The sequence below is a fragment of the Clostridium sp. genome (assembly GCF_051656525.1).
Classification (GTDB): Bacteria; Bacillota; Clostridia; order Clostridiales; family Clostridiaceae; genus Clostridium.
Genome location: NZ_JBOGCC010000278.1, coordinates 1 through 57,671, shown reverse-complemented (window position 1 = coordinate 57,671; position 57,671 = coordinate 1). Strand labels below are relative to the sequence as shown.

At 44.8% G+C, this 57,671-nt stretch carries 51 protein-coding genes (1 of these 51 running past the window's edge); 42 read left to right on the top strand and 9 right to left on the bottom strand.

What is annotated here, in order from left to right; translation table 11 throughout:
• The 3 genes in view from ACRDDY_RS13885 to ACRDDY_RS13875 are tightly spaced (at most 48 nt apart) and all read left to right on the top strand, a layout consistent with a single transcriptional unit that may run on beyond the window.
• Nucleotides 1-1,343 carry the 3' portion of a hypothetical protein gene (locus ACRDDY_RS13885; protein ID WP_438565541.1) on the top strand. 652 nt of this gene lie to the left of the window's left edge, so 1,343 of the gene's 1,995 nt are visible here — the last part of the coding sequence; its start codon lies off the left edge, out of view; its stop codon occupies nt 1,341-1,343.
• Nucleotides 1,344-1,391: 48 nt separating this feature from the next.
• Entirely contained in the window at nt 1,392-2,924 is a 1,533-nt protein-coding gene (locus ACRDDY_RS13880; protein ID WP_438565540.1) for a DEAD/DEAH box helicase family protein, read from the top strand.
• Nucleotides 2,921-3,277 (top strand): hypothetical protein, encoded by a 357-nt coding sequence (locus ACRDDY_RS13875; RefSeq protein WP_438565539.1) that lies wholly within the window; start codon nt 2,921-2,923, stop codon nt 3,275-3,277. Before ACRDDY_RS13880 ends, ACRDDY_RS13875 begins: the two co-directional genes overlap by 4 nt.
• A 45-nt stretch (nt 3,278-3,322) precedes the next feature.
• On the opposite strand, the gene ACRDDY_RS13870 is transcribed toward ACRDDY_RS13875, so the two are convergent.
• From ACRDDY_RS13870 to ACRDDY_RS13860, 3 genes are all read right to left on the bottom strand, one after another.
• Entirely contained in the window at nt 3,323-3,601 is a 279-nt protein-coding gene (locus ACRDDY_RS13870) for a hypothetical protein (protein WP_438565538.1), read from the bottom strand.
• Nucleotides 3,602-3,729: 128 nt separating this feature from the next.
• Nucleotides 3,730-5,307, bottom strand: a complete 1,578-nt coding sequence (locus ACRDDY_RS13865) for a hypothetical protein (RefSeq protein ID WP_438565537.1) — start codon at nt 5,305-5,307, stop codon at nt 3,730-3,732.
• Nucleotides 5,304-5,870: a hypothetical protein gene (locus ACRDDY_RS13860; protein WP_438565536.1), complete on the bottom strand. Its 567-nt coding sequence runs from the start codon at nt 5,868-5,870 to the stop codon at nt 5,304-5,306. The genes ACRDDY_RS13865 and ACRDDY_RS13860 overlap by 4 nt, the downstream gene beginning before the upstream one ends.
• Nucleotides 5,871-5,946: 76 nt before the next feature.
• Here ACRDDY_RS13860 and ACRDDY_RS13855 point away from each other — a divergent pair, with 76 nt between their 5' ends.
• From ACRDDY_RS13855 to ACRDDY_RS13830, 6 genes are all read left to right on the top strand, one after another.
• Nucleotides 5,947-6,837: a hypothetical protein gene (locus ACRDDY_RS13855; RefSeq protein ID WP_438565535.1), complete on the top strand. Its 891-nt coding sequence runs from the start codon at nt 5,947-5,949 to the stop codon at nt 6,835-6,837.
• Nucleotides 6,803-8,086 (top strand): hypothetical protein, encoded by a 1,284-nt coding sequence (locus tag ACRDDY_RS13850; RefSeq protein WP_438565534.1) that lies wholly within the window; start codon nt 6,803-6,805, stop codon nt 8,084-8,086. The genes ACRDDY_RS13855 and ACRDDY_RS13850 overlap by 35 nt, the downstream gene beginning before the upstream one ends.
• 7 nt (nt 8,087-8,093) lie before the next feature.
• Nucleotides 8,094-8,732 carry a hypothetical protein gene (locus ACRDDY_RS13845; RefSeq protein ID WP_438565533.1) on the top strand — a complete coding sequence of 213 codons (639 nt, stop codon included), beginning with the start codon at nt 8,094-8,096 and terminating at the stop codon, nt 8,730-8,732.
• A 363-nt stretch (nt 8,733-9,095) separates the two neighbouring features.
• A complete protein-coding gene (locus tag ACRDDY_RS13840) occupies nt 9,096-9,479 on the top strand; it encodes a hypothetical protein (protein WP_438565532.1) in 384 nt (127 codons plus the stop codon).
• Nucleotides 9,480-9,511: 32 nt separating this feature from the next.
• Complete coding sequence (locus ACRDDY_RS13835) at nt 9,512-9,988, top strand: hypothetical protein (protein ID WP_438565531.1); 477 nt, start codon at nt 9,512-9,514, stop codon at nt 9,986-9,988.
• The gene (locus ACRDDY_RS13830; protein ID WP_438565530.1) at nt 9,985-10,401 is read left to right on the top strand and encodes a hypothetical protein; all 417 of its coding nucleotides are present in this window, start codon (nt 9,985-9,987) and stop codon (nt 10,399-10,401) included. The genes ACRDDY_RS13835 and ACRDDY_RS13830 overlap by 4 nt, the downstream gene beginning before the upstream one ends.
• Nucleotides 10,402-10,852: 451 nt before the next feature.
• Here the strand turns inward: ACRDDY_RS13830 and ACRDDY_RS13825 are convergent, their stop codons facing one another.
• Nucleotides 10,853-11,839 carry a hypothetical protein gene (locus ACRDDY_RS13825; protein ID WP_438565529.1) on the bottom strand — a complete coding sequence of 329 codons (987 nt, stop codon included), beginning with the start codon at nt 11,837-11,839 and terminating at the stop codon, nt 10,853-10,855.
• On the bottom strand, nt 11,836-13,608 hold the full coding sequence (locus ACRDDY_RS13820) for a hypothetical protein (protein ID WP_438565528.1): 1,773 nt from the start codon (nt 13,606-13,608) through the stop codon (nt 11,836-11,838). The genes ACRDDY_RS13825 and ACRDDY_RS13820 overlap by 4 nt, the downstream gene beginning before the upstream one ends.
• A gap of 51 nt (nt 13,609-13,659) precedes the next feature.
• Between ACRDDY_RS13820 and ACRDDY_RS13815 the strand changes: the two genes are divergently transcribed.
• Genes ACRDDY_RS13815 through ACRDDY_RS13800 form a run of 4 tightly spaced genes read left to right on the top strand, consistent with a single transcriptional unit; the run spans nt 13,660 to nt 18,521 of the window.
• On the top strand, nt 13,660-15,093 hold the full coding sequence (locus tag ACRDDY_RS13815) for a hypothetical protein (protein ID WP_438565527.1): 1,434 nt from the start codon (nt 13,660-13,662) through the stop codon (nt 15,091-15,093).
• Complete coding sequence (locus tag ACRDDY_RS13810) at nt 15,093-16,394, top strand: M48 family metalloprotease (protein ID WP_438565526.1); 1,302 nt, start codon at nt 15,093-15,095, stop codon at nt 16,392-16,394. The genes ACRDDY_RS13815 and ACRDDY_RS13810 overlap by 1 nt, the downstream gene beginning before the upstream one ends.
• A 10-nt stretch (nt 16,395-16,404) precedes the next feature.
• Nucleotides 16,405-16,830 (top strand): hypothetical protein, encoded by a 426-nt coding sequence (locus ACRDDY_RS13805; protein WP_438565525.1) that lies wholly within the window; start codon nt 16,405-16,407, stop codon nt 16,828-16,830.
• On the top strand, nt 16,830-18,521 hold the full coding sequence (locus tag ACRDDY_RS13800; RefSeq protein WP_438565524.1) for a hypothetical protein: 1,692 nt from the start codon (nt 16,830-16,832) through the stop codon (nt 18,519-18,521). The genes ACRDDY_RS13805 and ACRDDY_RS13800 overlap by 1 nt, the downstream gene beginning before the upstream one ends.
• A gap of 133 nt (nt 18,522-18,654) precedes the next feature.
• Here the strand turns inward: ACRDDY_RS13800 and ACRDDY_RS13795 are convergent, their stop codons facing one another.
• Together ACRDDY_RS13795 and ACRDDY_RS13790 are read right to left on the bottom strand one after the other, a co-directional pair.
• The gene (locus ACRDDY_RS13795) at nt 18,655-21,582 is read right to left on the bottom strand and encodes a hypothetical protein (RefSeq protein ID WP_438565523.1); all 2,928 of its coding nucleotides are present in this window, start codon (nt 21,580-21,582) and stop codon (nt 18,655-18,657) included.
• 13 nt (nt 21,583-21,595) lie between these two features.
• Entirely contained in the window at nt 21,596-22,873 is a 1,278-nt protein-coding gene (locus ACRDDY_RS13790; protein ID WP_438565522.1) for a hypothetical protein, read from the bottom strand.
• A gap of 30 nt (nt 22,874-22,903) precedes the next feature.
• On the opposite strand from ACRDDY_RS13790, the gene ACRDDY_RS13785 reads away from it, so the two are divergent.
• From ACRDDY_RS13785 to ACRDDY_RS13720, 14 genes are all read left to right on the top strand, one after another.
• Nucleotides 22,904-24,037, top strand: coding sequence for a hypothetical protein (locus tag ACRDDY_RS13785; protein WP_438565521.1), 1,134 nt, complete (start codon nt 22,904-22,906; stop codon nt 24,035-24,037).
• Nucleotides 24,038-24,047: 10 nt separating this feature from the next.
• A complete protein-coding gene (locus ACRDDY_RS13780; protein WP_438565520.1) occupies nt 24,048-24,971 on the top strand; it encodes a hypothetical protein in 924 nt (307 codons plus the stop codon).
• 10 nt (nt 24,972-24,981) lie between these two features.
• On the top strand, nt 24,982-25,575 hold the full coding sequence (locus ACRDDY_RS13775; protein WP_438565519.1) for a hypothetical protein: 594 nt from the start codon (nt 24,982-24,984) through the stop codon (nt 25,573-25,575).
• A gap of 25 nt (nt 25,576-25,600) precedes the next feature.
• Complete coding sequence (locus ACRDDY_RS13770; protein WP_438565518.1) at nt 25,601-26,899, top strand: hypothetical protein; 1,299 nt, start codon at nt 25,601-25,603, stop codon at nt 26,897-26,899.
• A gap of 86 nt (nt 26,900-26,985) precedes the next feature.
• Nucleotides 26,986-28,293 (top strand): hypothetical protein, encoded by a 1,308-nt coding sequence (locus tag ACRDDY_RS13765; protein WP_438565517.1) that lies wholly within the window; start codon nt 26,986-26,988, stop codon nt 28,291-28,293.
• A gap of 70 nt (nt 28,294-28,363) precedes the next feature.
• Complete coding sequence (locus ACRDDY_RS13760; protein ID WP_438565516.1) at nt 28,364-30,106, top strand: hypothetical protein; 1,743 nt, start codon at nt 28,364-28,366, stop codon at nt 30,104-30,106.
• The gene (locus tag ACRDDY_RS13755; protein ID WP_438565515.1) at nt 30,106-31,449 is read left to right on the top strand and encodes a hypothetical protein; all 1,344 of its coding nucleotides are present in this window, start codon (nt 30,106-30,108) and stop codon (nt 31,447-31,449) included. The genes ACRDDY_RS13760 and ACRDDY_RS13755 overlap by 1 nt, the downstream gene beginning before the upstream one ends.
• Nucleotides 31,440-32,078, top strand: a complete 639-nt coding sequence (locus tag ACRDDY_RS13750; protein WP_438565514.1) for a hypothetical protein — start codon at nt 31,440-31,442, stop codon at nt 32,076-32,078. The genes ACRDDY_RS13755 and ACRDDY_RS13750 overlap by 10 nt, the downstream gene beginning before the upstream one ends.
• Complete coding sequence (locus tag ACRDDY_RS13745; protein WP_438565513.1) at nt 32,044-33,363, top strand: hypothetical protein; 1,320 nt, start codon at nt 32,044-32,046, stop codon at nt 33,361-33,363. Before ACRDDY_RS13750 ends, ACRDDY_RS13745 begins: the two co-directional genes overlap by 35 nt.
• 66 nt (nt 33,364-33,429) lie before the next feature.
• Nucleotides 33,430-34,272, top strand: coding sequence for a hypothetical protein (locus tag ACRDDY_RS13740; protein ID WP_438565512.1), 843 nt, complete (start codon nt 33,430-33,432; stop codon nt 34,270-34,272).
• A gap of 98 nt (nt 34,273-34,370) precedes the next feature.
• Nucleotides 34,371-35,933, top strand: coding sequence for a TCP-1/cpn60 chaperonin family protein (locus tag ACRDDY_RS13735; protein ID WP_438565511.1), 1,563 nt, complete (start codon nt 34,371-34,373; stop codon nt 35,931-35,933).
• A gap of 48 nt (nt 35,934-35,981) precedes the next feature.
• A complete protein-coding gene (locus ACRDDY_RS13730) occupies nt 35,982-36,566 on the top strand; it encodes a hypothetical protein (RefSeq protein WP_438565510.1) in 585 nt (194 codons plus the stop codon).
• A 43-nt stretch (nt 36,567-36,609) separates the two neighbouring features.
• Nucleotides 36,610-36,933 carry a hypothetical protein gene (locus ACRDDY_RS13725; RefSeq protein ID WP_438565509.1) on the top strand — a complete coding sequence of 108 codons (324 nt, stop codon included), beginning with the start codon at nt 36,610-36,612 and terminating at the stop codon, nt 36,931-36,933.
• Nucleotides 36,930-37,472: a hypothetical protein gene (locus ACRDDY_RS13720; RefSeq protein WP_438565508.1), complete on the top strand. Its 543-nt coding sequence runs from the start codon at nt 36,930-36,932 to the stop codon at nt 37,470-37,472. The genes ACRDDY_RS13725 and ACRDDY_RS13720 overlap by 4 nt, the downstream gene beginning before the upstream one ends.
• A 54-nt stretch (nt 37,473-37,526) precedes the next feature.
• Here the strand turns inward: ACRDDY_RS13720 and ACRDDY_RS13715 are convergent, their stop codons facing one another.
• The gene (locus tag ACRDDY_RS13715) at nt 37,527-39,077 is read right to left on the bottom strand and encodes a DnaB family ATPase (RefSeq protein WP_438565507.1); all 1,551 of its coding nucleotides are present in this window, start codon (nt 39,075-39,077) and stop codon (nt 37,527-37,529) included.
• A 26-nt stretch (nt 39,078-39,103) separates the two neighbouring features.
• On the opposite strand from ACRDDY_RS13715, the gene ACRDDY_RS13710 reads away from it, so the two are divergent.
• The 8 genes from ACRDDY_RS13710 to ACRDDY_RS13675 all read left to right on the top strand — a co-directional run bounded on the left by ACRDDY_RS13710 (nt 39,104) and on the right by ACRDDY_RS13675 (nt 48,188).
• Complete coding sequence (locus ACRDDY_RS13710) at nt 39,104-39,733, top strand: hypothetical protein (RefSeq protein WP_438565506.1); 630 nt, start codon at nt 39,104-39,106, stop codon at nt 39,731-39,733.
• 70 nt (nt 39,734-39,803) lie between these two features.
• On the top strand, nt 39,804-42,032 hold the full coding sequence (locus ACRDDY_RS13705; RefSeq protein WP_438565505.1) for a hypothetical protein: 2,229 nt from the start codon (nt 39,804-39,806) through the stop codon (nt 42,030-42,032).
• Between the two features lie 130 nt (nt 42,033-42,162).
• Entirely contained in the window at nt 42,163-43,119 is a 957-nt protein-coding gene (locus ACRDDY_RS13700) for a hypothetical protein (protein WP_438565504.1), read from the top strand.
• Nucleotides 43,116-44,753 carry a hypothetical protein gene (locus tag ACRDDY_RS13695; protein WP_438565503.1) on the top strand — a complete coding sequence of 546 codons (1,638 nt, stop codon included), beginning with the start codon at nt 43,116-43,118 and terminating at the stop codon, nt 44,751-44,753. The genes ACRDDY_RS13700 and ACRDDY_RS13695 overlap by 4 nt, the downstream gene beginning before the upstream one ends.
• Entirely contained in the window at nt 44,754-46,634 is a 1,881-nt protein-coding gene (locus ACRDDY_RS13690; protein ID WP_438565502.1) for a hypothetical protein, read from the top strand. It abuts the gene before it with no gap.
• Between the two features lie 60 nt (nt 46,635-46,694).
• Nucleotides 46,695-46,997 carry a hypothetical protein gene (locus tag ACRDDY_RS13685; protein WP_438565501.1) on the top strand — a complete coding sequence of 101 codons (303 nt, stop codon included), beginning with the start codon at nt 46,695-46,697 and terminating at the stop codon, nt 46,995-46,997.
• Between the two features lie 120 nt (nt 46,998-47,117).
• A complete protein-coding gene (locus tag ACRDDY_RS13680) occupies nt 47,118-47,660 on the top strand; it encodes a hypothetical protein (protein ID WP_438565500.1) in 543 nt (180 codons plus the stop codon).
• A gap of 12 nt (nt 47,661-47,672) precedes the next feature.
• Complete coding sequence (locus ACRDDY_RS13675) at nt 47,673-48,188, top strand: hypothetical protein (protein WP_438565499.1); 516 nt, start codon at nt 47,673-47,675, stop codon at nt 48,186-48,188.
• A 51-nt stretch (nt 48,189-48,239) separates the two neighbouring features.
• On the opposite strand, the gene ACRDDY_RS13670 is transcribed toward ACRDDY_RS13675, so the two are convergent.
• Nucleotides 48,240-51,230 (bottom strand): hypothetical protein, encoded by a 2,991-nt coding sequence (locus ACRDDY_RS13670; RefSeq protein ID WP_438565498.1) that lies wholly within the window; start codon nt 51,228-51,230, stop codon nt 48,240-48,242.
• 23 nt (nt 51,231-51,253) lie between these two features.
• Between ACRDDY_RS13670 and ACRDDY_RS13665 the strand changes: the two genes are divergently transcribed.
• From ACRDDY_RS13665 to ACRDDY_RS13635, 7 genes are all read left to right on the top strand, one after another.
• Nucleotides 51,254-53,578 carry a hypothetical protein gene (locus ACRDDY_RS13665; RefSeq protein WP_438565497.1) on the top strand — a complete coding sequence of 775 codons (2,325 nt, stop codon included), beginning with the start codon at nt 51,254-51,256 and terminating at the stop codon, nt 53,576-53,578.
• A 2-nt stretch (nt 53,579-53,580) separates the two neighbouring features.
• Nucleotides 53,581-54,066 (top strand): hypothetical protein, encoded by a 486-nt coding sequence (locus ACRDDY_RS13660; RefSeq protein WP_438565496.1) that lies wholly within the window; start codon nt 53,581-53,583, stop codon nt 54,064-54,066.
• Entirely contained in the window at nt 54,059-54,988 is a 930-nt protein-coding gene (locus tag ACRDDY_RS13655) for a DUF7208 family protein (protein ID WP_438565495.1), read from the top strand. Before ACRDDY_RS13660 ends, ACRDDY_RS13655 begins: the two co-directional genes overlap by 8 nt.
• Nucleotides 54,989-55,049: 61 nt before the next feature.
• Nucleotides 55,050-55,781 (top strand): hypothetical protein, encoded by a 732-nt coding sequence (locus ACRDDY_RS13650; protein WP_438565494.1) that lies wholly within the window; start codon nt 55,050-55,052, stop codon nt 55,779-55,781.
• A gap of 326 nt (nt 55,782-56,107) precedes the next feature.
• Complete coding sequence (locus ACRDDY_RS13645) at nt 56,108-56,530, top strand: hypothetical protein (protein WP_438565493.1); 423 nt, start codon at nt 56,108-56,110, stop codon at nt 56,528-56,530.
• A 257-nt stretch (nt 56,531-56,787) separates the two neighbouring features.
• Nucleotides 56,788-57,252, top strand: a complete 465-nt coding sequence (locus ACRDDY_RS13640) for a hypothetical protein (RefSeq protein WP_438565492.1) — start codon at nt 56,788-56,790, stop codon at nt 57,250-57,252.
• Between the two features lie 66 nt (nt 57,253-57,318).
• Nucleotides 57,319-57,671, top strand: a 353-nt coding sequence (locus ACRDDY_RS13635; protein ID WP_438565491.1) for a hypothetical protein, incomplete at its 3' end; no start/stop codon positions are given.

Below are 57,671 nucleotides of genomic sequence, written 5' to 3'. Positions count from 1 at the left end.
TCGACGCTAACTCGATGGTTAAGGCATCCCGTTCTGCTGCAAAAGCTTTGTTGTTTAACAAATCTCCAGTTGCGGATGCAGAATACTTTAACCGTCGTTTACAGCTAGTCGGTAACTATATCACGACTGTTGCGCAGCATCATGATTGTGGAACAACAGATGCGCATGATGTAACATTGCCAGAAACTGAAAACTATTTCCGGTTATGGCATGGCATTACGTTAGTGCTTCCAGATGGTAAGACTCGTCCGATTAATCCAGACGATAAAGACCTCATGGGCAAACGTGTTAAAGTGCGCACTACATTATGTTGTCGTATGTTGCACAAGCAAACTGTCTGTTCAACATGCTATGGCGACATCGCATACAGCTTAGTCGATCGTATTGATAAAGACGCCCCAACCGCAAGACCTGAAGACCTCAATATCACTTCCAACCCTGGACACGTATCAACAACAGAGATTTGTGGCCCAGCAACACAGAAGGTTATTTCCACGAAGCACAGTGACTTCATCCGCTGCGTAATTAACATTGTATTGCCGGCAGAAGATCGTAGCTACATGGAAATGCACAGGAGTTTGGATAGTATCAAATTCAAAGAGCGATTGAGTGACCTGAAAGTTAAATTGCGGCTACATGCAGATGAGGTAAAAAATCTCATATCATTACTCTATATGGATGATCTGAGAAAGTTGCAGTTAGGCCATTTCTCTTCATTATCAACGTGTGATATTATCACGTACGATAATGATGGTTATGTAACGAACTCGCGACAAGCCAATCTGTCACGCCAAGCGACAAACCCATCTCTGTCAGCATCAATGTTGAAATATGTTGCGAAACGGAACTGGGAAACGCAGGGCAAGTACATTTTGATCGACTTAGATGAGTGGGATTATACAAAGCCGGTATTCACATATCAGCTTAAGCACGAGAACATGGCAGCGTTCGTAGATCGCCTGGAGTTGTTTATTCGTTCTACTTCGAACGATGAAGACACGAAAGGCAAGCGTAGTCACATGATGCGCTTGACACGATTTAACGATCCTACCGAAGCATTGATTGCAGCATTTATGTTGACCGCTGATAAGCTTGGCGTTAACGTAATGCACTTAGCAACAGTGCTAGCAGCTACGCGTGTAATGGACCCGGAAAACGGCGATTGGAGAATTGCTAATGGTCTGGGCGTCGGCAGATTTGCCGCACACGATGATATTATCACCAATCGGGATATAGCAGGTGCGTTCTTGTATCAGGGACAATTTGATACATTAACAGACCCAGCATCTTACCTATATGCCGACCGCGTACGCTCTCCGCTTAAACCACTCATCATGCCGTAATATTATAGTTGGGAGGCCTAGCCTCCCACTGCATGGGAGTCTGTACGCATGTCTACCGTTATTACAATGAGGGTTCTCAGGCGGTGTGTTGAATGTGTGTCTACGACATCAATCGGCTATAAGGTGATGGAGCAGTTCTGCCGTCGTGCACTTTTTAAGCCAGCATATTCTCCTCCGCCACAAGACAACAGATACGCTGAACCACCTGATCCAAATGACGGTGATTTCTTCTATATTCCAAACGAACGTTTAAGCACGATACTGATTCATCCATCGATGGCCACCAAGCTGAAGGAAGAATTAGGCTTAAACCGTATTCTGGTTACAATGTACGAAGACCGTGCTAAAATTATCCCTGGTAAAAAGGTTAAGTTTCGACCTAACTTTAGAATGGTGGAGCCAGAGGATTCTAAGTACGCCTGGCAGAATGCGGCAGCGCCACTGATAGTAAGTGGAGACCACAACGTATTCGAACTGCAAACAGGTAAAGGAAAAACCATTGCAGCAGAGAAGGGAGTTGCATTACGCCAAAGATTACCAATGTTCATTACTAAGCCAGCGTATTTGGCAAAGTGGAAAAGTGACATTGCGGGAGACTTGAACCTAACCGAAGGTGAAGACTTCTTCTTAATCGATAGCGTAGATACGCTAGAGGATCTTGTCAGGAAAGGCGGGAAACCTACAGCGAAAGCATATCTCTGTTCTTCGTTCACAATCGACAGATTCATTCAGAAATGGATGCATGAAGTTGATTCGATTCACCCGAATAAGATACTGCCATCATTAGGCGTTGATATAACTGTCTACGATGAAGCACACGAGCTTTTCCGTATGCAGTACTGGAGTTATATCGCGTTAAACGCAAACGCGGTACTGGACCTCTCAGGTACGTTAAAGCCCGATGATCCTTTTCTGAAGAAACGCTATTTAGAAAGATTCCCAGAGAATGTCCGTCTAGAAATGGAACTGGATATTTTCATAGACGTTGTCGGTTTAGCATTTGGGATGAGTGACCGTAAAGTCGTAAGGCGGGTTAACTCACAGCGGATGTATGCGCATCATGTATTCGAAAAAGGAATCATGAAGCGTAAGCAGATGATGTATCGGTATTTCGATATGTTATACCGTATTCTGGATAAATGGTATATTGCAGAATTCCAGCCTGGACAAAAAGCGTTGTACTTATTCTACACGCGTGAGATGTGTACGTTGTTTGCCACATACTTGCGCAATAAGACACAAGGCTTACGGATTTATCGTTACATACAGGATGATGATTTCGCAGAAACGGAAAACGCAGATGTTATTGTATCGACACACGGAAAGTCCGGTACAGCAGTTGACTATAAAGGCCTTATCTTAAACGTAATCGCGGTTTCTTTGAACGCCAGTCAGAAATCATTGCAGATGTTAGGCCGTACACGAGACGGATGTATTGAACGTTGGGGTATCCACCCTAAAGTAGTATACCCAATCTGTATGGATATACCGAAACAAGTATCGGTGTATAATCAGCGAAGAAAACTTCTAACTGGTAGAGTTCGGTCATTAATAACAATGAACTCTGGAGTCGTGATATGAGGCTTAGTAAGCTGGAGAACTTCCTGCGCCAAACCTTACTGACTTATAAAGGCATTGAGGCTTGTTTAGATAAGCTAGTGGATGGAACGTCAGACGAACATCTGGCTTTCCATAAACTATCAACAGAAGCCCACGTGGGCTTCTTTGAGTTCACCATTAAGAAAAATACGTACTGGTTACGTAGAGTATCTAACATCCGAAACACAGCGGGCTATGACAGTTATCAGTATCAGCTGACCAACATCAATCCGCAAGGTGAAGAAGATGACGTTAACATCAGATTCAGAATGTTTACAGATGTGTGGACAGAAGAATATACTGTTAACATGAACGTTGGAAGTATAAAGAAATAGCAGAGAGCCCCTCGCGGGGCTCCCTGTTTTTTTTTTGCCTTTGTACTAAATAATACCACTTCCTGGTATCACTGGGGTTGCAGCAGACCACTTAGTACACATAGCATCGTACTTACAAATAACCCAACGTGGATTAGCAATGTATTCAGGAAAGGATATATTAAGGAATTCCTTAACACACAAACGACGATAGTTTTCTAAACGAACGTCTAACAGTGTTTTCCCATCATACTTCTCAGACTCACCACGCCCAACCTGGTAACTACCGAGGTCAGAGCCAATGTATGAACTATACGCTTCTTTCAAAGCTACAGTTGCATCCATCGTGGTTCTCTTAACCCCGGTTAAATCACTCCGCATGACTTCATCGATTGGCGTTACAACTATATTGCGATCGCCTTCACGTGTAGTCCAACGTTTACTGATATTGCTACCTGGGAAGCTAGGGCTATTTATCGTCTGCTCTGAGTTCCACGCAGAATCTGCGTTTTCAGCTGCGTAAGCGTAAAAAAAATCCGATCAACTGGCAGCGGAACAATAGATTTCCAGACTTCATCTTCTTCAGTAAACAGATGCTTACCACAATGATTGCAAGTACGGTTCAAGTGACCAATAATGGTCATGCGTGACATCAGCTCAAAATCAGACACGGCGTTAATAAAGTTAACCACCAGCTCCAAGTCTGCAGAAGCACGAATCAATGCTTCTTCAATCTTATCGCGGTCAACAATAGTACTAACAGTACCACCGTACTCGATGTCGATGCTTGAAACATAATGACTATACTGCATCATAGCACGGCTAGCTTTCTGAGAATCCAGATAAGCTTCACGCTGCGCATCAGTATCGATACGTGCCAGTGATTCAGTGTTGTCTTTTTCGATTACGTTTAACCAGCGACGTGTAGCATAAGCATAGTCGGTGATTGTAGGCAATGCAAAGTTGTAAGTCACATTACCAAACTCAAACTTACCAACAGAAGTCGGGAGCTCAGCTTGATAATCATCATACTCTTTGTCCGGCAGACTCAGAGTGTTGCGATGCAGGATAGTCAGACAACGTTCAGTAAGACGTGACTTGTCTACCCATTGTGAGCGAGCGAAGAAAATGTCAGTAGCTTCACGGAATGCACAGCCGGCATTACTACAGGTAATTGCCCACGGGAAACCATGAGGATACATTGAGGTAAGTACCGCAGCCAACAGAATCTCAATTGATTCACGTCCGCGCAACTTACTACGCAGTGCAGCCTGGATATTACCATCGTGAGGAACGTTGGTCTTAACGACTAAGCTCAGTGCAAAGTCAACCAGTAGTCCGATATGAACACCCATGTCGGATGTCAGGCACACGCCGTGTGTTTCAAGACCTACACGAGCACGATCTTCAAGCAATTGCATTTCGATATTGATCAGTTCACTATCGAGTGCAGCACGCATGTGGATAACAACACCAGTGTTATGGAAAGTCCATTTAGTCGTTTGACCCAATTGGTTACTGGCACTGAAGATGCCCATCAGGTCGTTGCCTTTCGGACGAACCGCAGAAGGACTGGTACGATGATCTTCACCAACAATAACGTTGTTTGACCACTTGGAGCCATCAACCGCAGTACGGTCAATAAAGCCGGTCATTGGATAAGCATAATCCATTTGATCCTGGAATACGCCATTTTCAATAAGATCCGCATTATCGTTATTACGCATGAACGCAACTTCGATTGGCTCAGAAAGAGTACCGCCGCCAACGCCACGATAGATATCAACCATAGCTAATGGAATACGGAACTTGCCTTCGCCGAATTCCAATACCGCAGACTCGTCAACAGCGATTGGGCGGAAAGGAACCTTAAAAGGTTTAGGTGGCTCTTCAGCCTGTTCTTTTTTACCGTCATTTTCAGAAGGTTCTTTTGGCGCCTCTACAGGCGCCGCGGACTCTTCTTCTTCTGGTTCTGATTCCAGCTCCGGCATATCTACCGGCATACCTTCATCAATTGGCTCTTCGAATTGAAGGACGCTACGTGGTTTCATTCTTCAGCTCCTAAAATGTCATTAACTTCCAGTTCTGATACTGATTCAAACAGATCAGCGATCTGGTTGTCAACAATCAGGCTCTGTTCAATAACGCTCGCCGCAGACAGGATAATTGCATAAGCATCAGCCAGCATATCTTCGCGGTTTTCGTATTCAGTCGCTTCGAACTTAACGCGACTTGCTTCAGCTTCGTTACGTACCTTACGCAGATTGATCAGGTGTGCATCGATCAACAAGAGCTGGTCGCCGAAAACGTCAACGCGTTCTTCATTGGCTACCAGCCACTCTGCAGCTTTAGGGTTGGCGTGTACGTTGTCCATGAAGTCAATGACAGGACGAACAGCATTGCTGATCCGCATGATGTCTTCATCGATCAACGCGATGTAGTTGTTAATATACTCAACATGAGTAGCTTTGTTTGAGAATCGTAAAGTCATCCTGATTTTCGCCAATTTCTCGCGACGCGCCACACGCTTTTTATCGGCATTCTGACGCAGTTTGCGGCGAACACTCTTAGGAATATTGTGACGATTCGTCTTTTTTGATTTAGTGACTTTCATTAAAGAATACCTTATTGATGGTTAGTTTCTTTTGACCATATTAATAAAGAACATGTTGCAAATAACCGGAGCAATTATGAGTGATCTATACGATGCGCTTTGTACAGAGCGCACACAACACCGTGCAGAGATAATTTGCTCACTGCATGACCTGTTGGAAGACGAAGGCTATGTGGATATGTTTGCATGCCGTCTACCACAATACATTTACGATCGTGATATTATTGGCCGCATCGACAAGATCGAAGCCATAATTATTCAGGCGGGGTGTAACCATCTACGTGATGCCGGCATTGAAGTTGTTTATGACGATGTACATCGCCAACCTGACATTCTGCTTGAAATGATCACAACAATCTTTATAACGATTGACAATTGGGAAGACTACGAGTCACTAATAGACATGATCTCTTCCGAGTCAGCGTTCGGATTATCCACAGTAATAGCAGTAGTATCCGGTACACTAGAACCATCCAAGTATATGGATGTGATTACTAGCGTAGAAGACCGTGTATACAAAATGCTGATTAATTACGTAAATCACAAGATGAAGACAGAAGGTGATGACAATCCAGAACGTATGGATAAGAAGATCGTTGACCTTATCCGTGAATTCTGCAAGCGTTGCCCTACTAACCCAGTAGCTGTTGCATATACGATCTCTGGGATTGAAGTAGCCGACGAAGCCATCATGTCTACGATTGACTACGAATATGAAGAACTGGCACCTCAGCAATATTATAAGAATATCTCCGAGGCGATTGTTGGTCTCATTGTTCGACGTGAAGCGTTCTATACTGACGGCTATGATTTGATCTGTAAATACGCAGATCTGTTAATCGAATCAGATGAACCACGTGATAACCTAGCTATCTGTAAAGCAGCTAATATGTTACTCAAAGATATCTATAACTATGTAGAGAAAGAACACGATGAAGAAATTCGATCTATTTCTGCTGGCATGTAAAGCAGAACGCTGGAAATGGAGATCGTGGACATCTACGATCTTTAACGTATCCAGACTGCCGCCAGACTTCGTGCCGGAACCTTACGATATTGATTATCGTGAGGACGGTATTTACTATTACGATGGACAACTAAAGGCTTGGGCTATCATTGAAGATGCTAAAGCCGGAGAACCGTTATATGATTTTAGATACGCAATGGATTTTCCAGCTGATCACTTCCCTAATCATCCTAAGCCAATTCGTACAACGTACGGCCGAGCCATTTATAATTGGATTTGCGTAATCTGGCCATTCGGGGACAAGGTAGAGTTCCAGAACAAGAAGATGAATGCTAAGTCTTTAGTACCAATCTTCGCTCCCCGCACAGTCGATGATGATGTAGACACTAATGGAACTAACTTAGTTAAAGCATCAAATGTAGAAAACCATTTGACCGCCTTATCTCAGTTGACATCGTTAGCGCCACTGATTGCACCAACCGGTAGTGAGCGTACATTCATCGCGTCTAAAGAAGTTCGGAAATTCATCAAAGCTGAACTTGCTAAATGTGGTGGCAAGCCAACGCGTCAACAACTGGTAGAGATCAGTAAGCAGGCAGTTGAGCTTGACAAGAAATATCTGGCAGAAGACGGTGAGTCACTCGACTTCTATGTGTCTGGCGCAACACTTAAGGTTCGTCGATTCAAGCAGTTGTATATGTTCGGTGCAGTAGATGCGTTCCACGAAGATGGTGATTATGACTTAATCACTGAATCGTTGGATGAAGGTATACCAACAGATAAACTACCTGCATTGTTTAACGATGCTCGTCAAGGTTCCTTTGACCGTGGTGCGGATACTGCAAAAGGTGGTTACGGTGTATCTAACTACATGCAGATCACACAGAACATCAAAGTATCACCTGAACCATGCGGTACTAAAATTACGCAGACCATTAAGCTTGATGACCATAGTCTGAAGCTATACGGCATCGATGCAGGATTCAACAAGATGGTTACTGGTAAAGCAATGCCGATTGACAAGTCTGATGTCGGTAAAGTAATCCAGATGCGTCGACCATTACTATGTAAACATAAGCCACCTGGTTTCTGTGCTGACTGCGTAGGCCACATCATGTCCAAGACCGAACGTGGTGCAGCATCAGGTATCACACAGATACAATCATATATCATGTACGGCTTTATGAGTGCGATGCATGGTAACGAACAGGATACGGCTGAGTATGATTTCCGTAGACATATCCGTTGAGGCAACTATGAATAGCGAATTAGAAGAACTGTTGAACACCGATGCAGCTCAAGCCGAAGATGGCGTAGAGATGCCATTGGAAGAACCAAAGAAGAACCCAGCACCTCAGCAGAAAGAGCGTCGTGAAGTTCAGCAACCGAAAGCACAAAACCCGGTAAATGACAAGCCGCCTCTGCGTAAAGCCAACCCTGACATGTTTAATAAAGTTGCGGTAGTTGGCCCGGCACATAATCCGGCGCGTGTATCTATCTGTAAAGATACGATCAATCGTTTTAACCACGAATGTCGTAAGGTTGCAGAAAACGTACAGCTGCGTGCAAGCGCTACTTCAGGTTTATACAACACGTTCCGTAGCCTGACTACACTGAACCGTGACGACGTCCATGAAGTATTGCAGCACTTGCTGGATACCATCAAGTCGTCTGAAACCGGTGCATTCGAGCGTACGCTGGTCTTCTCCAACGTACATCACCTGAAGGCATCAGAGCGTGAGCTGATGATTCGTATGCTGCATCTGATGACAGTGTATGCTGAAACAGTTAACCCGAAAGCAGTGCGTCGTCGCGCTAACCCAAGCTATGCGGTTTCACTGTATGCTTCAGAAGCAACACGTCTGAACATCGATTCGTTCTTCCCTGAAGAATAAAAACTAAAGCCTACCCCGAAAGGGGTAGGTTTATAATGAAATTTTTTTCAGACATATATTATCTTGGTGAACAGTGACAATAACGTTACTAATTTTGGATTGAGGACTCGCATCATGACTATTCAAGTACCAGCTTCCCGCATGTATGCGGGTCTTAAAATTGAAACCCAGTTCGAAACCAACGGCGTAAATGCCGATTGGTTAAGAGCATGCATCAATGAGTGCACTGCACCTAAGAATCGATTAGACGATTCAGCAACTGATGTCTGCCGATTGGTAGTGATTGGTAAATTCGTGGGTGTACCTGGATTAAATCATATTACTATTCCAAAGTGCAGAATGCACTAATCTTGGAGATTAGATATGAAGGATTTGAAACGGTTCAATCATGATACAATGATTGAAAATGCCACTATTGAGAAAGTGGCAGTAGTGGAGAAAGAGCTATGGGATGGTAAGCGTAAACCTTTCCCATATGCAAGCGATAAAGCATATCGCGTGTATAAAAGATTCCCACAGCTTCGGTTAGAACCGGCCGAAGCTGAAGCAGTGCTGAAATCAAAGGTGCCAAGAATGGCATTGGCTGGTCACTCTGCATTATATCCAGAGAAGACTTGCTTCTTCATCGATGGAAGATACTTTACCAGAGTTGATTTTGAGCTCTGGTCGGTAGTGGATCTACGTGGAAAGCTCCCAAAAGACTGGGAGTGTGAGATCTTTAACAAGCCACAGTACTGTGGCATCTAAGTAACACAACGATTTTTTAATGGAGAAATAGAATGCGAAACATCCCAAATCAGAAGCGCTCACGCGCTCGCGTAGATCACGTGAAAGCTGTAGCGAACGAATACTTTAAGTATATAACACCAGCGTCTGTTGATGCCGGTTCGTTGGCAGCGGCAGCTGGAGTAACGCGCACCTCGCTGTATCGTTACTTCTATGATATCGATGTTATTGCTGTAGAACTGTGGAAAGACGCTGAGAAGGAAGTCAGCAATAAGATCAATTCGCAGATAGCCCCAGTAACTATCGAAGCTTATATGGGCGCAATTTCAGCAACGTTAAGCAATCTGCCAAGTATTGTATTAGATATGGCAGAGCGTATGCCGCTCAACACAGGCGGTTTTGATGACGCCGTGGTTAAATGGCATATCACTTGCCCATCGCTATCATTTGAAACTTTCCGTACTGCAGTACGTATTGCTGCACGTATTGGCTCTGATGCTTCAATCGCGTTCGTGCGAGGTTCTAAGTGAATCTTAAACCACGCGCTACCGCCCCGGAAGTTTTACGCCACTTAATAATCAATATGCACAAGTACGTGCAGGGTGATTATAGAGAGGCATTGTCTATTCAACAGATCTGCGATAAAGCCGGTATCCGCAGAAACATGTTTTACAAAGCTGGAATGACGATAGAGGAACTGGTAGCTAACAACTACCTGTACTTGCTGTCAAAGGCATATGCTAAACTTCTCAAAGGTGAGCGTGCACATGTGATAGCCTCGATGTATTTCAGTAAGCTAACGCCTATATACATGGCAGTTATTACTGATTATATGAATCGTAATCCAGCTAATGCCAATGCGGTGTGGAGCATGGTGGAGCGTCTGGAAGATTTGCGGCTAGACGAAGATATGTGCAAAGCAATTATCTTTAGGGAATTCTGATGTATAAGAACAAATCGGACGTTCTTAATGCAGCAATTGAATACGTGCGGGTCGCAAGTAAAGACCCGTTATGGGGGTTAGGAGTAGACCATATCGCTAAAGATATCGGTGTCTCCAGATGTAGGTTATATCGAGTGATTGTTGGCGGTGTGGAGGGCATCGCCGCAGCATTGATAGAATCAGAACTATCCAAACTCAGTAACCATTTGACGTTTATTCCGAATGGTCACACTGACAAGATAGTTGGATTGGTACGAATTACTTTGCGTGAATGCAACGCAAATATTGTATCCACTGCTGCATCCATTATCCCGGACTTCTATGATAGAGTATACTTAGTACTCCGAAAGAAATTTACCGCGGACTGCGCTCGTCAAATCTTAGATTTGGCAAGTGTGGAATAGCAGAGAGCCCCTTGCGGGGCTCCCTGTTTTTTTTTGTCTTGCTACAGTTAGAACTGGAATTCATCACTGCTGCTATTGTCGTCTGTTTCTGGTTTTGCTGGTTCCGGTGGTTCGGTAGGCTGAGTTGGTTCAGCCGCAGGCTCTGCTGGTTTGTCACCTTTGCCTTCGAAGTCGAAGTCGTCATCATTATCAGGCTCAGCTGCAGGCTCAGCTGGTTCAGCTGGCTGTTCTGGCTCAGTAACTGGAGCCGGTTCGCCTTTACCGTTAAAATCAAAATCATCGTCATCATTATCGCCGGTGCTAGCCGGTGTGTCTTGCGCAGGGGCAGTTTCAGCGGGTGGTAACTGTGGTTGCTCCATGGTCTTACCGTTCAGGTTATAAACGGTAGAATATAGCGCATCGATCAACTGACGCTCACTATCGTCTTTGGTACGCGCATCAATAACCTGCTCACATTCGATAGGAATTGCATCTTGTACATCCGCAACATCGAGAACGATATCACGAACTTCCAGTTCGATCTTAACCCATGGTGAAATAGTAGCTAGGTCAAGGTTGTCGTCTGGATTCAATGTATCCATGAACAGATCGATCTGCCACATCAGCAGTGTACCGTCTTTGTATTTGATCTGTACGCCAGACGGCGTCTTAGCCGGAACAAAGTAACGAACGCGCGCAGTAATCGACTGTGACAATAGGAACAAAGGCTTAAGGAAACCAACAGGTATTTCTACGGTCTCCTCAATAGATTCCATTTCACTGATTTTAAGCTTGCGCTCCAGTTTAGTTGTAGATTGCTTGTTCTTATTAGGGAAATGACGTAAACGTAATTTACCGTTCTCACGATCCCCACCTAGTGACGCTTCAATGAACACTTGGCTGGTGACTTCATGGTCATTCTTAAACCCAGTCACCAGTTTAGCCACGTCAACTTTACCAAAGAACGAATATTCACGTTCTAAGGTACTGGAGACAGTACTAGTTGCCTCCCGTTCCTCGTCTTTAAATAATGCCGAGATTTCTGAAAGTTTCACGCTGCTTTATCCTCATCATCTAAGTTAAATCTCTGGCTAAAGTACTCATCCCAGTCTTCGAAGGATGCACAGCCGGCCAATTCGATTGCAATCTCTACAGCATTCATCTGACCACCGGTCAGGTTGATACCTTGCTGTCTTCGTGTCTGGTCATCAACACCATCGATATTGATAACCTCAATGATAGTAGTCTTCTTACTACCATTCGATATTACTTCGCCTGTTGGATACGCCTGTAGAATATCAGCATCGTTAGTCTGTACCCGGAATTTAGTCCTGAGTTCAGGTACCTCGCTAATACAGAACAGTCCGTCGTTAACAACACAGTAGCTGTTAAGCGTACAAATCCAGCCGCTAATACCAACCACATCATCGTCAAGCTCAGAAGTAATGTCAGCACCCACACAGCCTGGGATAAATCCACGTTTAGGCCATACGTTGTGCAATACGTCCACCACTCGACGCGGTAACGATGGTAAGTAATCGTATCCGCTACTTTCCATAAGTACTGAGATAGTAAGACCGATATCGTTAGTCTTCTCATCCAGCATCTCAATAGATATACAGTCGAATAATGCATAGACACAGTATTCCAAAGGAAAATCACGTTGCATAACAACGTGCCACTTCAGACCAGAGTACTTGTCTGCTTCAGGAATACGTAACTTGCGAGTACCCATATGACGACTAAGAACACCATCCAATGTATAGTCAGGTTCATTACCTGACGCAACACGAATTTTCTTAAACAGACACATGGCATCGACGATATAGTAGCTAGCAGTTGTATAAACTACGTGCCACAAGTCAGCAGGATGCTTACTAATGGACTTGGAGTTAGTCTCTTTAATAAGCTTGTCTTGTTTGTACCAGAATCTACGATAACCGTCAGGAACCATCGGGTCTGAGAATGCATCTTCAGGAGCAATGCCAATCTTAGCCAATGCGCTGGTAAGGTGAGGTAAGTCGTAGTCCATGTTCCAGATAGCAACGAAGTCTGGACGCCAAATATGCGTTAGTCTAAGTGCTTCTAAAACAATATGTCCCGGAGTGTCACCTAAGAACAGTGTAATGTCGCCGCCACGTTCCTTAGGAACATCGTAAACCTTCTGCGGTTTAGGCTTTAACTTACTCTTGTCATCACGCACGGTAATAACCGAGAGCAGTTCTTTAAACTTAGCAGGTAACGTGTCTTTGATATCACCATACTTAGCAGTGATCTTATCAGCCCACCACTTTACGACACCAATGTATTTCTCAGTTCCCATTGTTAGCGTAACGATGATAGTTTCGTTAGTACCGAATACTACATCACGCTCGGTATCTAGTACAGCTACTTTGTTCCGGGTTACGAGGTTAGGCCACTTATCACGATACATCGACTTGAGGTGTGTAGCAGGTAACAAGTCTGCACCATACACGTACGGGCTACTACAAACATCTTTAAGACGCTTGCGTGGGTTAGCCATACGATCGCCTAAAGCTAACTGAATTTTCTCGTGCATTGTGGCACGGTTACACATGTATTTCTGTAACTTGTCTATCTCTTCAGCTTCTTTTTTGTCCTTGTGATTACGATATGGCTTTCTGGTGATATAAAACGGATACTGATAGTTCTCAATTAGACGTACCCGTGGTATATGACGGTTGTCTTTTGTATGAATTACTTCCTTGACTAGAAGTAGATCGTCTCTCGAATTGACCGTTGACTGAGCGTAAGCAACGTGCTTACACTCGATGCCTAAAATGTCTTCTGGGTTAAGTTTCATGATCGTTATCCCGGCTTCCCAAACATATAATATCGACAGGAGTATTATTTAATGGATGAGTTCGATCCTCTACAGAACTACAGTATTACAGGCAAGTCGTCACACGCCGATACGATTTTAGGATTGGAAAATATCCGTAATCAAATCGCACGTGATGGCATGTCTCGTGAACTGTATTATGCTGCCGAACAAGTATCACCTGGTTCTTTAGTAGGCCACGGTATCAACGTTCGTAAGCTGACAATGCATCCATCAGATACTGGCCGTAAGCTAGCGATGGAAGCAATTGATGTGGCTGCAGCCGCAAAAGGTGCTGCCGGTATGCTCGGCACTGGCGGTACTATTGCAGTTGGTGCAGCATTGGCTGGTGGTGTAGGCTATGCACTATACCGATTCTACAAATGGATTCGCAGCAAGATGGACAGCTCTAAGAAAGAGCCGGCCGATAAATCCAGTAATGGTACTGCATCAGAAGCGTCTGGCAACTACGCTACCAAAGTATCAAGCATCGCGTTACCAACCGATGATGAAAGTAAAAAGCTACTGGAAGAGAAAACCGCAGGCAAGGACAAAACAGTTGTCGGCGTAGTTAACTATGCGATTGGTTGTGCTAAGAAGTTTGATTTCCAACCTTCCACCACAGCTGCGCTTTGTGACCGCGTTATCACACTGATGGATCCTAAGTTCGGTGATGGGGCACTGCCGATTCTGTATCAGTTATTGCAGAAGAAAGAAAACGTACCTCAGTACTGGTTAGTACAAGACATGGTCAAAGTGCAAGAGCTCCAAGGCCTGATCGAATACGTATCATGGGTATGTAAGCTGATACCGCTGGTGGCTAAACCGTTGGCAGATGGCGATTCCATTGACAAGCGTGTAAGCGAAATCGTCAAGGCGTATCAAGAAGGCGGCATTACTGTAAGCGTTAGTGAGTTCAAAGACAGTAACGCTAAGGAAGGCTTCCTGAAGACAATGCTGACCAAGCTGCTTGGCGTTAAGTGGACACAGAACCCTACTTTGCGTGATATCATCGAAGGCAAGAAAGTCGGTGAAGTGTCAGAGTCAACCCACAATACTCTGGCAGACATCTCAAAAGGTACTTACTCCATCTATGCTGGTTTGCCTGGCTCTGGTCTGTCTGCACAGCAGAAAGCAATCGGCGAAGAAGAGTTCGGTAAGACCGTTGCAATGTACGATGATTCCAGTAGCGGTGTCCGTGCAGGTATTGAACGATGTATCGCAGCAATGGCTATGCAGTGGAGCGCTTGCGCATCAGAATTAGGTAAGTCTGACTTTACCGAAAGCGATGCCAAGAACATGGCCACGATCCAGACTGACGGCAATACTGAAATTGGTATGGCTTACTCTGCTCTGGCACAGTCAATCACCAAGCATGCTGGCTACGCACTGCGTATCAAGTCAACGTATGACCAGATCTCAAATGTACTGGCCGACATTTCCAATAAGTTCAAGGAAAAAGACTGATGCCATACTCACATCCACTATTTGAGTTCATGCCAGAATACCGTATCGGTAATGAAGCAATCGCTTATCAGATGAATTCAAAGTTGAAGTCTCGGTTAATCGATGCTGTGCATAAACTGCGTTCTGTTGGCGTGTATACTGCTGAAGGCGTTAATGCCAGTGGTATTATGCAAGCCATCAAAGAAGAAACCGGTATTGACATTCGTGTTAAGTGCGATATGACACCGTTGGTTAATGCGTACGTGTATGTACCATCGCTTGATCGCAACAATCCGCTGATACCGAACTTCATGCGCGGTTGGCAATCGAATACCGATTTGGAACAGGTCCTAAACTTCACCAACGGTAAGTTTAACGGGATTATCGACCGTAAGAACGCCCGAGTAGAAGGTACATTCAGTAAGATGTCTGTGCCTCTATATATCACACGCGGTCTGTTGGAAAACACCGAACGCTTCAGCGATGCAGAAGTTGCTGCAATTGTTTCTCATGAAATCGGTCACGTATTCTACTACTTTGAATGCCTGATTGAGCTGGTGGGTATCAACTACGCTGCACTCTATACCACGCAGAAGGTCCTCAAGACTGGGCGTGACGTAGATCGCGTTAAGTTACTGACTGCATATGAGAAAGCGGTCGATGCAACGCTGGAAGACAAAGAGACAATCTGTAATTCCGAATCAGCAGAGTCTATCTTCATCCACTTGGTATCCGATACTGTTAAGCAGCGTCGTAGTGCTGAAGGTGATGAGATGTACACACTGCGTGGTTTTGAATTCGTATCTGACCAATTCGCCACACGTCATGGTTTTGGCGCAGAGTTAGGTACTGGGTTAGCCAAGATCTATCAGATGTACGGTAGTTCTTCTACTCGCAGTACATTATCACACATCCTGATTAACGTCTTCGGTACTGTGATTGTATTGGCATCTCTGGTTTATCTGGCAGTGTCTGGCTTTGCATTATTCAGTCTACTGTCTGCAGTCTTGATTGTGGGATGTAACCCAGAGTTCAAGATTTACGACGATCCAGAGGAGCGACTCAACCGTATTCGTAATGAAATGGTTGGCTCTCTGAAGCAGGCCGACACAGATGCACGTGATGCGATCGTTTCAAACATCAAAGTTCTGGATGAAGCATTAGCTACTCTGAAAGATAAGCCTGATGTACTGGAAGCGATTTGGCATTACCTGATTCCAACAGGCCGTAAGATCAAAGCTTCACGTGAATTCCAGCAGACCCTGGAAAAATTAATGAACAACGATCTTTTTGTGGCTAAGGCACAACTGGATTCATTCTGAGGAGTAAAGCATGTCAGCATTGGGCTTACGTGAAGTTGTACGCAACTTCCAAGCAAACTCTGGACTGCAAGGTAAAGAACGTATCTTCTTGCTTAACAATATCGTATCGGCTGCGGTAGCGTATTCAACAATCTGCCCAATCGGCAAGATTGAAGAGTCCGGTACTTACTTCGATCGCGTAGCTCGTGAAGTATCAGAACAAATCGTTTCTGATATCAACGAGATTCAGCTATGTAACACGCATTATATCATGCGTACAATCCGTGATATTTGGCTGATGCGCTATAACATCGTTAACACTCCGATGTTTATCGTGGACTTCGCAGAACATCGTAAGCAGATGACAGTGTTCGAAGGTAAAGACCTGACCGACAAGTATAACGCTTGGATTGGTCCATTCTCCAAAACCATCTCAGGTATTATCCGGGAGCAATAATGGAACTCGATATCGATAATGAGCTTAAGGCGGTCGAAGATAACCAACGACTCATTCAAGAGTTAGAACGCTACAAGACACGTATCGGTAATGAGGGCATTTGCCGCGAATCTGGACTTGGATTAGAGAGCCTCTTAGGAGGCTCTATTCGAGGTATGGATTCTCGAAAATTAACAGTTAACCCATCTAACACTGGACGTGAGTTGGCACTCGAAGCAATTAACTTCAAGCAATTGCTGTCGGTGATCCTGGGGTTTGGCTTAGTTTTCACATTACTGATTAAGATCTTCAGTTGGTTGTTTGGTAGCAGCAGCGGAGGCGGTGGAGGCGGTGGCGGTAGCAACGCATCGCGTAAAGCGCGGGAGTTCCAGAAGGAAGCAGAGAGCCGTCTCAGCAAAGAGATGGAAACTGCACAGAACTGGATTGATGAGATTCAGCGTAATCCACAGCCCGAACTTAAACGAATGGCTGAAGAGTACGGCGCTTATGATAGTGCTCCACATACCGTGGAAACACTGATGAAGCTCGTCACTCAAGACGATCGTTATAATTTAGAACAAGCCTCGATTGTGTATGCGCGTCTAATGACTTGGTTTGGTCGCCTGTTCCCACATTGCACTGATGCTGATGTGGCTAGACAGAACAACGACCCAGCATTCATTTTACCGCTATATATGATCATCCATCCTGACGCAGTATTCGATTTCTCATTCTGCGGATTCATGGATAAGGTACCGTGCATCTCACACGACCAAGCGCACGGTTACACAAAAGTAACTGACTCCAGTCGCTATGGTCAACGGTACGACTCTTCTACTCAATCGCCTGCACGTATCCAGATGGACAAGTACTTCCGTCGGAAAGACCTGGAGCAAGCAGGTGCAATGATGGAAGGTGTTGAGATTATCGTAGATGACTCAACTAAGATGCTTCAGGCAATCACCAAGAACCTGGACAAATCATTCGATGATCTCATGGAAGACAAAGAGTTCACGAATATGATGGGTCGTATGTTACGGACAATGTTCGGTGATGAAAACAACATCACCTGGCTGAAGACACGTCCTGAAGAAGAGCGTAACCGTGTAATGACAATGGTGCGCAATTCTCCGGCTCCAGAAAGTCCGCATTTGTTCATGGTTAACTTAGGACTAAAAGAACCTAAGTACAAGGCTGTCCAAGCACATCGCCCAAATCAGCTAGGACATACACCGTCTGATGTACTACTGTGGAATAAGACTTTCGAAGCATGCCGTGAAAGTCGGTTCAACAACACCCTACCGAAGTCTATCAACCGCGGCCCTGATTTGTTCCCGGCTAAGATCCATCGGATTGCTGACCTTATCCGTCACTGTCTGAAGATCGAAAACCGTGAGAAGGTAATCGAAGCGTGTATGGAAGGCCAGAGTCGTGAGCTTGCTCGATTCAATAACAAAATCGAAGTAACTGCAAAACGTCTGGAGCGCAAAGCTATCGTTGCTCGTAAGATTGCTAACGAGTTAACCGAGAAAGAGAAGCGCTTAATGATTGGTCCTGGTCACGGCATCACAGGTAACTTCATGGAATCTATCCGTATGTTCCTGGAGACAGCTGTGGAGAGTTCAAGGGATATGGTACAGTACTGTCGCAACATCGAGGCTGCACAGAAGTCAACCGAGACGATGCTTGTGGTAATGCAAACCGACCTTTAACTCTTTTAGTATGTGCGTGCGCTTTTCAGTTGGCATGTGGGATATTTTAGTGACGCCCGCAATCGCACTTCGTTATCAATTTTGTGACGGGTTACAGTTATTGAGAGGGGCTCACGCCCCTCTCCTTTTTACCTTATTTTTTCAGGTCTTCATCCAGACGACCCCAGCTGATACGAACATCATCCCGCAATGAAACAAACCCATCTGGCGTTACATACGCGACTTTACTCATAGTCAACTGATCTTTCGGATTGATCATTGTGTAAACCTTCTGATCCTGCTCATCTCCCCACGCTTCCATCTCGATATCCACAATAGAATCCGAAATAGATTTACGAATAGTATCCAATGTTTTAGAAACGGATACTGTCGAGTCTTTAAGCAGTTTATTAACAGTACTGCGGATAGTGTCAGTGATCTTAGACGTAAGGACAAAGTCAGTACGTACAGTTTCACTAACATACACTTCGAACATAAATGCCAGCTCTGCCGGAATCTGATTCTGAGTGTTATCCGCATAACGTACCCAGACTTTACCCATGTTGTTACGTGGATAGATAAAGAAATCGGTTTGACTATGCTTGGCTTTGTTAACAAATTCAAGATCAAACAATACCGACTTCTTCAAGTCTTCTTTAACTTGCTTAGCGTAGTCCATAACGTCAGGCTGGTCACAAACAGCGTAACGACCATCTAACAAGAACAACTCTAAACGACGTAAGATAGTACGTTCATTAAGTACAATAGGTTGACCGTTGCTATAAACCGGTGTACCTGCTTTAAACTGAATTACTGGTGTTACACCATCTGGCTCATACTGGATATCGCCAGCTTCATGTTCAATAACCAAACGTTTCTGACCATCTTCGCCGACTTCTGTAACGAATACACCGTTCTCCCGTTTGTATACACGTGACGCATACCGCGCTGGAACATCTGTATCATGTAACAGATATTCAGCACCACCAGTATCACTACGGCAGTTGGCCCACAGTGCTTTCAAGTGATCACCTAGGTGAACATGAATCACTTCATGAGTTACGCCTTTAGTAGCATTGGTTTTAGGATAGAGGATACTTTCGATGTTACCTGGCTTGTAGTTCGGTGTAGTGTAACCATTAACACCAAATACAATATGGAACTCAGCATCTAACCGTAGCGCCTGGTCAGTTACTTGAGTACCATTGATGGTAAAGTTACGCACAATCAAATCATGGTTTTTGTCAATGTCCATAGTTGACTTGATTGGGAAATCATATACACGTTCTGGCTTATCGTCGCCATAATAACCAACCAGTTTACCATCTAAGCGGCTCCATCCTTCAGAGTTACGTGCACGGAAGCACAACTGTACTTCCACCTGATCATTATCCAATTGTTTAACAGCGTCACCTGAACGCGTTACAATACGCAGTAGGTAGCCATCGTCTTCTTTGGATAACCGACACTCACCAACGCCAATATCCAACTCAAGAGAGATATTAGTCTCGATGAATTCCTTGCTTGTGATTGCAGGAGAGTCCAAATCATAAGGACGCACCTCAAACACATTGCTATTCGAATCCAGTACATAATAGAACGGGCTGAAGAACAGTCGACGACCATTAATGTAGTCTGCACGCTGAACTGCTGGTAATAGATGCAAGTCATCAACAGTCTTTTCGTGCACGGCATATGTACCGAATTGATCTTCGTACAGTGTTTTAGGCCCTAATGTAATACGACGTCCATTATCGTACACAGAAGGCTGTTTAACGAGATCAGTGAAGGTTGTACGGATAATCCCATTGGTAGAACCGCACGGTGTTGTGAGGTCTTTGACGGTGCTTGGCAACAACTCTTTAGAAACATGGAACTGTAAGTCAGTTACGAAGTCAATAGAGCGATCTACCGTATATCCCATATCAGATAATGTAGCTTCAAGCTGACTTTCTGAAATTGGGATCTTGCGTGGACCAACGGCATTGTCAATTACGCGGTTCTTTAACTGTTCGAAAGTTAAAGCAGTACGACCGCCAGATATACGCTGTTGGAAATACACCTGACGGAAAGTCAGTTTCTCAAATGGCGTAATCAGGTATGGATCTATCTCACCACCGATATCACGGATAGCCATTGTGAAGGCATCCGAGTTGTAGCCGCCGTAGTCAGCAGACATAACACCTTTGGTAGTGTAGACATCAACACGAATCTCACCAGCCACCAGCTTTTGACGGATGTAGATATCAGGAATCTTAACCTGAATCGTACCGTCGTTAACTTGCAGGTATGCTGTTGGGTCTGTTACGTTGATAGCTAACTGGTTATGAGTTGTTTTCAACTCAACCCACTCTTTCCCAGTCCGCATCCACACGCGTGCAAAGTAGAACTTATCTTCGTACGCAAATTTCTGAGCGAAAGACATACCGGTAACTAACGGAGAGATAGTTGAACGAATATCATATTGCATCACTGGAATATTGATAGCGATACAAGTATAAGCACGTCCTTCTACTTCCTTATTTACTTCCATCCAGTCGATATTGTTGGTGTCCATTACACGGACCGGTGATTCACTATCGTTAAGTTGCACGATACGTAAACCACCAGACGGCAATACGCGAATCTCAATAGGATACTGCATTGTGAATGCGTAGCCATCCACCATGAACTTACTATCACGTGGAATGATGATGCGACGCATACCAGAAGACTGTGGCGGAACGGCCTGCTTGATAATCTCTTCTTTATTGATTAGCAACATTGCAACTGTGGAAGCTGGCTGGTCAAAGAGATCAACATGATCCTTATCCGACATATGCGCATACAGGTCAGCACGTGTCATTGCTAAACGCGGATACGTCTTTGTCATGCAATGCCAGTCATGTGTAATAGCAGCATGTGCATATAGTGCAGAGTTCTCAACCGTGTAAACCACAGGGTCAGATGGATCCATCAACATAATGTCTTTATCTGGATCACTGAAGTCGCGTAAGCGATCTAGACCGATATCGATTAATGAATCCGGGTTGTAGATATATGCAGCCATTTCATTGACTACATCTTTAAGCTTTGTACTCATCACTAACCTCTAATCAGAAAGGTATCCAAGGTTCGAGTGGGACTAATCCATCCTCGCCAACCGGCGGTAATACATAACCTGGTATACCAGTGAAAGTATTGACTGCTTGTTTTTCTACAGGATCGGCACTGCGACCTTTTAGTCGATCAATAACATCACTGTATTCCCACCACGATAGCTCATTGGTATTTACATCGAGATGCGGATAACCGTGAGTGTTACAGTAGATACGTGCAGCACCATCTAGCTTAATAAGTTTATCACTGCGTGGTTTGAAAGCAGCATTAGAACTGGACGCACGAATCATGTCTGGATTGAACATCGTAACCACTTCATTAAATTCTTGCTTAATGATTGGGTCATTGTAACTAGTAACGTTACATTCAAACGTAACGTTGAGCTGGTCGATGTCGGCAATGATACCATTATTGGCATTAGGCACGTTCATAAATGCACCCATAGTATCATTCAATGGGAACATCGCATTACCAATACCATACTTGGTTACATATCGCCCTGTGGTGTCCGTCAATAAACGATAGACACGCATCTCGTAATCAGCACGACGCTGTAACATGTTTTCCCAGCGTGGTAAGAACGTACCGTCTTTAACACGTGCGATGTAATCAATCAACATGTTGAACAGGACAGAGACTGGGTCGCCAGCAATATTACTGAATGTAGCAGAGAGAGTAATGGCGCCGTTAGTATTACGTGTACTGTCTGGATATGAGCGTTGTTCTCGCATGATACCTTCTTCAGTACGATATACGTCTAGAGAAGAATCAGGGAATCCAGACAAAGATACAAGCAGGTTAGACAACATTGGAATGAATGCACACTTGTTGTCAAAGCCTACTTCATTGTGGATTTTACCACCCACCATACCATACTCGCCTTCAGGCATGAATGCTTGGTTTGGTCTATCTGGACCACCGTAAGTGTCCTTCATCTGAGAGAAGATACCACATTGCGGATCTAGCATTGCCATAATTGCTGCAGTATACGAACTATGACCAGCGCGTAGTGCTTCTGTCAAGAAGCGAGAACGCTTTATATTGTTAAGGTCAAAGTTAACATCGGTGCGAGTAAAGAAGGTATAGCCGATCCGGTCAGTGTTGCGCGGTAAATCGATAGGTGCATTTCTATGGTTAAAACCGCTGAATAGGCCAGCTGTTGCAGCCTCTCCTTCGCCGCGCCCAGAGGCGATTCTAACATTTTCTTTGGATCGTTTTCTTGCATCCTCGACACCTATGCTATCAAGTAGTGCATTGGGTAATTCGTCGGACATAATCTACCTCGTAAAATTGGGAGTTTGCATATGTTGGAAGAACTGCAACCAGTAGTCTCCACGGTAATTAGTCGACTCGCGGGACTGGTAAAGCAGTCTCGGAGCGATAGCATCATTGAAGTATCGAGCAACACGCGCAACGAGTTCCTAACACTGGTAACTTCTGATGTGGCAGCTTTGCCATATTCAAACGAAATTATGCAGTCGTGCTTGACGCTGGTAACTTCATACATGTTGTCTGCCATTTCTACACTGGTAGAAATTGATGGCATTAATGACAGAGAGATTCTCGACCAGATCAACACCAATCGTGATCCACTGGATTCTCTGTTAGGCGCCGGTGCAAAAGCACACAGCTTCCTGGGTACAGAGAGCTGGCAGTATGGTCTGCCTAATCCCGAGATCTCCGGTATGCTGTTAAACGCACAGCGTCCTAAGTCAGGTAAGCGCGGTTTCGAAGCTATCGAAGACGTTCGTGATGAACGCGGTATGTCTTTCGGTCGTACTACTCAAGCCGACCTGCGTGAGCTGGCTAACCTGTCTGTTGGTAAGTCATTCGAAGTTGTATTCGAAGCAAACGGCAATCGCAAGCCAGTAAACATGCAAGTGCGTCTGATGGTATCCGACGTAGATGACGCAACAATGTTAGGTATCCTGCGCTCAGGCAGCACCAACAACTCTTTTAAAGAGCGTCTGATTCGCGTGCGTGCCGGTTCTCTGCACTGGTTCCACGATTTGATCATGTTGAATGACCTGATCGATGAAGCGCGTCGTACTCGCATCAAAGACAAGTCCAAGTTCTATCGCCACATTCTGAGCAAGCGTTCTAAGAACTTCCTGTCTGGTCTGTTCTCACTGCGTCCATCAGTAAACAACGCTTCCGCTATTCTGGCGTTTACTACTCGCCAAGCTGAAGAGCTGGAACTGGAAATGGGTGGTGAATTGGACGACTACGCAATCCGTCAGCGTGTGTTCGAATCAACTTATACTATGATCATGGTTGTAGTTGATACCCAGTGGGAACAGGTAACGTTCTATCACCGTGGTATTGACCAGAAAACAACCGTTTCCGTAGATGCGTTGAAGCGCGCTAACAAGAAGGGCGGAGCCGAAGTAGAAGACGTTCTGCGTGCATACACCGCAGGCGCTGCACCGTCTTATTAAGGAGTCATCGATGAGCCTGTATCAATACGCTGCCAAACTGTTGCCTTCAATGGAATCTAAGGCAGTCAAATTAAACCTTGAAACGGCACAGGAACAAATCACTAACAACCTCCTGGTTGGCACTGATATGTTCGTGTCTACACTGGGACATGAATACAAGTGGAAGAATGCTGAACTAATTGAGATCAGTAATAAGATCGCTAAAGCAGTTCGTACTCAAGACCACTTGAAGTTACCACGTGACTGCTCAGGCATTGAAGCTATTCAAGCAGTTCTGAAAAACATGCAGCATTGTATTCCGGTGATCATTTCTGAAGCTAACCGTAGTTTCGAAACCAAGATCTTCCGTAGCGGCCTGACCTTTACCAAAGCAGTTATCCTGCAATATGCTGAAACTGTAGATTTCGTAGTTACCTATACTGCGACTTTGCTGAACTGGATGACGGCAACAGAGTACAATACTCTGGATGGCCGAGATCGTAAATCTGGCATTTCGCCAAATGTTTACGAATCAATCGTCGCCAATTCAGTAAACTACATTGAAGCATTGAAGATCATGGCTATGACTACCGAGCAGTTAAAGCGCGGTATCAAAACCCTGCCACAAATGCGTATCGCAGAAACAGCTGAAGGTGAAGCAGAACAAATCGCTCTGGGCGGCGGTAACGCTAACCCATTCGGTTTTGCTAACCTGAGCTGGCCGCTGTCAATGCTGTATCACTACCGATTGTCTCGTGTTGAAGCACAAGCACAAGAGTTTGAGCGTCTGACTGCCCAAGAAAAAGCATTGCACTATCGTGTACTGCTAATTAAGAACCGACTCGAGCGTGGTGAAGGTGACGTAGCGCTGGAGAAAGAACTTTCAATCCACGAAGAGCGTATCCGCGATCTGGATTATAAGTTGGCGCAGCTGACCAAGAAATACAAACTCTGAGGGTGATATCATGGACATGGCTGAAATCATCCAAGCCCTTGACGATCGTTATGATGCCGATTCTAATCGCCTGACCATCCAAGATGTCAATACTGCACGTAGTGTAGCTGACTTATTTATTTATGGGCGAGATAAACATCGTACTTATGATGCTTTTGATATGGGTATTCGTGTAGCTGTACGTTATATGCACACTGTACGTCGCGTGCATCATAAACGTCTGCTCGAAGATATGGGTGCCTCCAGCGGCACATTATATGACTACTTTAATCGCGCTATGCAGTTTGTTGAGACGGGTAAAGCACCTGGGCGAGCTGTAACGTGGGACGGGGTCGTAGCCGCTGCGATTAGAAACAACGCAGAAGTAACTAAATTTAATGTCGTGGGTAACATCGGTACAGCCGTAACAATCGGTGCCTCACGTATCGATCCACGCATCACCGCTTCACGTTCAAATCTCATAAAACCCCTGTATACCGCACCTCTTAGTATGAACGACGCACAGTTAATCTTTAAGTGGGTGTCACATCCTGGCGGTTTTGTAGAGATGTTACTGTTCGTTGCCAGAATGGTAGAAATCTGCTTCCAAGCAGATGAACGATAATTAACGTTAATTGAGGAAATATCCAATGGCTCGTGGTATCCGTTTAGGTTTTGAAGATTATGACAACGCTGAAATCAGCGATGAGCTGGCGCTGGTCGAAGATCCATCAGACACCGTTGAAGCACACCTGGTCGAAGTAGCCGACGACACAATCGCTGATGCGGTTGAAGCGGTTGACCTTGATCAGCTGGGTAGCGACATGGTGTCTCTGGTAGATCACGCTCGCAACGTTGAAGACTCTATGGCCGAAGGCGGTCTGGATCCAATCGCTGCACGTTCTACTGAGCTGGCAGTTGAATCTATCGCCAAGCGCTGGGGCATCAAGCGCCAGAAGATGGGCTTCGAGAGCTTCCAAGGTTCTGGCCGTGGCGATGCAACTCGTCTGGCATTCGAAGGTATCGTTGATACCGTTCGTGAAGGCGCTAGCCGTGTTTGGAAATGGATCCTGCAAAAGATCGATCAAATTCAGCAAGCATGGGCGAAGTTCTCCAACGCCGGTAAGTCTGCCAAGAAGCGTATCGAAAAACTGCGTGATCGCGTTAAGAACCTGCGCGGTACTCGCGATACCAATGAAACGATCGAAGGTAAGAAGATCTATAAACTGGCTTCTACCAAAGCAGCACTGGAAAAAGTGGTTAAGTTGGATCGTGCAGCATTCAACAATGGTGGCGATGCGCTGAACAGCATGATCGCAGCAGAACTGAACGAAGCCGCTACATCACTGACTTCCGACGATCCAAACATCAAGCTGAACGGCACCAAGATCGATATCGGTCAGTTGGAAAATGCCAAGCTGGTATGGACTATCGGTGGTAGTGAGCGTAAGTTCGCATCTCTGATTCCACCTTCTGCTAAGCGTGAAGGTATCCATATCGGTCTGACTTACGGTGGTGTTGTAATCGCATATAAGGACGGCGACGACTGCGATTGCCTGACTTATAAAGAAATGACCGTCGAACAAGTAGAAGATTACCAAGCACCTGTGCTGGAAACTTCTGCCATGACCAACATGCTGGACATGGCGTTCGATACCGCATCTGCTCTGGACCAGTACTACCAGAAGATGTCAAAAGTTCAGACTCAGCTGCGCAAGCTGAAAGAAGACATCTCTCGCAAGCAACGTAACTTCGACAAAGAGTTCGACAAGAAGAACGTCGATTCTAACAAGGTAAGCGATAAGCGTAAAGAAGTTTACGCGGCCAAAGCGAAGTTCGAGTCTGCGGTCGAGCTGGAAAACATGTATCGCCGTACCGCGGTCAACATGATTCAGGGCGTAACTACTTACGTTACCGAATCCATGAAGCACTACTCCACCGAAGATTAATCTTCTGGCGGTGGGTGACTGACTCACCGCCATTGCCTTTTTATGGGCAAATGATTTTATTTTTTAATTTAAAGGAAAAGTGAATTATGTCACGTCGCACACGTTTGGGTTTTGAAAGCGTTGAAGATGATGAAGTGAGCGCGGAAGAAGGTGCTGGTGAAATCACCGAGCGTCCTGAAGAATCCGTTGAAACTCAACTGGTTGAAACCAAAGAAGGCGAAGCTGACGAAGCTGTTGCCACTGCCGACGGCGAACAGCTGGCAGAAGACTTGCGTGATGTTATCGAACAAGCGGAAGTTGTTATCGCTTCTCTGGAAGAAGGTGGTATGTCTGAGCCAGCAGCACGTTCTACCGAAATTGCGGTAGAAGCGATTGCTAATCGCTGGAACATCAAGCGTAAAAAGCTGGGTGTTGAAAACTTCCAAGGTTCCAGCCGCCTGAATGCGACTCGCCTGGGTCTGGAAGGCATTATGGATACTGTTGGTGGCGTGTTCAAACGCGTATACGAATGGATCCTGAAGCGTATCAGCGACCTGCGTGCCATCTGGGACAAATACGTAAACGTTGGTAAGTCTGCAAAAGGCCGTATCGAAAAACTGCGTAAGAAAGTTCGCGAGCTGCGCGGTTCAGCGAAGGGTGAAACTCTGGCTGCAGGTACTGGCTGGCAGTTGATGCCACTGGTTGAAGCTACCGGTAATAAAGTAAATTCCATCCTCGGTATCTCCAAGACCGACAAGTTCGCTACTGCGATGAATGCACTGGATGTTGCATGTGGTTGGTACCTGGACGCTGCTGGCGAGCTGATCACCAAGCAAGCAGTAAACGGCGGCGGCGGTGCATCTACACCAAAACCAGCAGACATCGAAATCGTTACCTCTCGCGGTAATGACACCAAGCTGTCTAAGCTGTTCCCAGCGTCAGCCAACAAAGAAGGTCGTCGCATCGTTCCAATGCCTGGTGGTGCAGTACTGTACTACACTGATGGCGATGGCAACCAGCGCTGGCAGTGGGCTGACGTAACCGCGTCTACCTATAAAGATCACGAACCTGAAGTTCCAGAAGTGTCCGAAATGACTGACGGTCTGGACAAAGCGTTCGATGCGGCAGTTTCTCTGAACCAGTACTATCAGAAGCGTCGCAAGACTGTGACTGAGATGGAGAAACTGAAAACCAAGATCTCCAAAGCGAAAGATCAGTTCGGCAAAGCTTTCGATAAGAAAGATGTTGACTCGTCTAAGCTGGTTGACAAGCGTAAAGCGGTAGAAGTTGCGAAAGCAAACTTCGAAAACGCTGTCGAAATGGATGTGATCTACCGTAAGTCTGCGACTGCGTACATCCAAGCCAACATCAGCGTTGTACAAGCTTCCCTGAAGAAGTATACCGTTGATGATTAATTAGCAAAACCACAGGAGGGGCTTCGGCCCCTCCTGCTTTGCCTTTTTGTTTCATTTGGAGGTTCAGACCATGCCAAAAATATTTGTAGAGATTCCAGACCACGGTAACACTGTAAGACGTGCAAGTATGTTGAGCGTAGTCCAGAATACCCTAGTGCAACTAGGCATAGATTCTGATTACTTACACTTCACAGACTTCGATGATAACAAAGCACAGCCAAATACACAGATTGGTGAAGCAACCAAAGTCGCATTTGGTACAGAACAACGCATCTCAGTAGAGATAGAGGAACAACGAGATACATTCAACCTGATAGACCGTGCAATCGGCTATAAGTTTGAATTGCCAATACTACACGACCCAGTAGTTGGTATTCGTGCAACGCCAGCGCATGCTAGACATAACGTAACTGTAAATATGTCTGTACGGTTCCAATCACGTGGGGCTGCATCTGAGTGGCTTAACACAATGCATCGCCGTACAGCTATGTATGGTGACGTATTCGAGACAGAAGCTACATTCTTTTACGTAGTGCCTGATGAAGTTATTACAGTTGCCAAGGCAATGTACTTAACAGGCGCTAAACGCGTTACTCCGACAGAGACATTCGATGAATATCTGAAACGGATAATGCATAAAAACGTAACGACCACAACAACAGATACCGGCAGTGCAGATTGCATGGTTGTTCGTTGTACGTTAGGTCGTATTAACGTAATCATGGAAGGGCTTGGTGAAATCCGTGCTGACAAAGACGAAACCAATGCCACGTATACAGCACGAGTATCATATAAGTTTAACATCGGTTGGCCAGAAGGTATGGCAATCGATTATCCATGTACTGTGAATAACTCAATCATTCCTGAGTTCCTCTGGCATGTAACTGAGTTACCAGCAACTGTAAATATCGAGAGCTATCAGAAAGATGATATGGTATATGCTCAAGATAAGTTTACCACACACCATGAATACATACCATTGCCAATAGTAACACCACCTGTTGGTATGCCGACCTTTATGACAGAGCACAGATCTCCTACTGAAAAAGAAGTGATCGTAGCATTCCTAGAGTTCGGTGAGATACTGCCAGCAGAACAACCTGATTTGTCAGCAGCAACAGATAAGTTTATATGCAATCTGGCAGACTTCGAAGAAATCGAGTTTACCAAAGAGACATTAGACTATATCCGTATGTCGTATGCCAAAGATCCAACTGGCGGAGACTCGTTGTTCAAGGCATATATCTATGCATTCCGTAGACCACTCTATAAAGCGATTCATATCGACCAAGATTTGAACGTTTGGGTTAAGGGCATTGATGTTGACCTAACCGAGGAATACCGTTTCGTAATTACGATTGATACATCCACGGATAAGACAACACCATACGGACGTTTATCGATTGCAAGTAACATTGGCTGGTTCTTAAAGTACGTTACCGAGTTCCATCCGATTATCTGTATCGAATACCCATGGTTATTCCCTGGGTGGGAACCAAATGACAATATTGCAGGCGGTGGTCTGTATCCAGTTTTAACTGGCGATAACCGTAATAGCTACTACCCAGATATCTTCCCATGGAACGACCAGTACGTTAAACCAAAATGGCCAGACGATTACGTACACTGGTGGGAGATTGATGGGATTACTCGCGATAAGTCAATTGTGCATCCAGATGGTAGCGTAGATGTTGACTTTAATCCAGATTGGCCCGGTTGGGATGACATTATCGATGAGATCGGTAAGTTAGATGACGTACCGAAAACCAAACAGATACATCTCAGCTCGATTATTGTTAGGAGACAAGATTAATGATCGGTCGCCGCGAAGCTAAAGTGGTAAAACAAGGTGATACAATTGTTAGTGTTAATACTGGCGAGCGAAAGAACCTTGAAGGCACCACGGAGTTTAAACCCACGGTAGTATTACGCCCTGAGCGAACAGCTGTTGTGGATTCCACGTACTTGGATCATTCTCGATTAGCGCCACACTTATCTGGTGCCCCGATGAAAGCGGTCTACTATAGCAGCGTTGTCGGAAAGGATGATACGTTACGTCCGCTGGATTTAAAAGCTAATCCAGTTAACCAGCAATATCATTGCTATCGTGATATGATCCTTCGGGTTACATCACCGCTCAATCCATCGTCTCAAGATACAGACTCGAAAGAGTTTAATCTTGTAGGTAGCGCTGACATGTATTATGTTATGCCGCCTAACAAGTACGATATGTTTGTAGCAGATGCTGGTGGCGCATCTACAGGTATCTTTACGATCACCGATGTCGAGAAACTAAGTCATCTCAAGTTCTCAGCATACCGTGTGGACTATAAGTTAGTTGGCATCGACAATATGGAGATGCTACAGAACTTAGAAGCCAAGTCAATCAGGACCATGTATTATGATGAGTCTTTGTTTGACTATTTTAATACGCCGTTCTTAGATGAAGACACGAAAAAGAAATACGAGACGCTCGGAGAAATCCTAGATGATTTACATCGTGACTACTTAGACACGTTCTGGGACCAAGCTCGTTTCTCTTTCCGTATGCCCACAGCAGACGGTTCTACCGTATTCGATCCTTTAATCTCTGATTATATCAGATATATCGGATTAGAAGATGTCCAAAGGCCTGCAACCACATGGGGTGTCGGAGCACTCGATTTAACGCGCTGTAAGACACTCTGGTGGCTTTTAAAGCAAGAAGGCTATGAAAGTCTAAGATACGTCACTCGTGACGTTAGACCGTATCCTGTGAAGCAATTTAACGTACATGCTAGAATGCGTAATATTACGTACTCGCCTTATGCAGTAGTTATGTACCCAATCGTGAAAGGCCCTTACGAAAATACGGATACCAATCGACTTTATCCTACCACAGTAGATTATGGTAGCCAAGAGGAATCAGAAGACTTCCCAGTGATTGGTCGTAGCACATATGTGCTCTCAGAAGCGTTCTACAGCGGCGATGTTGAAAAGATGTGTACTATTGAGCGTTTATTAGCATCGATGCTCAAATCAGATCCTGTGAACGTTAATAAGCTAATTGATTTAGCCAAGGCTATCCCTACCATGGAGTACATCAGACGGTTCTATCTAACGCCGATTCTGATTACAATCATTTCATCAACGCGGAGAAAACCAATATGGTTATAGATACTTATGCCGATCGATTATTCCATCGGTATTATTTGGTATCTATCCCAGCATGCGACTATTACGAGCCAGAGTACATCAAGAAGTTCGGGATGCATCAGCATCCCGATAAAGATGTGGCGAACGCAATGCTACGCGATAGAATACAAGATCATTTGTCACCAGCATACCTTGCATCATGGGCAGCTGACGGTATTGATATCAGATTTCACGATGCTACTGATACAGTTAAGGTGTATGATGATATTATGGGTCACTTGGGAGACTGGAGAGACTTCTTAGCTGATGGTCCACTAATCGCACGTGTACCTATAGAGGGACTGCATCAGTTTCACGTATTCGCAAAGCTTATTTATAAGATTGCACGTGAGCACGGTCTGGCTGATAAGTATCGTAGAGGCACACATATGTGGGACATTATGGCTTTGTATCGTAAAGGTACTAACAAGCACCATAACCCGTTCCGATTCCAATTTAACGGTGATATTTGGTTAGACATACTCGAACACTGTGCAGCTCGTGGTATCGATGTGCGCAAGTATCGTGACGCTGACTTGAAACGCCAAGGCGCTAAAGTAGAAGGAGAACGTACATATGTCAAGAGCAGCCATCGAAATTATAATCGATGAGAACATCAGAACAATGCGTGAAATCCCACGTAAACAGTGGGAGTTAGTTATCAACATCGGTAGCGCACGTATTGTAAGTAATATGATCTCATCAAAAGACATCACTGAGAACTATCTCGATGATGCATTCAGTTCAATATTAGTTACTGCATTGTTTAAGCCGTCTGAGGTAACTAATCTGATATTGCCTGGCGCAAACAGATTAGAAGGTACACTGATAGCTAAAGACATCTACGGTAAAGTACGATTGTCGTATAAGTATCGATTGGTGTTGTCTGATAACGTCGATCCTAAGCTAATGAACAACGATAGTCGTTCCGCAGATATTCGTGAGCTGGATCATATATCTCTAGTGCCAGTAACGTTCCAGTGTATTGATCATGCAACATTCGATATGCGATTAGCGCAGACCGGCAGTATCTTCAATAAGACCGTTCCAATCGAAGCTCTGATTTCATTATTGAGTGAGCACAACCTAACTGATGAATACGGCATGTCTGATGCAGTAGCAGGTTTCGATATTACTGAAGGCTATCATAAGGGCCTTAAAGATATTGTCGTACGTGACGGTACATACGTTAAGAGTGTGGCTAATCTAATCCACCAGCAAGTAGGTATATACAATCAGGGCTGTTCTTGTTTTATGAAAGATCGCGTCTGGTATATATTCCCACCGTACGGTGTGTGCTCAGAAGGAGACATGACAAAGAATCATCGTATTGTTATCCTTAATGCTCCGCCAAACCGATACAGTAGCGTTAAGAACACTTTCCGACAGGAAGGTACTACATTAACTATACTGGCGTCAGGAACCACCGGTCACTCGAATTTCAGTGACTCTGATTCACTGAATGGTGCTACTGGTACGATGTATGGTAAATCATCTACACTGTTAGGCGGTACGTCTAACGTAGCAGAGGGTATTACGTCTGGGGCTGAGAAATATCTGGTCGAATACGATACGGATAATTACAATGGTCGTGAACGGAACATCATTGTCCCTAACGAAGCATTTATCTCTAACGAAACATATATGGCGTCATTACTGGCAGCCAAGTCTGGTGATATCGTGGAGATCGTTTGGGAACACGGCGATATCACAAAACTTAAACCCGGCGCAGCTATTACATTCATTACTCAGGATGAGAAACGTATCCGCACATTATACGGTACGTTGATAGCAGCACAAAGTTTCTCCAGTATTCCTGAGAGGGGTGTAGTTGAAAAGATCCATCAGGAAAACGTAATGATGAAACTGTTTCTTAAGCGTCAGCCAAGACAGTAAAAAATCAATACGTTAAACTTATAATGTAGAGAAACCACATCACTGAGGAAAACAAAAGTGGAACCTTTGAAATACAATGAATTTGTCGCACGTGAAATTGACCGTGCTGGCTTTGAAGCAATTAAGTTAACCCTGACATATATTGGCGAAGATACATTCCCCGAAGACTACTGCGGCGCTTTACGCGTACGTCGTGAATGTGTAGATGGTCCAGAAAGCCGTACATGGCGTATCAGCTTCTCAGTACGTACAGTTACACCGGGCGAAGTGAACTGGGAAGAAGTTGCGTCTGGCGAATATGCAGTAGTCGACGGTTCTGATGATGCTGTGCGTCGCATTAATGTAATGAAGCGTAAGTTCGATATCTTCAAGGCCGGCTATAACGCGCTGGATTCCAAGAAGTATCCAAACAGTACGCTGCTTATGCTGTGCCGTGCTGCACAGATTGCGCATGAAAAAGAACTGCGTGTTGAGCCATTCATCAACAACGAAATGTTCTGTGAAATGGATACAGATCACGTAGAAGTGATTTCAATCCTTCCGGTAATGGGTGCACAGTACGAAGACATCCATCGTACAGACCATCTGGTTATTTCACGCAAGCTGGAAATCGGTACTGATGCCGAAGAAGAGCTGCTGACTGCATGGCCAATCGTTATTTGCGATGACATGATTGCATTCAACCAGTTTGTTCCTGGCCCAGTAATGTCTGGCGGTAATTTACGCCGTACAGCAGACGTATTGGATATCAACACCAAAGATATCCACTTCTCTGCAAACTCACAGTTTGAGCTGGACTACAATCCATCGACTGGTACCGGTACTATGCGTAAGTATCACCCAGAGCATTCTGCATGGGTTGTTTATTCGATTGACCCTGTAGCGATTCGCCCAGTTAAAATCGACTGATGATAAACAGGAGAGGGAGACCTCTCCTGTAAAATAATACGAACATATATTATCAGTGTGAAGTTCCACCATCGTATATTTATAACGGAGATAATGAGATGTACAAGCCTAAAGATCTGCACTTCGGTAAAGTAGCAATGGACAAAGTGTTCGAAGGTGCTGACAAAGTCTATAACGCAGTGAGCTCCACTTTGGGCGTATATGCCCACACTGTAGTTATCGAGTTGCCAGTGCAAAAAGAACTGGCACCTACTGTTACTAAAGACGGTGTAACCGTTGCACGCAGTATTGATCTGGCTGACCCATTGGAGCAACTGGGTGCAAAACTGATCCTGCAAGCTTCTAAGCAAGCTGACGATAAATCTGGTGATGGTACCACCACCACTATCGTTCTGGGACGCCACGCTACAGTGGCAGCAATGAAGATGCGTGAATCTGGTATGTTGACAGTTCACGTACGTGAGCGTTTGAAGGAGATGCGTGAATGGTTAGAAGCCGAACTGATTCGTATTACCGCTGGTTTCAAAGTTACAGCTGATACAGTTCGCCAAGTAGCACTGGTATCTGGTAACGGTGACACCACGATTGCAGATATTGCAATGAAAGCCTATGAGGCTGCACGTGGTGGCCGTATTGACGTTTACAAGTCTCGTGGTGAAGATGATATCCTTACAATCCGCGAAGGCTGTGTGGTGTCTGGACGCGCTTTAACCGTGGATGCGTTAGCACGTGGCCGTGCTGCTACTTTCTTCGGTAAGCCAGCAGTAGCAATCGTGAATGGTTATGTTGAATCCACAACTCTGGATATTATCAATGCTCAATCTCCAGAATGTGCAGTTATCGTATTCGCCCACCATCTGCGTGATGGCTTGGAAGAGAAAGTAACTTCAATTAACCAACGTCGCGATCGCAACTCACCGATTGTAATTGCACCATGCCCTGGCGTCGGTACCGTACGTCAAGTATATATCGATGCGATGGTAGCGATGTTCGGATGTCCAGTATATGAGCATGGCTATGAAACCATGGAATTCGGTAGCGTTGACGCTGTAGAATTCGATGATGATTATGTGATCATCAATCCTAATAAGGATATCTTCGATGAAGAAGCGGTTGCAACAACAATCCGCAACATGCGTAACAACTTCCCAATCGGGACTACACGTTACGTGCAACATGATGAGATCTTGCGCTTCGTCTTAGGTCGTCGCGTATTCATCACTGTTGGCGGATGCACTGAGTCAGAAATCGGTGAACGTCATGACCGTATGGTCGATGCTGTTCGTGCAATGGGTCTGGTTGAGCAAGGTATCATCCCTGGCGGCGGTACAGTGCTGGCTAAGATGTCTACGCGCCTCCCAGAACATCTGAGAATGTTTGAGCCGGTGTTAATCGCACCTATGGCAAAGATCCTGGAAAACGGTGGTGTAGAGAACAGTGAAGTGTTAGTACGTGAATTGGCATCTACCACTGGCAATGGCCGTGACTGGTGTGACTTCCATGAATTGATTCGTGGTGAGAACATCGATCTGGCAAAAGGTGACTTCCCAGTGTATGATCCAGTGCGTGTTACAATTAACGCTGCACGTGGCGCATTCAGCGTTGCCACAAACATCGTTACTACGAACTGCTACATCGTAGAACACTCCAATCGTGCGTAACTAATAAGGTAGGGGCTTCGGCCCCTACCTAAATAATAGGATTGAAAAATGAAAATTAAGAACTCTAGCATGTCTGGTTCCCACTGTGCAACAACAGGTAATGAAAGCGAAGACCCAAAAATCGTAGGTGTAAAACTACGCGACGGCGGTTCTTTAGAAAGGATGGTCAAAGAATTATCTGCTGAAGACGTGCCAGAGACAGTACGCCAGTTTCTGATACGTCGATTAAAAGGTTTCGAAGAGCAGTATGGTTCCAAAGATCCAAATGTACAAATCATCCAACGCATGTCCAGATCAGGACCGCATGATATACCAATGTCGCGACGCACCGACAGTCCAACATTAACGGAAGCTGCAATCTTGGCTCAGAAACATCGTGCGTTAACACAGCTGCCATATATTGCACTTGCTGGCGAGACGGAAGCCAGATTGCCAGAAACATACATGTATGAAAACGAGGACATGGTAATGTACGAAAACCTCGTGAAGGCAACACGTCCACCAATGTTGATTGTTAATGAACTTCCGTTAATAAGACGTATGCACCACAATCGTGTAACTGCAGTAATTAGAAATGTAGTACGTAATTACACATCTCGTATTTCCGTACCCGAAATGACTGTGCTTAATTAATAAGGTAGGGGCCGAAGCCCCTGCCGAATGGAGAGAATTTTTCATGTTGTGTACAACAGCATTTGTAGTTCGCAATACCCCACATTGGGAAAGGTTAGCTAAGATAGCGGCTGAAAAGCGACGAGACGAACGTTGTAAAGCCATGATGAACATTGTGGACAATATTGCCATGGCGTATGGTTCCACAGCGCGGGCTGTTACAGTGATCTATTATTTCGATGGCGTGGCAGTCTATCTTAGCAATAATACTATGGCACATATGGACGAGAGTGAATTTGAATCAGAGCGTGTTAGTAATAAAGCTACACGTATCGATATTATCAACTCTGTTATTAAGAACACAAAATTATTGGAGTTTAAGGGATGACGTACGCTGTAGAGTTTGACCGGTCTGCATACTTCGCTAAGCTGGTAACTCGTTACGAACACGATTTAGTATTTGTAAAACGTGAAGACGAGCTTCGAAGACTCCGCAATCTATTAGCGCAAACGATTGCATGTCACGTAAATGGCAAAGGTATATATTCAGCATACAAACTAGAGAACTTAAATATGACAAGTACAAATCGTCTATCAATGATGTCCTCACATATGCCACGTGTTGGTGATGCTAAGCCATGGTTAACTCATCAGTTGCTGGACGATTATAATGGTTACTTTGGCGCAGTCTTCAATTATCCTGAGGATGGACACTGGTACTATAAGCCAGTAAAGAAGCGCCTGCGTAATAATAGCCAAGGCTTACGTGAAGATAAGTATGTGTCCTATCCACGTATGGATATGTGCTACGCCAAGCGCCTGCGTCACATGATCGAAGCTAATCGTAGTCGTATGCTGATTGCAAATGATCCACAAGCGATGTATGTAGCATCGTTAACTAACAATGGTATAACTATTCATTTTTGAGTAGTTATGCGTATTACAGAGGACCCTTGCGGGCCCTCTGTTTTTTTTTTGCCTTTATGCAGCCCAAGACATTGGAGTACTTAAGTCACCGATTCCACCTTGCGAGGAGGTGATGTTTCTAACAGTCAGTAATTCTTCTTTATCCAAATCCCATGGCAGTATGCCAACGTCAGCAAACTTCATAGCAGTATAACGCTTAGATACTGGCGTATCAACAATCGTACGATGCTTACCACGTTGGATTTCCAACCAGCTTGCATCTTCACGATCTTGAATACCGATAAACAATTCTAAGTCAACAACGTTATCCACAGTAGTACAGCGATCGTAATAACCTTTACCCGGCAAGTTACGAACATAGTTAAGTGGGTCCATTGCACGGAAAGCTTTAGCGGCTGGAGATAACTGGTGTGGAGACATCATCACCGCATCACGGCAACTGCCAGTATCTTTAAAGCGACGATAGAAGTCACGGACTTCACTACCACTCTGACCGTTACCTAAACCAGTCATTTTCGCTTCACCAGCATAATCCATGAGCACACCTACAATATAGTAGTTGTCCTGCTCAAAGCTCTCCAGTGAGTCACGCAGTTCCTTAATGCCGAAATCACTACCTACGTGTCGTTCAAATACGATATCCCAACCATTCTTACGAATTGCGTTCTTAATATAAGATTCCGCTTCGTCGGTTGGTAGATTTGTAATGTCGACAGCTTCGCCGGTTTCATGCTCTTTAATCATCCGATAGATGATAGGCATGTTGATTTCTAATTCGTTCTCTAGCGAGAAATGACACCAAAGTCCTTTCTTGCCAGTAGGTACGAAATCTTCTGCTTTGTTAAAGTATGCCATCGATACAAACATACTTAAACTGAATGTTGTCTTAGCGTTGTGCGGTAGCGCAGGAATAACGATACATTCGCCTGGACGAACCCCACCGTTAATGCCAAGCATATCATTAATACCTTTCCAACCGGTCTTTAATGACTTGCCGCTAATAACATCTTTACTTCGAAGCATTACATTACCGATACTACCATCTTCAATAGTAGAAGCAGATGCAATAAAGCTAGATGGCTTACCGCGTTTTGCTTTCGGTCGTGATGCTTCTAATGATAACCGCATTGTTTCAATCAGTGTATCAATACTGATTGTTGGATCATCTACCTGAGAAAGTGTAGTTAAACACTGACGTCGGAACTTCGCACGGTTTACAACACGATACAATTCATCAGATATGCTGTGAATTGTTTTACGAGCCTCGTCTTGTTTCTCTTCATCTGACATTCTTTTATCGTTTTCATACGAGACCATGTCAGAGATCGATTTGACACTGGCTTTGTCAAATGCTGAATATACACTCAATCCAGATAACAAAGCGCGCGTATCGAAGACTTTATCTCCAGCGAGAATGTCATCGATGTAACGTTTTAAGTAAACAAGTGTTGCACGCTCATCACCGTCGCTTACAGTCTCAGGTGTTTTAACGCCACGTGAGGCATCAGCAATCAGTTTATGATAATCACCCTTGGCATTGACGTAGATTGTTTCAGCATGCAGGATTGCAACACATTGTATGAGTGTAAGCTTATCTTCTAACATAACGAATCCTTTATTGGAGCTCTTAGATGGCAAGAGTAATATATGTACCAAAATGGGTGAAAGAAAGTCTCGACTGTAATAACGAGACTCTTCACAAAACACTTATCGAAAACCCAATCAGCGACATCTTTCATAATTCGCACGATCTCGTTAGCTATGTTAAAGCTCAATTGGATTTTGCTAAATTCTTGGTGAGCACAGGTGATATCTCTGACTGTCACGAATATGCTCAGGGTTCGGAGTTAGCTAAGAAAGTTTTAGAACGTAACTCCAAAGCAAAAGACATCCTGTTTAAAGATAATTGGCCAGCTAATAATGCTGACGTAAATTACGCGATTCGAGCCAATGCAGAAGTACTCGAATTTGAACTACTTCATTTGGACATAAACGCCACTCGCGCTATGGACATGCAGTTCGAAATTTTCCCAGTCCACTTGACGCCGATTATCGTGGTCCACGGAGATAGCGCTCCATCGGATATCGAGAGCGATACTCCTGAAACGAGTAAAGAAACGCAAAGAAAATTTGCTTTCCTTATGAGGAGTATTTTGCAAGCTGCATATAACCAGCAAAGTATTCACACTGGTCGTTTAGATCACGCCAGTTTTGCAAACCAGAACGAGACACTGCTCTCTTTGTATGTAAGCAGTATTTAGTCTATCAACCCCAACACTTTTTTGTCGACAAGACTGTGTTAATTTTAATTTATTAGTGTAAGGATCGATTATGGCTCGCCATTCCACCGATGACAATCAAACGGAAAAAACCAAAGCCCGTATTGAGTTATTCGATGCACAAGCAACGAATAACAACACTTCAAAAAGTCTGAAGTTGGGTTTTGAAAACTGGACCAGCCGCGAAGCGGTGCGTGACAGCTCACGTGATGCTCTGGAAACAACCGTTGCCCAAATTTACGGCAGCAGCAATGACACCGGTTTCGGCACTGATCTGTCCAAAGCACAGATGCAAGCTGCTGCAACTATTCTGGGTATCGGCTCTCTGGGCTTCGAAGCGATCTCCAATTACCACAATGCTGCAATTGCAAACGTTGGTCAAGCGCGTGAAGGCGTTCGTGATTCTGCACAGATCGGCTACGGCCGCCACGGCACCTCTTCCCTGGGTCTGGAATACTTCAACAACGAAGTAAACCTGGACAAGCACGTTGGTGCTTCTGTAGAGTTCAACCTGCAAGCCGCCCGTCAGAACGACGAGTGGGAGCACATGTTCCCTACTGTATCCCTGGACCCATCCGATATCGGTATGGAAGTGGATATCAACATCCTGTATGTGCACCAGCAGGTTCGCCATGCAATGAACAAGAAAGACAACGCTCCGTTCGTTCGTCGTAACGTTCTGGATGCAGTGTCTGACCCAACTGTGTTCGCTGACAACACCATCAAGTTCTATCCGTACTTCAAAGAAGATAAGAACGGTGATTACCGTGAATTCTTCGTACCTGAATCACTGAAAGAGCCAAGCTTCCCAATCAGCGACAGCCATACCGTTCGTACCAACCCACTGCTGTTCGGTACCGAGCCTAAGCCACTGCTGAGCCTGTCGGCGCACCCTGGTTCAACCGGTTCTCAATCTCGCGATGAAACCGACGAATTCGATCCACGTTTCCGTCTGCGCGAAATCTTCATTCTGGTATCTACTCCAGAACAGAACCAAGACAAGCACGAAGGCGTGCTGATGCAGTTCCCAACCGTTAACCTGCCGAAGTCTGCATTCCAGCTGGCTCAGGAAGGTAACGCGCGTACAATGCTGCTGCAATTCCGCGATGCCAAGTTTGGTTTCGGTGGTGACAAGCCTTCCGTAGCTGGTAACGCGATCCCTGCACTGGCAGAACTGCTGAACAGCGAATACCGTGTATCCTTCACTGTCCGTATCAACGCAGAAGTTAACCTGCAAGACGGCTGGGAGAAAGAAGCAGACGGTAAACTGACCATCCTGTCTATTAAAGACAAAGATGGCCAAGAGCTGTCCATGACCGAAGGCGAAGGTAAGACTGTACTGGATACCTTCAAACTGCGTCTGCACTCCTACAACTACGACAACACCCTGTCAAACGCAAACCGTCGTAGCCGTGGTACTCTGCTGGACAACCAGAAAGAAGTAGAGCGTCTGAAGACTACTCTGCAATCTCCAATCACCATGCAGAAGCCAGTCAATGGCCAAGTAGCTGCTGAAGAAGATCAAGTTGCCAACCTGATCCTGGGCGCGCGTCTGCGTAACAACGCGAACGCCGGCACCAAGCTGCTGAACTACGAAGAAACTCTGGAAGAAGTGTACAAGGGTCACACCAACAAGTACGAAGTTGCTAACATCGAAGGTGTTGGTCGCTGGTACGTGCACCCATGGTACGAGCGTAAAGTATTCGATGCCGATGCTCAAACCTCTGCACTGCAATCCTCTGACGTTGCCGGTGAACTGCGTTCCGCACTGCTGGTTCAGCTGCGTGACCAAGTAACTCGTGCGTTCCGTGACTCTCGTATGGGCCCTGCGCTGCAAGCTTACACCAAGTACGCAGTATCCAAGCCGAAGGTTGGTATTCTGACTGACCCAGTAATCCACAACTGGTTGTGGCAGACTGGCGACCAGCGTACCCTGGGTGAAGGCTTCGAGTTCTACATCGACTACACCTACGACGATCGTTTCGTTGATACCATTCGCTGGTACTTCGCAACCACTCCAGAAGGCTTCAGCGCTCTGCACTTCGGTGCGTTCCTGTGGATCCCTGAGCTGGTTGTAACTACTTCAATGTCTCGTGACAACCGTATCGCTGACGAGCTGACTGTTCAGCCACGTTGCGAACACGTTGTTAACACCCCAATCCTGGGTCGCTTCGACGTTGTGAACATGCACAAGTACCTGACCGGCGCTCCGTCTATCGGCGTACATGTACAGACTCCGTTGAAAGACGCAGTTGTGAAAGAAGACATCAAAGTAGCTTAATCGCTATTACGATAATAAATCAGGAGGGGCTTCGGCCCCTCCTGTTATTTTTTCCTTTTTGTTCTTATCTATGTAAAGACCTCTGTTATAAAACGCTATAGACATATATTATCTAGGTGGAGGAAGGCGAATGAGTATTAAGAAAGTTACTCCCGCCAGCGTTGTAGTGGATCGGATTGATGAACGAGGTAGTTTTCAATCATCCATATACATTGACAACCGCCTCGGAATTAAAGTCGGCGTAAAACAACGAAATGGGGTCAACGTTGTTCTGCCACCAAAAACTAGAGGTGCCGCGGATGGCTCTTTAGTAATAACGACAGAATATCGTTGTCAGGGAAAGGCGCAACTAAACCAATTAGCAGCAAAGACTCGCGACAACACTTATTTGATTGCTCAACGTCAGCCGAGAGAGAATGACGGTACGAGCCTGCGTCTAATGTATAAAGTCACATTAGATGAATTGCAAGAAAAGGGAGGAAAAGACTTTTACATCGAAGATCTAGATATTATGTTGTCTCTAGATCCAGATGAGGGAATCCCGGACCACAGTTCGGAATCAACCCTATGGGAACTTAGATCGGTAAACCAAGATGTTGTTTCAAAATACGGCACCAGCTATTATATCACGGCCGATACTGGTATGAGATATGGTATTGTCAATATCTGTGGCAGGAGGCAGACATTACCAGTCGTAAGATCAGATACGCCAGCTACACTAGTACAAGTTAGAATAGTTGATGACGAGATTGTAGAGTCTACGACACTATTAGAAGAACGGTCAGTGGAATATACAGACAATCAACATACGCAGGATGTCACGATAGATGACAGTTACGCGGAACCTTCTTTTAGTGACTTGTATAATGGCAGCATGGATTCTGCTGTTAAATACAGATCCTCGGTTAGCAAAGATTTAACTAAGCGCCTTGGAGACTTGTTAGGTGGCATGGAGAAAGCTAATGATGCAGTACGCACAACAGAGATTGCAGACCTGAAGCATACCAATGCAATGGTCAATGAAGGGACAAAAGCTGTTTCTTCTACTGTTTCTGCCGTTACTAAAATAATGGAAATGATGACATGATGAGGGATGCGCTTAAACTGCTCCATGAGCGGTTGCCTAAGATGAACGACGTGATATGTGAAGGAATCGCATACAATCAGTCTAAATCTGGTGGTATTGAACGCACGGTCAACTCCTATCTGCGTGGTGCTTTTACACGCACAGGCGAATATGACGGCGAGGGATTGCCGGACAAATTCAAGTATTTACGGTTACAAAGAATAACTCCGTTGGAGGAACACAAACTCCGTACCGATCGAATAAAAACCGTGTTCTCCCGAAAGGCAGGACTAGATATCTCCAAGACTTCTACGTATATCGTCAAGGCGATCTTCGAAAATAACGGAGACACCTTTGAACGACCTATCGCGATTCCTTTCTTGGATCGCGGTAATATGATACAGATCCGCGATTCGCAGTATAGTGTATCTAACGTAATGAAGTCGCGTGGCATATCCCGTACGCCAAATGGTTTCTTTGTGGAATTCCCTCGACACAAAGTTACATTTGAGTCAATGACTGGCGAGTACGAGATCAATGGTAAGATCGAACACGTTCTGATTCCAACTGCAACAAACCTCCATTCCAAAACGTCTAAACGCAGCTTTAAGCCGGTTATCGTTGGCTGGCTTTTAGCTAAGTATGGCGTCACTGAAGTATTTAAGCGCTTCGCCGACTGCGACATTAGCATTTATGCTAGTGACGATCCTGCGCTTGCAGATATTGACCACGAGAAGTTTGCCGTGTGCCGTGCGATTCCAAAGAATGCACGTTCTAGTTGTCGTATCGCTTTGGTTGTTCCACACAGCGCCCTCACGCTGGAGACTAAGGTCTTGTTAGGCGGTACTTTGTATATCGCATCTTACGAACAGGACCAGATGTACGTTGAAGAAGCCGATAAGTTAGAACGCTGGCAGATTATGCTAGGGTATATGATTTATGGCCGTAGTAACACGCGTACATTAGCGCACATCTTGGAAGAGATGCAGACGCACCTTACCTCCATCGAAAGATTTATGGATGAGAAGTTCCGCAGTGAACTGTATAGCGTTGATATTGACGCAGACGACATCTATGAATTCTTGTACTTCATTATTGTAAGCATGACACGCAAAACCTCCACAGAAACGCGTGACATTGCAAACTTGAGTGGGAGATACATTTCACCAATCGAATATATTCTCCGTGATTTACGTGAGGCTATCTTCGATACGATGTACACGTTGGTACGTCAGGCAAGAAAGGATCGTGGATATCCAATCCCAACACGTCAGGTGAAACAACTCATCGACCGTGGTATTGGTATTGATGTTGTTACTAAGATGAACACTGGACATGGTGAAGTTTCTTCATACATGACCGCATCCGATAACCTATATCTGTCTGCAACTGCGAACTGTATTGATCAAACAGAAGCTAAGAAGCAGCCTGGACGTAGCGGTGGTACTGTTAGTCTTACCGATCCAACTAAACAACTGCACAGCACGTTCATGATAATTGGCTGTGTTAATTGGTTGCCGAAGTCGGGACCATATGGTACAACTCGTATTAGCCCGTATTGCCCCATCGATGCCGATGGTCGTGTGTACGTAGCTAAAGAAATGATTGAAGACGCAAACAAGGTTCAGACTGATCTGGACGCTAAAGGATTTTAAATGGACTCTCGTGACTTAGAAGATTTTAAAGACGCAGTACAGAAAGAACTGCGCGAAGCAGCTGACCGTAACCGTTATATTGATGATGCGTATCGCATGCTCCGTAACGAGCGTACTGCTGAAGAAATCGCCGATGATATCGTTGAAGACTTCGCGGTGGTTGCCGATTATGATCGTCGCTTAATCCGCGATGGTCGTGTTGACCGTGAAACAGTGGAAGACTGTACTGGTGCAGTTATTGCGGCAGTTATCGACCGCTATTTTACTGATGGCGAAATCCGCGAACTTCCAGACAAGACAGCAGATATCTTGCGCGATGGCCTGCGTGCATATGAGCGTATCCTCGGCAAAGTAGACCGTGCACGCGATGACGATCGCCGCGATGACCGTGGGCGTCGCGATGACCGCGGTCGTGATCGTCGGGACGACCGCCGTGACCGTCGTGATAGCCGTGATAGCCGTGATCGTCGGGACGACCGCCGTGACCGTCGTGATAGCCGTGGCTATGACCGCGACCGTGAACGCGATCGCAATCGTGACCGTAATGAGCGTCGTCGCGAAGACCGTGACTCTGCTCGCCGTAATCGTAACGATACGCGCAGCGAGGCCAGCGCTAACCGTCGTACTGGACGTGAGCGTAACTCTGAGCAAGAGCGCCCACGCAGCTATGACCGTCGTGGTCCAGCAAGCGAGCCGCAGGTAAGCAGCGCTGACCAAATGTTATTGCGTGAGATGCGTGACATCGACATCTCTACATTAGCATTTATCAAAGACAACATTGTATCGATCCGTGAATTCATGGATCTGAAAGAAGAATTCGAAAACTTCCTGGATAAACGTGAAGAATTCGAGGCATTCACCAATACACAACCGGAACCTGTGATTGGTGGCGTTGATGATGCCGGCTTAGGCATGGCTACAGACATCGACATGGTGATGAAAGATAAAGAGGCAGTCAAAGTGGAAGAGTATATGATGCATGAGTTGGACCGTGATGCTCGTTACGGCAACCGTGCTCGTTATGGCCTTGATAAGTCACCGATTGTGAGTATCCCGGCAACAAAAGAGGAAGAGGAGATTTTCTCCAAGCAATCGCATTACACGTTTGTTGATGCAGGCAATATCGAAGCCGAACGTATTCGCAGCGACCTGGTTAACTACACTGATCTTACAGTAGTAGCACTGGATACCCTTGCGGACAAAGGAGACATCGTTACTGCCAGCGTAAATCTGGAGAATGGTCATACCATCGACAACTCTGTTATGGACGTAATCCTTAACAAGCGCGGTGATGCCCATCAACTTCCGACAGACTGGGATTCAGCGCATCGAATGATTTCTGCGCTGAAAGACTACATGCAAGTTAATAAAGGTGATGCTGTACTGCGTCACTTCGCATCAGAGTTCGAGCTTATGCTGACCACAAGCTACAATCAGCTTCTGGTTATGATTGATGCCGGATTCCAAATCGATTCCTTCGTAGATGACTACAAGGAAGCAACGGACGCAATGACTGATGAAGCAGCTCATGTTATTGCTGAATATCGCCGTCTCAACATCAAATACTTCCGCGATAACTTCAAGTTCACCGCCGTGCAAGTCGACAAACTTCTGACACGTGTTGTCATTAGTCGCGAAGTGCAGGTTCTGTATACCTACGATCCGATGGTATGCAACAACGTACGTTTGTCTGTCGATAACAAGGGCATGTGCGTAATGAACTATAAGAACGCGCCAAAAGTTTACGAGATGGTTGCGTCGGTGCTTAAGAAGCGCAAAGGATTGACCGATGCGGTATTCGTTGATGGTCTGCGTAACTTCTACGTAGCCAGCTGTATCGACCCAGAAGCCGGTGGCCTGGTCACAATGCGTGAAATCTAATTAACTAATAGGTGGGGGCTTCGGCTCCCATCTATAGCCTCTACCAATGAGGAGGCAGTTATGAGATCACAGAATTTTGTAGCATCTGCATACGAGATAGCTACAATGATAAACAAAACACATGATTTCGATGAACACTTAGGCGTGGTCGGAGACATCATCAAAACAGTAGGATTTGACCCACACAGTTTAGAACCGTTCCTGGCTAGTTTAGAGAACTGTGGTGCTGATAAAGCTCGGGTAGAGAAATACCGTACAATGATATGGATGATGTTTAGAGTTGGTCAACCGAAGACAAGATCTACGGCACCGCTGTCAGCATTAGACGCGTATCGTGAGCAATACGGCAAAACCATAAACTGAGGGCTCCTAGGAGCCCCTCTCTTTTTTTTTTGTCCTAATTCAATGAAATCTATTTCAGACATATATTATCTTGGTGAACCTATTGAATAAACTTTTGTTGTTATTATCTTGGAGTGAACAATGATCCGTGCTTATATCTATTCTACCATCGCTAAAGCTTTCGATATGTCACTAGTAAACCAATTCGACGCAGAACAGATTAAAACCCTGCGTGGATTAGCTAATGGTATGTCGTGGACCATTTTAAACATCGCCACAATCGGCGAAGTTGAGCTAGTAATCAAATCTGAGCTTGATGGTAACATCACGATTAATCGTGGTTACGTAGAGTCGGCCACGCGCCGCTATGATGAGGGATTCGACCAGTACGTTGGCAACATTGCCAACTATGATAAAATGTACGCCGCATACTGGGCGGGAATCCCAATTGAAGTCATGTATGCTAATGACTTCCTGAAGGCCGGTCCAAATGACGAGGTCTTTATTGATCGTGAGATAGTACGTCTATATTTAGACATGCACGAAATGGAATGCAGAGCGCTTCAGGCGAAAGCCAATGAAGCATTGATGCAATACAATAGCTTCCGGGTATTCGGCCGTACGGAAGCGATACAGCGATTAAGCGCAGTAGGCGCTTCAACCGAATACATCAATATGTTTTAATGGAGATTTGTGATGATTACTTACGAAATGTATAAAGCCTTTATGGAGGTGTCTAAGGACACCGTGTACCCATTTAACAAATTGCATTATGAGAAACTATGCGAAGTCAATCTGGCGTATTGCACGCCAGACAATGGGTATGCTGCTCTGCATAATGAACTATGTAACACCATCGACGTAAAGTATCCGCATTACGCTTTGCGTTACGCTATGGACTGTAATATGGAACACCCATATCGTCCGATGTTTGAAGAGTTTATGCGTAACAAGGTACCGCTGCTATCAGCGGGCGTGACAATGTTTTCGCCTTGCTATAGCAACTTATTCTGCATTGCCATGACCATTGGTTATGATAATGAACTGATGGACATTGGTGATAAGCCAGTACCTATAATTAATTGTTCAATCGCACATTACGAGCGTCTGTTACGAATGGATTTAGTTACCATCGTAGTAATCGGCGGTGTTGAACAAATAGCGCTAACGCTGAACGGCTATATCGTGAAAACGATAATGCAGTTACGTTAATAGCAGAGAGCCCCTTGCGGGGCTCCCTGTTTTTTTTTGCCTTTGTAGTAATTAGAACTTGAACTGGTCGCCACCTTCATCACTAGCATCACCACCTTCAGCATTATCGCCTCCAGCTGGTTCATCGCTAGCTGGTGGATTATCATCACCACTCAAGTCAGCATCAAAGTCGAAGCTATCTGGGTCTTCACCACCACCCTCAGTTTGTTCACTATCCCAAGTATCACCACCGTCATTATTATCAGTAGTGGTATCACTGCCAGAACTACCATCGTCGTTATTAAGTTCCAGTGTCTCGGAGTGTGATGATGCACGATCGTTAATGTTCTTCATGATAGTCATCGCACCAATCTGACGTTTAACGATATCGTCAATCAGTTCTTTCAGCGAATCATTTTCAATGTCGTAATCAACAATCTTAGTTAACGATGGGAACAAATCACGCGAACGGATATAGTTGACCATCTCATAAGACACCCAAGAGTTACGCAGAGCAGTCTCTTTACCTTGAAGCATAGATTCATCAGGGAACGTGCCATCAGGCCAGCACCATTCAGCAACTTTAGAGAAGTGTTCGAAGCGTGAGTTAAGCTGATCCATAGCAGATTCAATCTTGGCGTTTTCAGGGCCAGGCAATGAAACTGTCAATGTAGAGATAAACTCAGACAGGATTTTACGGATAGCGCTTGGCGTATTTAATTCTTCCAAGGAATCTGGAGTCATCTTATCCGCTTTAGCGTAGAAGTCAACGAAGCTTTCTAAACCTAGGCGACGACGCTTGATAGATTTAGAGCTGTAGCTCTCAAATACGAACTGGTCTTCGTTTTGATCATCCGCACTATCTTCAATGGCCTTTTCAGTACTGCCTTCAGGCGCAACACTATCAGGATTAGTTGGAGCTTCACCTTCTGGTGCTGGCGCACTGTTTTCAATTGGCTGATCGCCCTCCTCCTCTTTACTTTTCTCTAACTCTTCCTTAGCTTCAGCTTCACGAAGACGTGTCTTACCTAAACGCTTAGCGCTCACACGTTCGTTGATAACTTCTTCAACAATCTTAGCTAATTCATCAAGTAACAATGGGTCACTATAGATGTAGCTCTTGACCAGATGTGTAAGCTGCGGAGATAGCTTGCTCTGTTCAGTCATTGCTAACTTAGCAGCATGCAAATCCTTTACAGTTACTTCAGTAGCTGTCTCAACCGGACCACCATCCATAATCACAGACGGGTTTGTACCCATTGCGGTATACAGGTCTTTCTTGAGCTCTAATGCGATGCTCTCGTCTGGATATTCATAACGACTTGTTTCAGTCTTAATATCCATCGTAGTAGATGGGTAATGTTCGTTACCCTCAATGTTGATTACTACGCCACGGTTAGCAATGTGTTTGTTCCAGTCTTCTGCAGAACCAGTGATAGGGATCGGCTGGCTAACAGATGACGCAAGGATATCACGATGACGCTCAATCTTTGCTTCTGGGTCAAGCTCATCCGGGTCAAGACGAATGGAGGCAGTTGTAATAGCACGCGCGTTGTTAATAGCAGCATGCATACTGGCGAACTTGTTACCAATACACATACTTGCCAGAATCTTAGCAGATTCAATTACAGAGATACCGATACCGTTTTCATCATACTCGGTTGCGAAGTATGTTAACTGCTCAGCCGGGATGAACAACAGCTGCGTACGCTTATTACTTAAGCTTGCTGCCATCATTGTGCGAATGAAGCTATCGTTATCGGCTAACTGAATATTGTCGTGACCGTAGTTACCGTTCTTAATCGAGTTAACGAACTTAGCAGTAACCATATCACGTGTCAGCTCAGCTAAACGACGTTCAGTCCAGCTATATACACGGTTCTTAGCAACACCTGTTGCTTTAGCCACAGCATCGATGTTCACAGAAGTCATGTTACGACTAATGTGATTGTTTAGAATCATTGTATGGTGGTTGTTCTCAGAAATTGGATATCCGAGTTCATCCAACAATACAATAGCACCAATCGGTTTAAGGAATGTACCCGGACTATGCACCAGAGTAACTGAGGCAGCCGGTAAGTCCCACAGCATAGGGTGATCTACCGATGGACGTGATGTCATGTTAGCAGCTTTCATAGCAACGATGTGCTGATACTTGAAAGTCTTACTTGTAAAGAGATCTACGTCAGGTTTCTCTTCTTCGATCTTATCCCAATAATCAGCAGCACGTGGGATGGTGTAGTTTTCATTACCCAGATAACTGGAAACGTTTGCAGAATCATACTGTCGTTTGATTTCTGGTAAGCGCAATACCTGAATGTTATCAGTGATACTGAAATCAAGGTTAACGTTCAGTTCATCGATGTTAACTTCTGGGATATGCACTGTGTTTCTAATCGACCAGTCCTCAGCATTTCTGCTTGCACTGCGGCGAACAAAATACGATTCGATACCTATCCGTGAAGGAGCATCGTTAGGACTACCCAGAATACCTAAATTCTTGATAGTTATTGGAGGTAGCTTATCTTTGTCGCTACGTGATTCGTGACCGAGCTTACCAGCTGTAATGTCACCATTAATGATGTCATTGACACTAGCCTCAGGCAGAACCACAATAGGGTAACTACCATAAACGAATCGCATGTTATATACGATATCGTATAGCTTGTCATTAAGCTTAACGTGTGACCGCATATGGTTGTTTACGGCAGCAGCTAAGCGAGAACGCATTTCCAGAGACAGATTATTACTGGAGGATTCATAGATGACAGATACGGTAATCAAATCATCTGTAGATAGAATCATAGCTGTGCCCATGGCAGCAGCGTATTTCAAATCCGGGGAAATATTGTAGATATCCCGAGCGTCACGAGCACGCTGTACGTTGTCCCGAACAAATGGGATGATTTCCTGTGCATTTAACCCATTCTTGATGTCGGAATTAACGTTGTTAGTTGCGGTAGCTTTCGTATTACCGTACCCATTAGGCACGAACTTGTTCATGAGTGCGTCTTTTTTAGTAACGCGACTCTTACGATGCCATTTCTTCGTTCCGGCTTTCATCTTGACTCCCAAGGTAGTTAATTATGGATGCTTTATACCGCATTTATTTAGAAAGCAATATAGAGCTAAGTAGAAGTGTTGTTTTCTATTCATCGTTGGCTGCTGAATTAGCTAATAGCCAAGATATCCAAAACGGTATTATACCGTCTCGCGATAAACGCGAATGGAAATACTTTAAACACTTAAACGGGGATTATCATTGGACTGATCCAGACATTGTAATTACATCAATGGATACCCATACGGAAATTCCTTTCACTAAAGAGGTCTTAGCTAAACATAAAAAGACCTTACAAACTTACCGTGACGAGCCAATCCATATTCGGGAGCTCATTAGCAAATACCCAAGTCAATCAATGTTGATTCGTGGGATTATCAATCCAGTTCCTTTCCATATTAGCTCTAAAGCTAAAGAAGGCGATGTACTGTGGTTAGATACGCGGTATATTGAACCACAAGAACACAACATCCGTTACGAAATAAGCAGTTTTATATCAAAGTTTATTCACCGTAACTTCCGTGTTGCATACACAACAACAAACGATATGTTTCTTCAGGTGCAGATAGCATCTATGAAAATGCATCTCGTTAAACACATCATGTCTTATCGGTACTCTCGTATCAAGACACCTGAAACCCATAGCTACCACATTACTAACTATCTGGCATCGCACAGTAGACTAGATCGTTACGTGCCATTCATGACACATGAACAGCGTCTGTTCTTCTATATTAACATCAATTGGATCGAGCGACATATCGGACATACCGAGACATTCGATTGGTTAGTAGAGAAACTCCTGACACTTCGCAACCTCCCAGCGTACCGCTATCGGTTAGTTCAAGTAGACCCTGATATTGAGAAAGATGAATATTCTCCAACAGGTATGTTCGCACGTACAGCTATCAACCTTAACACAGATGGACTGTCGTACACTGTTGATACGTACCCGATTGATTCAGTGGTCCGCCGTGAGATTCCAACAGCTACGGATAACAATAAGCTAGTAGCTCACTATATAGCAGAAGCAGAAACTAGAATGGCGGATAGCCAAGTTAGTACTGTGCCTACTAAGATCGTTGAGTGTGCAGTGATAGATCCTGAAACAGTCGCAGCTATCAAAGAGATGGATGTGGCTATCAACCATTGGATATATTTACCTCATGTAGGTTTATATAGTACGACTGCTGAAATTCTAAACCCGGTAGACGGACAAACTATGCGATTAGATGCGCGTGAGATGTTCCTCATTTACTGGTATGCGATGAATACCGTGGTGTACAATAACCCAATGGATAAGATTTTGCCGGTTGGTGCAATGAACCTCAATCGTCATTATCAGATTAGTGAAGGAGAATATAAACAAGTATTACCGTGGCGTGCTTGTTGGTACTGGCGTGATGAAATCAGCTTCTATGACCGAACTGCAGTGGTTATTGAAGAACCAATTAGTGGTAAAGATGATTTCTCTGATTACGTAGCTCGTGTAACTCAAAGCATGGAGTATCGTAACCAGTGGACATACGGTGAACACTATGGCCCTAACAAAGACATGCGTGAATCACTATGGAACATGTCCTACGCTAATGCTATCTGCGATTTGTCCAGAGAAGGTGAACGTACATTCGATGAGTTCTTTGCACGAATTGGCCTACAGGCTAAGTATATCACACCAGACACTTGGATGGATTTAGCTGTTACTGTATTCGAAGCTAGTACATCTTGGTCAAACAAGAACACGTACAGCTTAGAAGAACTGCAGCGTCAGATGATTAGCTGTTTCAAACGTTTATCTAGTTATCGTGTTCAGTTTATCGATGATTTGATTGGTGATCAAACAATCACAGGCGGGAACGCTTATGTGCAGGCTGGTGCTGTTACAGCATCTAGTGCAACTGAGATTGATGCGATTGTACCAATACTGGATATCTTCGAGCTCAAGAAAAGAACATACTCGTCAGCAGACTGTCTAGTAGGTGTTGGCGGTACTGACCCGTGGCAACTGTTCCGTATTGGCGGTACAGCTACCGTGGATATTACTGGCACTGTAGATAATAGTAGTGTCGGTACAGTAACTGCATTGATACCTATGATTGCGGTCGGTGGTGACTATGAGGTGATGTATTCCGAGGAGAAAGATCTATACGACTACATTGAGGACGATACCTTAGATGGTTTCATTCTCAATTTAGATCCTGTGGAATTAGATAAGTGCGTAAGCGCTGAACAGCTCCGTGGGTTCTTTGCCAAGTTAGAGAAAGTTTCTAACCGGTATGTGGTACGTGATCCGATTTCCCCTTCTCGTAAAACCATCAAGAGTCTTGAAGATCTCAAATTCAGAGGTTAGTGATGAATTATCCAGAAGACAATCTATATAAGCTAGTACAACTACACAACCCGGACGCTATCATAAACCATAAAACCGTTTATGTGGTAAGAGACGAGGTTGTTCGATTACCAGAAACGGAACCGTTCAAATACAAAGCAGTTCTATATTCAAAGGCTGCTAGTATCTACTACGGTACAGAGACGATTCGTTACGATAAGTACGATATGACATCTTATTCCAATCTGTATCCACTCGACATACCTAATGATGTAGTGTTGCACGGATGGGATTTAATTGATGCTATTGAGAAACGATACGGTTTCCGATTGCGTAAAGAGGATGTCGTTAACTCACGTGTTACGTTGCAGTCTGGCCTCAAGCTAGCAAACCGGTGTATTTTATACGAAGGTATTATCAAAGTACAATATGAGGAAGACATCGATCTTAATGACGTGATCGTCAATACTGTACTCGATGGATTCCATTTGGAGATTGTAAATGAGTAACGCGACCGAATTTAGACCAACGGCAGTAGTAAATACGCTAGCTGCGTCTCACATGGATGTTGCCCGTCGCTTAGGTATTCCACCTGAGTATAAAGAGCGTTCTACTATTAATGAGCACCTCGAAATCTTAGCTGGGCAGCGTCCAGAGGATGCTAATGCATTTCCGCACATGCGATACCTTGTGCTCGGTAACAAAGGCCACAAGGCTTCTGAAGTAGCCCCTGGCGTTATGGCAATGATGCCTGTAGCACACAGCCCAGTAGATACAGCACCGTGGGGCATTAACCCAATCGTATTACGTGACCTGGATGACGATTTGCCAGAGTCTGTACGTGATATGTTCCGTCTGCGACGTATTGAACAAGTTGGCGATGTGCGTAAGATCGCATACTACGCAATGGTTGTGGATCTATCTGGCGTCAAGGTTATTGATTTCCTGACAACGGTAAAAGACGGTATTAAGAACGTAGTTGAATACAACTACACTGATTCCGATCTGCATCCGATTCCACCATCGTTGCCAGACTTCAACTACGATAACGTAGACCAAGTAATTACCGCTGATGGCAAGTACGCAAATGCCTCAGCAACAACATTAGTAACTTTGGATGCGTTTGTCCTAGGTGAACTGATGAACGTGGCCCGTCTTAAATATAAGACGCCATTGGGAGCAGTTGTATCAGAATGGTGTTTGTGTTCTGGTGTTGACACTGTAGCACGTGGTGAGAGCTTTGTAGGGTCCTCTGAGATCTTCTATAAAGAAGTCATCGGCTGTCAGGTTAACATGTACATTAGCCAATATGGTAACGCTGCTGACCACAGCGAAAAAATGGAGCTGAATGTGAACGTCGCACAGACAACACCATATCCGATCTACAGTGGTATACCATCTGCTCAAATGCAGACAATGAGACGTGGCTAAGTTACCGAAGTTGCGTGTGATGGGCTTTGACCCTGGCTCCACGACGTTTGGAGTCTCGGTCATGGACATCGACCGTAATAAAAAGTTATCCACCGTAATCCATACACACACCGTGAATGCTAAGAAGCTATTCAAGCCATCTCAGAACAAGCGGTATATTGTGGTGCGCGGCGAGAGAGACCTACGTATTGAGCTCATCCGAGCAGAAGTACTTAGGTTGATGTTGAAATGGAAACCTGAAGTAATTGTAGCAGAAGCACCGTTCTTAAATAGACGTCAAGTTACTGCATTTGAAGCGCTGGTCGAAGTTCGTACAATGATTCGTTCTGTGGTTTGGGATTACGACCCTAATATCAAGGTCGTGTTCGTAGACCCAATTCGAGTCAAGAACTATATTGGTGTATCCCACGTCAACACCACCAAGGATGACATGCATGATGCGGTCCATGCTTTTTACGATGGTAAGCAGAAAAATGAAGCATTAGCGGAGGCAGACGAACACTCTATTGATGCGACAGCTGTATGCCACTTCTATTTTCGAAGTGCTATTCTCGGTGATGTTATAGAATCCACCAAGAAAAAGCGAGGCAAAAATGCTAGTAAAAGAGTTACTAGACGGCGCTCTAGAAAAGTGCTTAGTCGCAGTACCGGCGGGAAGGTCAGTACTGGAAATAGCGGAGATCCTGCTGGGACAGGAGCTACCGCCAACAACAACCGGGCGCGAGCTAAACGAGTTGTTAAAGGCGGTGGAGCAGCCCCTACTGGATCGGTTCCTCAATCACTCGCTGGATGATACCATCGGGTCGTATAAGGATTGGGCACGGTTAACTGAGTCCAAACCATTTCGATCCAGCTTGCGTGTTTTAGATATCACTATCCTCTGTGTGGTATTGTGGAGCACGTTCGCAGGTGGCATGTTCGCATTTGAGTACTTCAAGTCGGGAGCAATCCCTACTTATGAACAGTTGTCGGTTACATTCCCACCACTGCTCGCGGTACTCATCGTGCAATATGGTTTGAATGACAACGAGCTATTGTCAATGCTGTTCAAACTATTCATTCGTCGAAGACCTTAACACTAAGGGGGCACGCGCCCCCTTAGTTCATGGATGTATCCTTATGTTAAACATCTTACGAAATAACCCATTCCCTAAGTTTCATGTTGCGAAAGATCGTTCAGTATCAATGTACCAAGGAGATCGTAGAATCCCGGTAAAGGTTACTGTGGATGAAATCCTTAAAACAATACCGAAGCGTCAACTCCGTAAATTTGAAACCAGCAACGGTTTGTTTACTATTACAACCGGTGTGGCACGATGCGGTATTTGTATCTCGTTAATGGATGTTATTGAGTCAGATCGTCGTGAGAGCTATCACTTCATCAAATGTATGAATGATTACATGTACCGATTTTATTCGGGACGCACTGTCAACATTCCAAAACGTTGCGGTGAATTGTTATTCGAACAGGATAATGCTGTTGCTACACGTGAACAGATTATCAAGACGATAGTGAAATTAGCTTATGGAATCGACCTCTGAACTAGATTTAGTCTTCGACGTAACCAAAGCATGTATGGCTGCTGACTTAGATATGTCTAACCGTACACTATTAAAGTCAATATTGCTCACGGCAATCAGGCAAAACAAATACCCTGCATCTTTTGATAGTTTCAGGGAAAAGGTTAAGCGTATTCCGTTTGTTAAAGAGCCTGGCTGTCGAGCTAGAGTTGTTATGCACGTGCAGAAACGCGGCGGGTTACGTGTACTAATCGTTTACAGAAATATAAGGACGCGCTATGCAGGCATCGTATCGTGAAGTGGAAAAGGGATCGACTCCGCAATATGAGTCGGTTAGTGACATTATACAATATGATCCCCGTGGCGGTAATACCTTTAACGTGGCACGAATTGGTATCCAAGCAACACGCGTTCACATTATCGGTATATCATCAATGACTGATGAAACCGAGTTTGACATGATGACTCGGTTGATTAAGTACATCGTTTCAGGACATCCGCGCAGTACGATCGTAACGACAATCTACGACGATAGCAATATCAACTTAGCTAACTTTATCAACTGGGGATTTGAAATCACTGGTCGTATTGTTGGCGTACTTGATGAGCACTCTAAGATCGATCGTCGTGGATACGCACTTACATACAAGCATAATCTCTCTCGAGTTACTCCAGCTATCACTAGCGAACTCGACGCAGTAAAAAGTGAATTCTATTTACCTTCACTAGGTTTGCTTGAATAACACCCTAGCTCTCCTCTCGGAGAGCTAGTCTTGTATTTTCTATGTAGTCCAACCTGGAGACACATAATGCAATATTTTAACAAACGTGAAGATGAGATCTTATTCGCTCTCATCAAGAAGGACAACCCAGATTTAGTTCCAGAACTAACGACCCAAAACTGCTACATCACTACACCACATCCAAACACTGGTCCAGATGCAGCACGATATAACACCGTGGCTACAGTCAAGCCACGTCATGGTTCTGGCCTTTATGGCGTAATCCAGATTAAATATAACCGGGTGGACCTGAAAGATTTGTTCTTAGGTCAGACGCCAGTTATTGCATCTGGTTTCTCTGCCGCAGATACCTATGCAACACGTGATGAAATGCCACGTATTCTGGGTACTTGCTATGGCCTACCAATTAACAAAGGCGA

Excerpts from the sequence above, each read along its gene's own strand:
- ACRDDY_RS13880 (WP_438565540.1), top strand. The coding sequence starts at position 1,392 with ATGTCTACCGTTATTACAATGAGGGTTCTCAGGCGGTGTGTTGAATGT.
- ACRDDY_RS13810 (WP_438565526.1), top strand. The coding sequence starts at position 15,093 with ATGCCATACTCACATCCACTATTTGAGTTCATGCCAGAATACCGTATC.
- ACRDDY_RS13720 (WP_438565508.1), top strand. The coding sequence starts at position 36,930 with ATGACGTACGCTGTAGAGTTTGACCGGTCTGCATACTTCGCTAAGCTG.
- ACRDDY_RS13760 (WP_438565516.1), top strand. The coding sequence starts at position 28,364 with ATGCCAAAAATATTTGTAGAGATTCCAGACCACGGTAACACTGTAAGA.
- ACRDDY_RS13840 (WP_438565532.1), top strand. The coding sequence starts at position 9,096 with ATGAAGGATTTGAAACGGTTCAATCATGATACAATGATTGAAAATGCC.
- ACRDDY_RS13875 (WP_438565539.1), top strand. The coding sequence starts at position 2,921 with ATGAGGCTTAGTAAGCTGGAGAACTTCCTGCGCCAAACCTTACTGACT.
- ACRDDY_RS13770 (WP_438565518.1), top strand. The coding sequence starts at position 25,601 with ATGGCTCGTGGTATCCGTTTAGGTTTTGAAGATTATGACAACGCTGAA.
- ACRDDY_RS13805 (WP_438565525.1), top strand. The coding sequence starts at position 16,405 with ATGTCAGCATTGGGCTTACGTGAAGTTGTACGCAACTTCCAAGCAAAC.
- ACRDDY_RS13700 (WP_438565504.1), top strand. The coding sequence starts at position 42,163 with ATGAGTATTAAGAAAGTTACTCCCGCCAGCGTTGTAGTGGATCGGATT.
- ACRDDY_RS13670 (WP_438565498.1), bottom strand. The coding sequence starts at position 51,230 with ATGAAAGCCGGAACGAAGAAATGGCATCGTAAGAGTCGCGTTACTAAA.
- ACRDDY_RS13680 (WP_438565500.1), top strand. The coding sequence starts at position 47,118 with ATGATCCGTGCTTATATCTATTCTACCATCGCTAAAGCTTTCGATATG.
- ACRDDY_RS13695 (WP_438565503.1), top strand. The coding sequence starts at position 43,116 with ATGATGAGGGATGCGCTTAAACTGCTCCATGAGCGGTTGCCTAAGATG.
- ACRDDY_RS13710 (WP_438565506.1), top strand. The coding sequence starts at position 39,104 with ATGGCAAGAGTAATATATGTACCAAAATGGGTGAAAGAAAGTCTCGAC.
- ACRDDY_RS13850 (WP_438565534.1), top strand. The coding sequence starts at position 6,803 with ATGAAGAAATTCGATCTATTTCTGCTGGCATGTAAAGCAGAACGCTGG.
- ACRDDY_RS13715 (WP_438565507.1), bottom strand. The coding sequence starts at position 39,077 with ATGTTAGAAGATAAGCTTACACTCATACAATGTGTTGCAATCCTGCAT.
- ACRDDY_RS13795 (WP_438565523.1), bottom strand. The coding sequence starts at position 21,582 with ATGAGTACAAAGCTTAAAGATGTAGTCAATGAAATGGCTGCATATATC.
- ACRDDY_RS13645 (WP_438565493.1), top strand. The coding sequence starts at position 56,108 with ATGTTAAACATCTTACGAAATAACCCATTCCCTAAGTTTCATGTTGCG.
- ACRDDY_RS13765 (WP_438565517.1), top strand. The coding sequence starts at position 26,986 with ATGTCACGTCGCACACGTTTGGGTTTTGAAAGCGTTGAAGATGATGAA.
- ACRDDY_RS13675 (WP_438565499.1), top strand. The coding sequence starts at position 47,673 with ATGATTACTTACGAAATGTATAAAGCCTTTATGGAGGTGTCTAAGGAC.
- ACRDDY_RS13655 (WP_438565495.1), top strand. The coding sequence starts at position 54,059 with ATGAGTAACGCGACCGAATTTAGACCAACGGCAGTAGTAAATACGCTA.
- ACRDDY_RS13755 (WP_438565515.1), top strand. The coding sequence starts at position 30,106 with ATGATCGGTCGCCGCGAAGCTAAAGTGGTAAAACAAGGTGATACAATT.
- ACRDDY_RS13815 (WP_438565527.1), top strand. The coding sequence starts at position 13,660 with ATGGATGAGTTCGATCCTCTACAGAACTACAGTATTACAGGCAAGTCG.
- ACRDDY_RS13725 (WP_438565509.1), top strand. The coding sequence starts at position 36,610 with ATGTTGTGTACAACAGCATTTGTAGTTCGCAATACCCCACATTGGGAA.
- ACRDDY_RS13860 (WP_438565536.1), bottom strand. The coding sequence starts at position 5,870 with ATGAAAGTCACTAAATCAAAAAAGACGAATCGTCACAATATTCCTAAG.
- ACRDDY_RS13660 (WP_438565496.1), top strand. The coding sequence starts at position 53,581 with ATGAATTATCCAGAAGACAATCTATATAAGCTAGTACAACTACACAAC.
- ACRDDY_RS13775 (WP_438565519.1), top strand. The coding sequence starts at position 24,982 with ATGGACATGGCTGAAATCATCCAAGCCCTTGACGATCGTTATGATGCC.
- ACRDDY_RS13790 (WP_438565522.1), bottom strand. The coding sequence starts at position 22,873 with ATGTCCGACGAATTACCCAATGCACTACTTGATAGCATAGGTGTCGAG.
- ACRDDY_RS13820 (WP_438565528.1), bottom strand. The coding sequence starts at position 13,608 with ATGAAACTTAACCCAGAAGACATTTTAGGCATCGAGTGTAAGCACGTT.
- ACRDDY_RS13730 (WP_438565510.1), top strand. The coding sequence starts at position 35,982 with ATGAAAATTAAGAACTCTAGCATGTCTGGTTCCCACTGTGCAACAACA.
- ACRDDY_RS13865 (WP_438565537.1), bottom strand. The coding sequence starts at position 5,307 with ATGAAACCACGTAGCGTCCTTCAATTCGAAGAGCCAATTGATGAAGGT.
- ACRDDY_RS13640 (WP_438565492.1), top strand. The coding sequence starts at position 56,788 with ATGCAGGCATCGTATCGTGAAGTGGAAAAGGGATCGACTCCGCAATAT.
- ACRDDY_RS13705 (WP_438565505.1), top strand. The coding sequence starts at position 39,804 with ATGGCTCGCCATTCCACCGATGACAATCAAACGGAAAAAACCAAAGCC.
- ACRDDY_RS13870 (WP_438565538.1), bottom strand. The coding sequence starts at position 3,601 with ATGGATGCAACTGTAGCTTTGAAAGAAGCGTATAGTTCATACATTGGC.
- ACRDDY_RS13845 (WP_438565533.1), top strand. The coding sequence starts at position 8,094 with ATGAATAGCGAATTAGAAGAACTGTTGAACACCGATGCAGCTCAAGCC.
- ACRDDY_RS13650 (WP_438565494.1), top strand. The coding sequence starts at position 55,050 with ATGGACATCGACCGTAATAAAAAGTTATCCACCGTAATCCATACACAC.
- ACRDDY_RS13780 (WP_438565520.1), top strand. The coding sequence starts at position 24,048 with ATGAGCCTGTATCAATACGCTGCCAAACTGTTGCCTTCAATGGAATCT.
- ACRDDY_RS13735 (WP_438565511.1), top strand. The coding sequence starts at position 34,371 with ATGTACAAGCCTAAAGATCTGCACTTCGGTAAAGTAGCAATGGACAAA.
- ACRDDY_RS13800 (WP_438565524.1), top strand. The coding sequence starts at position 16,830 with ATGGAACTCGATATCGATAATGAGCTTAAGGCGGTCGAAGATAACCAA.
- ACRDDY_RS13690 (WP_438565502.1), top strand. The coding sequence starts at position 44,754 with ATGGACTCTCGTGACTTAGAAGATTTTAAAGACGCAGTACAGAAAGAA.
- ACRDDY_RS13745 (WP_438565513.1), top strand. The coding sequence starts at position 32,044 with ATGTCAAGAGCAGCCATCGAAATTATAATCGATGAGAACATCAGAACA.
- ACRDDY_RS13750 (WP_438565514.1), top strand. The coding sequence starts at position 31,440 with ATGGTTATAGATACTTATGCCGATCGATTATTCCATCGGTATTATTTG.
- ACRDDY_RS13855 (WP_438565535.1), top strand. The coding sequence starts at position 5,947 with ATGAGTGATCTATACGATGCGCTTTGTACAGAGCGCACACAACACCGT.
- ACRDDY_RS13785 (WP_438565521.1), top strand. The coding sequence starts at position 22,904 with ATGTTGGAAGAACTGCAACCAGTAGTCTCCACGGTAATTAGTCGACTC.
- ACRDDY_RS13665 (WP_438565497.1), top strand. The coding sequence starts at position 51,254 with ATGGATGCTTTATACCGCATTTATTTAGAAAGCAATATAGAGCTAAGT.
- ACRDDY_RS13685 (WP_438565501.1), top strand. The coding sequence starts at position 46,695 with ATGAGATCACAGAATTTTGTAGCATCTGCATACGAGATAGCTACAATG.
- ACRDDY_RS13835 (WP_438565531.1), top strand. The coding sequence starts at position 9,512 with ATGCGAAACATCCCAAATCAGAAGCGCTCACGCGCTCGCGTAGATCAC.